Annotated in this window: 50 protein-coding genes (2 of these 50 running past the window's edge); 33 read left to right on the top strand and 17 right to left on the bottom strand. The window is 66.0% G+C overall.

Annotated elements, in window-relative coordinates:
* From LZ005_RS12530 to LZ005_RS12500, 7 genes are all read left to right on the top strand, one after another.
* A protein-coding gene (locus LZ005_RS12530) for an MFS transporter (RefSeq protein WP_237808409.1) crosses the window boundary here: on the top strand, positions 1-447 show its 3' end. 828 nt of this gene lie to the left of the window's left edge; 447 of the gene's 1,275 nt are visible here — the last part of the coding sequence; the start codon falls outside the window, past its left edge; its stop codon occupies positions 445-447.
* A gap of 1 nt (position 448) precedes the next feature.
* Positions 449-1,537 (top strand): heparan-alpha-glucosaminide N-acetyltransferase domain-containing protein, encoded by a 1,089-nt coding sequence (locus tag LZ005_RS12525; protein ID WP_237808408.1) that lies wholly within the window; start codon positions 449-451, stop codon positions 1,535-1,537.
* Between the two features lie 9 nt (positions 1,538-1,546).
* Complete coding sequence (locus tag LZ005_RS12520) at positions 1,547-3,109, top strand: glycoside hydrolase family 10 protein (protein ID WP_237808407.1); 1,563 nt, start codon at positions 1,547-1,549, stop codon at positions 3,107-3,109.
* 92 nt (positions 3,110-3,201) lie between these two features.
* Complete coding sequence (locus LZ005_RS12515; RefSeq protein ID WP_237808406.1) at positions 3,202-4,098, top strand: BadF/BadG/BcrA/BcrD ATPase family protein; 897 nt, start codon at positions 3,202-3,204, stop codon at positions 4,096-4,098.
* A gap of 9 nt (positions 4,099-4,107) precedes the next feature.
* Positions 4,108-4,899: an N-acetylmuramoyl-L-alanine amidase gene (locus tag LZ005_RS12510; RefSeq protein WP_237808405.1), complete on the top strand. Its 792-nt coding sequence runs from the start codon at positions 4,108-4,110 to the stop codon at positions 4,897-4,899.
* 31 nt (positions 4,900-4,930) lie between these two features.
* Positions 4,931-5,830 carry a LysR family transcriptional regulator gene (locus LZ005_RS12505; protein ID WP_237808404.1) on the top strand — a complete coding sequence of 300 codons (900 nt, stop codon included), beginning with the start codon at positions 4,931-4,933 and terminating at the stop codon, positions 5,828-5,830.
* Entirely contained in the window at positions 5,827-6,441 is a 615-nt protein-coding gene (locus LZ005_RS12500) for a M15 family metallopeptidase (RefSeq protein ID WP_237808403.1), read from the top strand. Before LZ005_RS12505 ends, LZ005_RS12500 begins: the two co-directional genes overlap by 4 nt.
* A gap of 148 nt (positions 6,442-6,589) precedes the next feature.
* On the opposite strand, the gene dacB is transcribed toward LZ005_RS12500, so the two are convergent.
* Positions 6,590-8,029: a D-alanyl-D-alanine carboxypeptidase/D-alanyl-D-alanine-endopeptidase gene (gene dacB, locus LZ005_RS12495; protein WP_237808402.1), complete on the bottom strand. Its 1,440-nt coding sequence runs from the start codon at positions 8,027-8,029 to the stop codon at positions 6,590-6,592.
* A gap of 8 nt (positions 8,030-8,037) precedes the next feature.
* Positions 8,038-9,276, bottom strand: a complete 1,239-nt coding sequence (locus tag LZ005_RS12490; RefSeq protein WP_237808401.1) for a nucleoside recognition domain-containing protein — start codon at positions 9,274-9,276, stop codon at positions 8,038-8,040.
* A 133-nt stretch (positions 9,277-9,409) separates the two neighbouring features.
* Between LZ005_RS12490 and LZ005_RS12485 the strand changes: the two genes are divergently transcribed.
* The 3 genes from LZ005_RS12485 (at position 9,410) to LZ005_RS12475 (ending at position 15,173) form a co-directional block, all read left to right on the top strand.
* Positions 9,410-11,167 (top strand): ABC transporter substrate-binding protein, encoded by a 1,758-nt coding sequence (locus LZ005_RS12485; RefSeq protein WP_237808400.1) that lies wholly within the window; start codon positions 9,410-9,412, stop codon positions 11,165-11,167.
* A gap of 134 nt (positions 11,168-11,301) precedes the next feature.
* Positions 11,302-14,133, top strand: coding sequence for a TonB-dependent receptor domain-containing protein (locus LZ005_RS12480; protein ID WP_237808399.1), 2,832 nt, complete (start codon positions 11,302-11,304; stop codon positions 14,131-14,133).
* Entirely contained in the window at positions 14,133-15,173 is a 1,041-nt protein-coding gene (locus LZ005_RS12475) for an LD-carboxypeptidase (protein WP_237808398.1), read from the top strand. The genes LZ005_RS12480 and LZ005_RS12475 overlap by 1 nt, the downstream gene beginning before the upstream one ends.
* A 3-nt stretch (positions 15,174-15,176) precedes the next feature.
* Here LZ005_RS12475 and LZ005_RS12470 read toward each other — a convergent pair whose 3' ends face one another.
* Complete coding sequence (locus LZ005_RS12470) at positions 15,177-15,824, bottom strand: DUF6445 family protein (protein WP_237808397.1); 648 nt, start codon at positions 15,822-15,824, stop codon at positions 15,177-15,179.
* A gap of 1 nt (position 15,825) precedes the next feature.
* A complete protein-coding gene (locus tag LZ005_RS12465; protein ID WP_237808396.1) occupies positions 15,826-16,488 on the bottom strand; it encodes a hypothetical protein in 663 nt (220 codons plus the stop codon).
* Between the two features lie 693 nt (positions 16,489-17,181).
* Here LZ005_RS12465 and LZ005_RS12460 point away from each other — a divergent pair.
* The 3 genes from LZ005_RS12460 to LZ005_RS12450 all read left to right on the top strand — a co-directional run bounded on the left by LZ005_RS12460 (position 17,182) and on the right by LZ005_RS12450 (position 21,461).
* Positions 17,182-19,704: a M4 family metallopeptidase gene (locus LZ005_RS12460; protein WP_237808395.1), complete on the top strand. Its 2,523-nt coding sequence runs from the start codon at positions 17,182-17,184 to the stop codon at positions 19,702-19,704.
* 213 nt (positions 19,705-19,917) lie between these two features.
* On the top strand, positions 19,918-20,409 hold the full coding sequence (purE, locus tag LZ005_RS12455; protein ID WP_237808394.1) for a 5-(carboxyamino)imidazole ribonucleotide mutase: 492 nt from the start codon (positions 19,918-19,920) through the stop codon (positions 20,407-20,409).
* Positions 20,406-21,461, top strand: coding sequence for an ATP-grasp domain-containing protein (locus LZ005_RS12450; protein ID WP_237808393.1), 1,056 nt, complete (start codon positions 20,406-20,408; stop codon positions 21,459-21,461). The genes purE and LZ005_RS12450 overlap by 4 nt, the downstream gene beginning before the upstream one ends.
* Before the next feature lies 1 nt (position 21,462).
* Here LZ005_RS12450 and LZ005_RS21800 read toward each other — a convergent pair whose 3' ends face one another.
* The 3 genes from LZ005_RS21800 to LZ005_RS21660 form a co-directional block, all read right to left on the bottom strand.
* Positions 21,463-23,040 (bottom strand): methyl-accepting chemotaxis protein, encoded by a 1,578-nt coding sequence (locus tag LZ005_RS21800; RefSeq protein WP_307727803.1) that lies wholly within the window; start codon positions 23,038-23,040, stop codon positions 21,463-21,465.
* Between the two features lie 113 nt (positions 23,041-23,153).
* The gene (locus LZ005_RS21795; RefSeq protein ID WP_307727802.1) at positions 23,154-24,731 is read right to left on the bottom strand and encodes a methyl-accepting chemotaxis protein; all 1,578 of its coding nucleotides are present in this window, start codon (positions 24,729-24,731) and stop codon (positions 23,154-23,156) included.
* 105 nt (positions 24,732-24,836) lie between these two features.
* Positions 24,837-26,435, bottom strand: coding sequence for a methyl-accepting chemotaxis protein (locus tag LZ005_RS21660; RefSeq protein WP_269106678.1), 1,599 nt, complete (start codon positions 26,433-26,435; stop codon positions 24,837-24,839).
* A gap of 138 nt (positions 26,436-26,573) precedes the next feature.
* Here LZ005_RS21660 and LZ005_RS12415 point away from each other — a divergent pair, with 138 nt between their 5' ends.
* Both LZ005_RS12415 and LZ005_RS12410 read left to right on the top strand, forming a co-directional pair.
* Complete coding sequence (locus LZ005_RS12415) at positions 26,574-27,002, top strand: nuclear transport factor 2 family protein (protein WP_237808392.1); 429 nt, start codon at positions 26,574-26,576, stop codon at positions 27,000-27,002.
* Positions 27,003-27,005: 3 nt separating this feature from the next.
* The gene (locus LZ005_RS12410) at positions 27,006-27,617 is read left to right on the top strand and encodes a glutathione S-transferase family protein (RefSeq protein WP_237808391.1); all 612 of its coding nucleotides are present in this window, start codon (positions 27,006-27,008) and stop codon (positions 27,615-27,617) included.
* A gap of 4 nt (positions 27,618-27,621) precedes the next feature.
* Here the strand turns inward: LZ005_RS12410 and LZ005_RS12405 are convergent, their stop codons facing one another.
* The 7 genes from LZ005_RS12405 to LZ005_RS12375 all read right to left on the bottom strand — a co-directional run bounded on the left by LZ005_RS12405 (position 27,622) and on the right by LZ005_RS12375 (position 34,694).
* Complete coding sequence (locus LZ005_RS12405) at positions 27,622-28,161, bottom strand: GNAT family N-acetyltransferase (RefSeq protein WP_237808390.1); 540 nt, start codon at positions 28,159-28,161, stop codon at positions 27,622-27,624.
* The gene (locus LZ005_RS12400) at positions 28,158-29,285 is read right to left on the bottom strand and encodes an acyl-CoA dehydrogenase family protein (RefSeq protein ID WP_237808389.1); all 1,128 of its coding nucleotides are present in this window, start codon (positions 29,283-29,285) and stop codon (positions 28,158-28,160) included. The genes LZ005_RS12405 and LZ005_RS12400 overlap by 4 nt, the downstream gene beginning before the upstream one ends.
* Before the next feature lie 7 nt (positions 29,286-29,292).
* Positions 29,293-29,961: an SDR family oxidoreductase gene (locus LZ005_RS12395; RefSeq protein WP_237808388.1), complete on the bottom strand. Its 669-nt coding sequence runs from the start codon at positions 29,959-29,961 to the stop codon at positions 29,293-29,295.
* A gap of 35 nt (positions 29,962-29,996) precedes the next feature.
* Entirely contained in the window at positions 29,997-31,193 is a 1,197-nt protein-coding gene (locus LZ005_RS12390; RefSeq protein ID WP_237808387.1) for an acetyl-CoA C-acyltransferase, read from the bottom strand.
* Positions 31,186-33,012, bottom strand: a complete 1,827-nt coding sequence (gene aceK, locus LZ005_RS12385) for a bifunctional isocitrate dehydrogenase kinase/phosphatase (RefSeq protein ID WP_237808386.1) — start codon at positions 33,010-33,012, stop codon at positions 31,186-31,188. Before aceK ends, LZ005_RS12390 begins: the two co-directional genes overlap by 8 nt.
* 17 nt (positions 33,013-33,029) lie before the next feature.
* On the bottom strand, positions 33,030-34,214 hold the full coding sequence (locus LZ005_RS12380) for an isovaleryl-CoA dehydrogenase (RefSeq protein WP_237808385.1): 1,185 nt from the start codon (positions 34,212-34,214) through the stop codon (positions 33,030-33,032).
* An 81-nt stretch (positions 34,215-34,295) separates the two neighbouring features.
* On the bottom strand, positions 34,296-34,694 hold the full coding sequence (locus tag LZ005_RS12375) for a MerR family DNA-binding transcriptional regulator (protein WP_237808384.1): 399 nt from the start codon (positions 34,692-34,694) through the stop codon (positions 34,296-34,298).
* 56 nt (positions 34,695-34,750) lie between these two features.
* Here LZ005_RS12375 and LZ005_RS12370 point away from each other — a divergent pair, with 56 nt between their 5' ends.
* The 4 genes from LZ005_RS12370 (at position 34,751) to LZ005_RS12355 (ending at position 37,333) form a co-directional block, all read left to right on the top strand.
* On the top strand, positions 34,751-35,791 hold the full coding sequence (locus LZ005_RS12370) for an MBL fold metallo-hydrolase (RefSeq protein WP_237808383.1): 1,041 nt from the start codon (positions 34,751-34,753) through the stop codon (positions 35,789-35,791).
* A 9-nt stretch (positions 35,792-35,800) separates the two neighbouring features.
* Positions 35,801-36,244: an SRPBCC family protein gene (locus tag LZ005_RS12365; protein ID WP_237808382.1), complete on the top strand. Its 444-nt coding sequence runs from the start codon at positions 35,801-35,803 to the stop codon at positions 36,242-36,244.
* 278 nt (positions 36,245-36,522) lie between these two features.
* Complete coding sequence (locus LZ005_RS12360; protein ID WP_237808381.1) at positions 36,523-36,933, top strand: hypothetical protein; 411 nt, start codon at positions 36,523-36,525, stop codon at positions 36,931-36,933.
* 217 nt (positions 36,934-37,150) lie between these two features.
* Positions 37,151-37,333 (top strand): hypothetical protein, encoded by a 183-nt coding sequence (locus LZ005_RS12355; RefSeq protein ID WP_237808546.1) that lies wholly within the window; start codon positions 37,151-37,153, stop codon positions 37,331-37,333.
* Positions 37,334-37,543: 210 nt separating this feature from the next.
* Here the strand turns inward: LZ005_RS12355 and LZ005_RS12350 are convergent, their stop codons facing one another.
* From LZ005_RS12350 to LZ005_RS12340, 3 genes are all read right to left on the bottom strand, one after another.
* The gene (locus LZ005_RS12350; RefSeq protein WP_237808380.1) at positions 37,544-38,119 is read right to left on the bottom strand and encodes a UbiX family flavin prenyltransferase; all 576 of its coding nucleotides are present in this window, start codon (positions 38,117-38,119) and stop codon (positions 37,544-37,546) included.
* Positions 38,112-38,426: a Grx4 family monothiol glutaredoxin gene (gene grxD, locus LZ005_RS12345; protein WP_237808379.1), complete on the bottom strand. Its 315-nt coding sequence runs from the start codon at positions 38,424-38,426 to the stop codon at positions 38,112-38,114. The genes LZ005_RS12350 and grxD overlap by 8 nt, the downstream gene beginning before the upstream one ends.
* 75 nt (positions 38,427-38,501) lie before the next feature.
* A complete protein-coding gene (locus LZ005_RS12340; protein WP_237808378.1) occupies positions 38,502-40,844 on the bottom strand; it encodes a Tex family protein in 2,343 nt (780 codons plus the stop codon).
* Between the two features lie 142 nt (positions 40,845-40,986).
* On the opposite strand from LZ005_RS12340, the gene LZ005_RS12335 reads away from it, so the two are divergent.
* From LZ005_RS12335 to LZ005_RS12270, 14 genes are all read left to right on the top strand, one after another.
* On the top strand, positions 40,987-44,100 hold the full coding sequence (locus LZ005_RS12335) for a DEAD/DEAH box helicase (RefSeq protein ID WP_237808377.1): 3,114 nt from the start codon (positions 40,987-40,989) through the stop codon (positions 44,098-44,100).
* A 3-nt stretch (positions 44,101-44,103) separates the two neighbouring features.
* Positions 44,104-45,117, top strand: coding sequence for a sensor histidine kinase KdpD (locus tag LZ005_RS12330; RefSeq protein WP_237808376.1), 1,014 nt, complete (start codon positions 44,104-44,106; stop codon positions 45,115-45,117).
* A 119-nt stretch (positions 45,118-45,236) separates the two neighbouring features.
* Positions 45,237-45,923, top strand: coding sequence for a response regulator transcription factor (locus tag LZ005_RS12325; protein WP_237808375.1), 687 nt, complete (start codon positions 45,237-45,239; stop codon positions 45,921-45,923).
* A gap of 86 nt (positions 45,924-46,009) precedes the next feature.
* Positions 46,010-46,708: a transposase gene (locus LZ005_RS12320; protein ID WP_237808374.1), complete on the top strand. Its 699-nt coding sequence runs from the start codon at positions 46,010-46,012 to the stop codon at positions 46,706-46,708.
* Between the two features lie 319 nt (positions 46,709-47,027).
* The gene (locus tag LZ005_RS12315; RefSeq protein WP_237808373.1) at positions 47,028-51,731 is read left to right on the top strand and encodes a glutamate synthase-related protein; all 4,704 of its coding nucleotides are present in this window, start codon (positions 47,028-47,030) and stop codon (positions 51,729-51,731) included.
* A 24-nt stretch (positions 51,732-51,755) separates the two neighbouring features.
* Positions 51,756-53,219 carry a glutamate synthase subunit beta gene (locus tag LZ005_RS12310; RefSeq protein ID WP_237808372.1) on the top strand — a complete coding sequence of 488 codons (1,464 nt, stop codon included), beginning with the start codon at positions 51,756-51,758 and terminating at the stop codon, positions 53,217-53,219.
* Between the two features lie 130 nt (positions 53,220-53,349).
* On the top strand, positions 53,350-53,532 hold the full coding sequence (locus tag LZ005_RS12305; protein WP_237808371.1) for a hypothetical protein: 183 nt from the start codon (positions 53,350-53,352) through the stop codon (positions 53,530-53,532).
* A 305-nt stretch (positions 53,533-53,837) separates the two neighbouring features.
* A complete protein-coding gene (locus LZ005_RS12300) occupies positions 53,838-54,641 on the top strand; it encodes an ABC transporter ATP-binding protein (protein ID WP_237808541.1) in 804 nt (267 codons plus the stop codon).
* On the top strand, positions 54,641-55,420 hold the full coding sequence (gene mlaE, locus LZ005_RS12295) for a lipid asymmetry maintenance ABC transporter permease subunit MlaE (protein ID WP_237808370.1): 780 nt from the start codon (positions 54,641-54,643) through the stop codon (positions 55,418-55,420). Before LZ005_RS12300 ends, mlaE begins: the two co-directional genes overlap by 1 nt.
* Positions 55,421-55,430: 10 nt before the next feature.
* A complete protein-coding gene (mlaD, locus tag LZ005_RS12290) occupies positions 55,431-55,904 on the top strand; it encodes an outer membrane lipid asymmetry maintenance protein MlaD (protein WP_237808369.1) in 474 nt (157 codons plus the stop codon).
* Positions 55,901-56,644 carry a VacJ family lipoprotein gene (locus LZ005_RS12285; protein WP_237808368.1) on the top strand — a complete coding sequence of 248 codons (744 nt, stop codon included), beginning with the start codon at positions 55,901-55,903 and terminating at the stop codon, positions 56,642-56,644. Before mlaD ends, LZ005_RS12285 begins: the two co-directional genes overlap by 4 nt.
* On the top strand, positions 56,644-57,282 hold the full coding sequence (locus LZ005_RS12280; RefSeq protein ID WP_237808540.1) for a phospholipid-binding protein MlaC: 639 nt from the start codon (positions 56,644-56,646) through the stop codon (positions 57,280-57,282). Before LZ005_RS12285 ends, LZ005_RS12280 begins: the two co-directional genes overlap by 1 nt.
* Complete coding sequence (locus LZ005_RS12275; RefSeq protein ID WP_237808367.1) at positions 57,282-57,536, top strand: lipid asymmetry maintenance protein MlaB; 255 nt, start codon at positions 57,282-57,284, stop codon at positions 57,534-57,536. Before LZ005_RS12280 ends, LZ005_RS12275 begins: the two co-directional genes overlap by 1 nt.
* A gap of 85 nt (positions 57,537-57,621) precedes the next feature.
* Positions 57,622-57,671 carry the 5' end (the start) of an ABC transporter ATP-binding protein gene (locus tag LZ005_RS12270; RefSeq protein WP_237808366.1) on the top strand. Its footprint extends 862 nt past the window's final position, so only the first 50 of its 912 coding nucleotides appear in the window; it begins with the start codon at positions 57,622-57,624; its stop codon lies beyond the right edge, outside the window.

Here is a 57,671-nt window from a genome sequence, read left to right as displayed (position 1 = left end):
GGCGTGCTGGCCCTGACGCTCGGCGGCCTGCTCGGCGGCTGGGTGATTTCGCGCCTCGGCCTCAAGCGCAGCCTGTGGCTGATGGTGTGCGCGATCCACCTGCCCGACCTGGTCTTCGTCTACCTCGCCTATGCCCAGCCGCAGTCCTTCGCCCTGGTCACGGCCGCGATCTCGCTCGAGCAGTTCGGCTATGGCTTCGGCTTCACCGCCTATATGCTGTACATGATCCTGGTGGCCGAGGGCGAGCACAAGACCGCCCACTTCGCCCTGTGCACCGGCTTCATGGCGATGGGCATGATGTTGCCCGGCATGGTCAGCGGCAAGATCCAGGAGTTCCTCGGCTACCAGCACTTCTTCGTCTGGGTCTGCCTGGCGACCCTGCCCTCCTTCGTGCTGGCGGCCCTGCTGCGCATCGATCCCGAATTCGGCAAGAAAAAGGAGGCCTGAGGTGGCACGCCTGACTTCGCTTGACGCCTTCCGCGGTTTCACGATCGCCGCCATGGTGCTGGTGAATAACCCGGGCGACTGGGGCAATCTGTACAGCCAGCTCGCCCATGCCGAGTGGAATGGCTGGACCTTCACCGACTGGATCTTCCCCTTCTTTCTGTTCATCGGCGGGGTCGCGATGGCGCTCTCGCTCGGGCGCCTGGCCGCGGCCGGGGCCGACAAACCGGCCCTGCTGCGCAAGCTCAGCCTGCGCGCGGCCCTGATTTTCGCGATCGGCTTTCTGCTGAACTTCTACCCGAACTTCGACCTCGCCCATGTGCGCATTCCCGGTGTGCTGCAGCGCATCGCCCTGTGCACGCTGCTGGCGGCGCCGGTCGTCGTGTATTGCAACTGGCGCCAGCAGCTTGGCGTCATCCTCGCCCTGTTCACGCTCTACAGTGTGCTGATGCTGGGCGTTGACGTGCCCGGTTCGGGGCGCGCCGTGCTGCTGCCGGGCCAGGACTTCGGCGCCTGGCTCGACCGCCAGCTGCTCGGCGGCCACCTGTGGGCCAAGGCCAAGACCTGGGACCCGGAAGGCCTGGTCTCGACCCTGCCGGCGGTCGGCTCCCAGCTGTTCGGCGTGCTGTGCGGGCAGTGGCTGCTGAGCCCGCGTCCGCGCGCCGAACACGCGGTCTGGATGCTGCTCGTCGGCCTGCTTGGCGTCTGGCTCGGGAATGTGCTCGACGTCGTGCTCATGCCGATCAATAAGAGCCTGTGGACGCCCTCGTATGCGGTGTTCACGGCCGGCTGGGCGGCGGTGCTGTTCGCCGCCTTCTACTGGCTGCTCGACGGCGTGCGCGATCCGATCGCTGTGCGCTGGTGCCAGCCCTTCGTCATCTATGGCATGAATGCGCTGTTCATCTTCGCCTTCTCCGGCTTCCTGGTGAAAACCCTGTCCAAGCTGGGGCTGACGAGTATGCTGTATGCTCCCATTCGCGCGTTGCCGATCGGGCCGGTCAATACCTCCCTGTTGTACGCGCTGTGTTTTAACGCGGTCATGTTCAGCATTGCCTGGATGATGTGGCGGCGTCAGTGGTTCATCAAAGTCTAGAGGTCCGTTTTGCAGGCAAATCAGAAACGCCGTGCGCTGGCGCTGGCTGGCGCGCTCGCCCTGGGCGGTCTGGTGGTCGGGTGCAGCACCAGCCCGACCGCCCCGTCCGGCGCGTCCCCGTCCGTGCCGCCCCAGGGCACGCCCGATACCCCGCCGCCGGTGCCGCGCGAGTTCCGCGCCGCCTGGGTCTCGACGGTCGCGAATATCGACTGGCCGAGCAAGCCGGGCCTGTCCAGCGCCCAGCAGCAGGCCGAAGCCCTGGCCATCCTCGACAAGGCCGTGGCCCTGAACCTGAACGCCATCGTGCTCCAGGTGCGCCCCAGCGCCGACGCCATCTACCCGTCGGCGCTCGAACCCTGGAGCGAATACCTGAGCGGGGCGCAGGGCCAGGCGCCCAAGCCGTTTTACGACCCGCTCGCCTTCTGGGTCAAGGAGGCGCATGAGCGCGGGCTCGAACTGCATGCCTGGTTCAATCCCTACCGCGCGCGCCACATGGGGGCCAAGTCGCCGGCCGCGCGCGAGCACATCTCGAACCGCCAGCCGGGCGCCGTCAAGGCCTATGGCAAATATCTGTGGATGGACCCGGGCGAGGAGGCGGCCAGCCGCCACACGCTCGAGGTCGTGCTCGACGTGGTGCGCCGCTACGATATCGACGGCGTCCATATCGACGACTATTTCTACCCGTATCCGGAAACCATCGGCGACGCTCCGACCACCGACCCGAAGAACGAGCTCGACTTCCCCGATGCGCCCGCGTATGCGCGCTACCGCGCCGCCGGCGGCAAGCTCGAGAAGGCCGACTGGCGCCGCCAAAACGTCAACCAGCTGATCGAAGCCCTGTACACGGGCGTGCACCGCGAAAAGCCCTGGGTCAAGTTCGGCATCAGCCCCTTCGGCATCGGCAAGCCCGAGCGGCGCCCGGCCGGCATCAGCGGCTTCTCCCAGTACGACAAGCTGTATGCCGACGTCGAACTCTGGCTCGAACAGGGCTGGCTCGACTACCTGGCCCCGCAGCTGTACTGGCCGATCGCCCAGAGCGCCCAGGCCTACGAGGTGCTGCTCGACTACTGGCTGGCCCAGAACCGCCAGGGCCGCCACGTCTGGCCCGGCCTGTTCACCAGCCGCATCGAGGCGCCGGCCAAGGCCTACACCAGCGAGGAGATTCTGGAACAGGTGCGCGTGACGCGCCTGCGCCCGGGCGCCCAGGGCCACCTGCATTTCAGCATGGCCGCCCTGATGCAGAACCGCGGCGGCGTCGCCGATCAGCTGCGCCAGAGCCGCTACCCGGTGCCGGCCCTGGTGCCGGCCACGCCCTGGCATGCGCGCAGCCTGCCGGCCGCGCCCGTGGTGAGCCTGAGTAACAAGAACGGCGCCGTGCGCCTGCAGGCCAGCCCGGCCGAGGGCGTGGCGCGCTATGCGGTCTGGGGCCGCTACGGCGACAGCTGGCGCTTCGCCGTGATGCCGGCCAATGGCAAGGTCTGGACCCTGCCCGGCCAGCCGAGTCTGGCGGTGGTGACGGCGATCGACCGCCACGGTCAGGCCAGTCCGAGCGTAAGCCTGCCGGTTCTATAACTTTTTTTCATATTTCCCCTGCAGACATTCATGCACGGTCGGCACGGGGGGCGGCTTACACTAGCTGGCTTGAATACTGCGAGCGGACCACGATGAGCGCTGCACTCGGCCTTGGCATCGATGCGGGCGGCACCCAGACGCGCTGGGCGCTGGCGGATGCGCACGGCCAGCTGCTGGCCGAGGGCGAGGTGGCCGGCCTGTCGGCCCTGCAGATGAGCAGCAGCGACGGCCGCGCCCAGGTCCAGGCCACGTTTGACGCGCTGGCCGCGGCCGTGCGCGCGCATGGCCAGCCGCAACGCATCGAAGCCGGGCTGACCGGCTTCGGCGGCGACGGCGGCCAGCTCAGCGCCTGGCTGGCGGCACGCTTTGGCCTCGATGGCGCGGCGGTCGGCCTGCGCAATGACATCGAATTCGCCTACCTCGACAATTTCCGCCCCGGCCAAGGCTATCTCGTGTATGCCGGCACCGGCTCGATTGCCGCCTATATCGACGGCGCCGGCCAGTTCCACCGCGCCGGCGGGCGCGGCGTGCTGCTCGACGATGGCGGCGGCGGCTTCTGGATCGCGCGCGAAGCGCTGCGCTGCATCTGGCGGCGCGAGGACGAAGACCCGGGCGCCTGGCGCACCTCGGCCCTGGCGCGCGCCGTGTTCGAGCAGCTCGGCGACAGCGACTGGGCGGCCTCGCGCCAGTTCATCTACGGTCAGGAGCGCGGCGCCATCGGCAAGCTGGCCCTGGTCGTGGCGGCCTGCGCCGACCGCGACCCGGACGCCGCCCGCATCCTGCACGAGGCCGGCCTCGAACTGGCCCGCCTCGGCCGCGCGCTGAGCCAGCGCTTCGGCCCACGTCCGCTGGTGGTGGCCGGCCGCGCCGCCAGTCTGCACCCATGCATTGTGGCGGCCATGCGGTCCGCCCTGCCCGGAACCGATCTGCGTCAAGTGATCGGCCACGCCCACCACGCCGCCGCCCGCCTGGCGGCGCGCATCGCCTGAGAGACCACCATGATCCGATTGCTTCTCACTTCCCTGCTGCTGGCCCTGCTGGCCGGCTGTGCCGGTCCGCGCATCGACAGCAGCAGCTACAGCGCCAAGAGCCAGAGCAGCCGCGTGAAGTTCATCATCATCCACTACACGGTCAGCGACCGCCCGCAGTCGATCAAGATCCTGACCGAGCAGGAAGTCAGTTCCCACTATCTGCTGACCGACGAGGCCGACCCCATCATCTACCGCCTGGTCGACGAGTCGCGCCAGGCCAACCATGCCGGGATCAGCTTCTGGAAGGACTACACGCGCCTGAACACCAGCTCGATCGGGATCGAGATCGTCAATCCCGGCTACAAGGACACGCCCGAGGGCCGCATCTACGCGTCCTTCCCCGAGAAGCAGATCGACACCCTGATCGGCCTGGTGAAAGACATCGCCCAGCGCCACAATGTGCCGCCTGAGAACGTGCTCGGCCACAGCGATATCGCGCCCCAGCGCAAGCAGGACCCGGGCCCGCAGTTTCCGTGGAAGCGCCTGGCCGATGCCGGCCTGGTGATCTGGCCCGAGCCGGCGCGCGTGGCCGCGGCCCTGCCCGGCTTCCAGGCCCAGCTGCCGGACGTCGCCTGGTTCCAGAAAAAGCTGGCCCAGCACGGCTACAGCGTGCCCCAGACCGGCACGCTCGACAAGCCGACCCAGACCGTGATCTCGGCCTTCCAGATGAAGTATCGGAACACGAATATCGACGGCAATCCGGACGCCGAAACGGCGGCCCTGCTCGAAGCGCTGACAGGCCAGCAGGCAAAGAAGTAAACTAGGCGTATCGAACCCACAGGAAATTGCCATGCGGCTGCGTCATATCGAAGTCTTCCACGCGATCATGCAAGTCGGCACCATCAGCGGTGCCGCCCAGGTGCTGCATATTTCGCAGCCGGCCGTGACCAAGGTGCTGCAGCACTGCGAGCTGCAGCTGGGCATGCCGCTGTTCGAGCGCGTGCGCGGCAAGCTGTATCCGAAGCCCGAGGCGCACCGCCTGTTCGCCGAGACCGAGAAGCTGAACCGCGACCTGCAGGGCATCCGCCGCCTGGCCGCCAATCTGAAGGGCAGCGCGGTCGAGACCGTGCGCGTGTGCGCGACCCCGACCCTGGCCATGTCGGTGCTGCCGGATGCGCTGCACAGCTGGCGCGCCGGCTTTCCCGAGACGCGCTGCGAGCTGTCGACCCAGCACACGAGCGAAATCGTGAATGCGCTGCGCCTGGCCGAGGCCGACATCGGCCTGTCGCTGCAGGACCCGCGCCATCCGGGCATCGTGGCCGAGGCCATAGCGCACGGGCAGATGACCGTGATCGCGCCGGCCGGCACCTGGAGCGCAGCCGAATGCAGCACGCCGCTGACGGCCGAGGGCCTCACGGGCGAGCTGATCGGCCTGGCCGACCAGGACCCGCTCGGCGAGATGGTCAATGCCGCCTGCGACGCCCAGGGCCAGCATCCGCTGTACCGGACTGTGGTGCAGACCTACCAGATTGCCCGCTCGCTGGTCGAGGCCGGCATGGGCATGGCCGTGGTCGATCCGTTCACGGCCGCCAGCGCCCATCCCGACAAAGTGCAAAAGCGCGTGTTCGCCCCGGCGATTGCGGTCCAGCTGTTCCTGCTGACGTCCAGCCATTCGCCGCTGTCGCATGGCGGGCGCGAGCTGGTCGATGCGATCAGCCGCGTCGCGCGCGCGCGCTTGGCCAGTGCATGAGTACGGCGACGATCCCCTGCGAAGCCATCCCCGGCAGTGCGCTGTTCCGCCATCTGAGCACGGTGGCCGGGATCGGCGTCGACCTGCGCTACGCGAGCGCCGACAATTTCGTCGGCCGCGATCTGTATAGCCCGCTCGACTGCGCCTGGCTGCACCGCGACGCCGCCGCCGCGCTCGAGCGCGCCGTCGCCTGGCTGAGCGCAGCCCGCCCCGATTACCGCCTGCTGGTGCTCGACGCCCTGCGCCCGCAGCGCGTGCAGGAGCAGCTATGGGCTTCGCTGCAGGGGACCGATCTGCTGATGTATCTGGCGCCGCCCGAGCGCGGCTCGATCCACAGCTTCGGCATGGCGCTCGACCTGACGATCACCGATGCGGCCGGGCGCGAGCTCGACATGGGCACTGGATTCGACGATCTGACGCTGCTGTCGCATCCGGCCAAGGAAGCCGAGCATCTGGCCAACGGCGCCTTGCGCGCCGAGCACGTGGCCAACCGCGACTTGCTGCGCGCCGCCATGCAAGCGGCCGGCTTCGTCGGCATCAGCACCGAGTGGTGGCACTACGACTGCGGCGACCGCGTGCAAGTGCGCGCCAGCTACCCGCGCGTCCTCTAAGATCCCAAACGGGGTCAGGTCCGGCAATCGGACATTTGAGAACCAAATGGCCTACTGATTGTCTCGCTGGGTGAGCGACCATTTGCGCTCCCCTTAGTTCTCCAATGTCCGATTGCCGGACCTGACCCCGTTTATTGGCGGACCCCGTTTATTGGCGGGCGGCCCAGTCGGCCAGGCTGTCGAGGATGGCGCGGCCGACGCCGTTGCCGACCTTGTCGTCGTTGACGATCATGACCACGATCTGCGGCTCGCCCTTGGTGTCCGGGACGTAACCGGCCAGGCCGACTGTGTTGCGCAAGGTGCCGGTCTTCATGCGCGCGCGCTGCGCCGCAGCACTCTCGCCCAGCCGGCGCTTGAGCGTGCCGTCAACGCCGGCAATCGGCAAACTGGTCAGGAACTCGGGCGCCCACAGCGAACGCTGGCCTTCCTGCAGGATCGCGGCCAGCTGCGCCACGCTCAGCCTCTCGTTGCGCGACAGGCCGGAACCGTTCTCCAGCACCATGCCGCTGTCGTCGATGCCGTGCGCCTGGAACCAGGCGCGGATCGCGCGCTCGGCCCGCTCGGGCGTACTCTGCTCGCTCGCCGGCAGGGGTTTGCTGCCGAGTACGGGGTCGGGCGCCAGGCTGCCCAGACTCAGATACAGCAGCCGCGCCAGCGCATTGTCGGAATCCTTGTTGGTGTCGCGCAGCAGCTCGGGCAGCACGCGCGAGCGGTGCGCGGCCAGCAGCTTGGCGTCCTCAGGGGTGCGGCCTTCGATGCTCTCGCCCTTGATGCTGCCGCCCAGGCGCCGCCACAGGCCGCGCACGGCATGATCGGCATAGGCCTGGTGATCGAGCACATTGATGCCGTAGCTGCGCGCGCAGTTCTTCGGGAAGCTGCCGTGCAGGGTGATCTTCTGCTTGCCGGTCCAGGCTTCCTTCACCGTCGGGATCTTCCAGCCGTTCTCCCACTTGGCGCAGTCGGCCGTGACCAGCTCCATGTCGTGTCCGATCGACACGCCTTCGAGCGCGGGCGCCAGCGCCAGATTCAGGCGGCTGGCCGTCGAGCGCATGTCGATCTCGAGCATGTTGTGGTTGACCAGCAGGGCGTCGGGGATCAGGTTGTAGTAGGCCTCGGGCGCTTCGTCGAAGGCGGGACCGAGGTCGTAGCGGGTCGGCTGCCACAGCTGGCGGTCGTACACGAGCTGGCCGTCGATGCGGCGGATGCCCTGGTTGCGCAGGCTCTGCAGCATGCTTTCGAGCGCGGCCAGATCGAGGTCCCAGTCGGCCCCGCCCTTGATGTAGAGGTCGCCCTTGAGCGTGCTGCCGACGATCTCCGCGTTGCTGCGCAACTCGGTGCGGAAGCGGAACACCGGCCCGAAGGTGTCGAGCGCGACCATCGTGGTCACCAGCTTCATGGTCGAGGCGGGCTGCAGCGGCTGGCGCGCATTGTGTTCGAGCACCACCTGCCCGCCCTTGAGCACGATGGCGCCGACGGCGCTGTCTGGAATCCCGGCGGCGGCGATGCGGGCCGCCACGCTCTCGGGCAGGGCGGCCTCGGCCAGCGGGGCGAGGGCGATCAGGGCGGCGGCGAGCAGGGTCGGGCGCATGCGTATCCTTAGTGGAAGAACAGGTAGGCCACCCCGATGGCGGCGATGATGCCGATCAGGTCGGCGGTCAGGCCGGCCGAGATCGCATAGCGGGTCTTCTTGATGCCGACCGAGCCGAAATACAGGGCCACGATGTAGAAGGTGGTGTCGGCCGAGCCCTGGAAGATGCAGGCCAGGCGCCCGACGAAGGAGTCGACGCCGTAGGTCTTCATGGCGTCGATCATCATTGCGCGCGAGCCGGAACCGGACAGGGGCTTCATCAGCGCGGTCGGCAGGGCGGCCGTGAAATCCGTGTTCATGCCGAGCTGGGCAAAGCACCAGCCCATGCCCTGGACGATGAAGCCGAGCACGCCGGAATTGCGGATCACGCTGATCGCCACCAGCATCCCGACCAGGTAGGGAATCACGGTCAGCGAGGTCTGGATGCCGCCCTTGGCCCCTTCGATGAAGGCGTCGTAGACATTCACGCGCTTGCGCAGGGCGCCGACGATGAAGGCCACGATGATGCTCAACAGGATCAGGTTGGAGAACAGCTTGGACGCCACTTCGACTTCGGTCTTGCTCATGAACTGGGTCATCGCGTAGACCAGGCCGACCAGCACCGCCGTGATCCCGCCCAGCCAGGCCAGCACCACGCCGTGCAGCAGGTTCAGGCGCTGGCGCACGGAGATCACCAGGATCCCGGCCAGGGTCGCGATATAGGTCGCGATCATGCACGGGATGAAGATGTCGGACGGGTCCTTGGCGCCGAGAATCGCGCGCTGCGCCATGATGGCCAGCGGAATCAGGGTCAGGCCCGAGGTGTGCATGACCAGGAAGGTGATCTGGGCGTCGCTGGCCTCGTCCTTGTTCGGGTTCAGGGTCTGCAGCGACTCCATCGCCTTCAGGCCGAAGGGGGTGGCGGCATTGTCGAGGCCGAGCAGATTGGCCGAGAAATTCATCACCATGTGGCCGGTGGCCGGGTGGTCTTTCGGCACGCTCGGGAACAGGCGCGAGAAGAAGGGCGCGATCAGGCGCGCCATCCAGGCCACGGCGCCGGCCTTTTCGCCCACATTCATCAGGCCCAGCCACAGGGTCATCACGCCGGCCAGCGGCAGGGCGATGTCCATCACGCCGATCTTGGCCGACTCGAAGGTGCCGTCGATGATCTTCTTGAAGATCTCGGTGTCGCCGAGGAAGATCCACTGGGCGAGCGCGGCCACGAAGCCAACGAGGAAGAATCCGGACCAGATGTAGTTCAGTGCCATGAGCTTGCCAAAAGAAAAATTCTTTGCATTGTGCAGCGAGAGTATAGGCCGGCAGTGATGAAAAAAGACAGAGCGGGTATGAGTCTGGCTTATGCTTGGGAATCGGCGGCGCGCGCCGTATCATACGGCCACCATGAAGCGCATCCTCCCCGTTCTGCTGGCCGCCGCCCTGGCCCTGCCGCTGCCGGCCCTGGCCGAGAAGACCCTGCACATGTTCATCACCAGCAGCGAGTCGGCCCTCGATCCGGCCGTGGCCTCGGACCTGGGCACGCTGTCGCTGGTGGAAAACCTGTTCGATCCCCTGCTGCGCTACGACTATCTGGCGCGCCCGGTCAAACTGGCGCCGAACACGGCCGCGGCCCTGCCCGAGGTCAGCCCCGATGGCCTCAGCTATACCTTCCGCCTGCGCCCCGGCATTCTGTTCACGCCCGACCCGGCCCTGGGCGGCAAGGCGCGCGAACTGACGGCGGCCGACTATGTCTACGCGCTCAAGCGCCTGTATGACCCGGCCCTGAAGTCGCCCTGGCTGTTCCTGTTCGACGGCAAGCTGGCCGGCGACGCCGCCCTCAAGCGCGACTTCCGCATCGATACCGCCATTCCCGGCCTGCAGGCCCTCGACCGCTACACCTTGCGCATCCGCCTGGCCGCGCCGGACAGCAATTTCCTGTTCTATCTGGCCACCCCGGCCGCCTCGGCCGTCGCGCGCGAGGTGGTCGAGGCCTATCCGGGCCAGGTCGGCAACCATCCGGTCGGCACCGGTCCGTTCATCCTCGGCGAATGGAAGCGCAGCAGCAAGATCGAGCTGCTGGCCAATCCCCTGTCGCGCCATGTGTTCCAGAGCACGGCGGCGCCGGCCACGCCCGAGGACGCGGCCCTGGCCAGCGCCCTGGCCGGCCAGCGTCTGCCGCGCGTGGACCGGGTCGAGGTCAAGGTGGCCGAGGAATTCCAGGGCCGCATGCTGGGCTTTCTCGGCGGCGAGTACGACTACCTCGAGCAGGTGCCCGAGTCGATGACCGACATGGTGCTGGCCGACGGCCGCCTGAAGCCGGAGCTGGCGCGGCGCGGCATCGTGCTGTCGCGCTTCCCGACGCTGCAGACCTACTACATGTGGATGAACATGGACGACCCCGTCATCGGGGGCATGGACCAGGCCCACGTGGCCCTGCGCCGCGCGATCGCCCTGTCCTACAACAGTGTCGAGGACATCGCCCTGCTGAAGAAGGGCCTGGCCCTGCCGGCCCAGTCGCCGCTGCCGCCCGGCATGCTCGGCTACGACGCCGCCTACCGCAGCCCGATCGCGTATGACCCGGCGCTGGCGCGCGCCCTGCTCGAGCGCTTCGGCTACCGCCGGGGGCCGGACGGTTTCCGCACCGACCCGGCCGGACGCCCGCTGACCCTGGTCATGCACAGCGAAGCCTCGGTGGTCGGCCGCCTGCGCGACGAGATGTGGCGCAAGAGCCTGAACGCGGTCGGCCTGCGCGTGGTGTTCAAGAGCGACAAGAAGGGCGAGATCATCAAGGCTTCGCGCCTGGGCAAGGTGATGATGTTCGAGACCAACTGGCTGGCCGACTTCCCCGACGGCGACAACTTCTACCAGCTGCTGTACGGGCCGAACGCGGGACGCGCCAACTATGCGCGCTTCAACCAGCCCGACTACAACCGCCTGTACGAGCAGGCGCGCGCGCTGCAGGATTCGCCGGCGCGTCAGCAGCTCTACCAGGGCATGAATAATCTGATCCACGCCTACAACCCCTGGGTGCTGCTGACCCACCCGATTTCGGCCGACCTGCGCCAGCCGTGGTTAAAAAACTACAAGCGCCATCCGGTCGAATTCACGGCCTGGCGCTACCTGGACCTCGATGTCCCTGCACGGGACAAGGCTTTTCGCTAAAAAATTTCTGGTTTATGAGCAAAAGTTATAGGCTTAACTGGTATTTTCATTGGTCTGGTTAACACCACTTGCGTACCCTCGATTCATAGAGCTGTAGTAACGATTACAAAAATTTATCTGGAAGGAGAGACCCCGTGAAGCTTAAGAAACTTGCGCACCTGATTGCCCTGATCGGCGTGGCCGGCCCGGCCCTGGCCCAGGAGGCCCCGCCCGAGAAGGTCCAGCGCGTGGAAATCACGGGCTCCAGCATCAAACGTATCGCCAAGGAAGGCGCGCTGCCGGTCGAAGTGATTTCGGCCAAGCAGATCGAAGCCCAGGGCATCGTGACGGCCGAACAGCTGATCGCCACCCTGAACATCAACGGCAACGGCTCGGACAATCTGGCCTCGAACTCGGACGTGACTTCGGGCGCCCAGCGCGGCAATAACGGCGCGTCTTCGGCCAACCTGCGCGGCCAGGGCGCCGACTCGACCCTGGTGCTGCTCAACGGCCGGCGCGTCGCCACCCACGGCATGAAGGGCCAGGCGGTCGACCTGAACTCGATCCCGATGGCCGCCATCGAACGCGTCGAAGTGCTGAAAGACGGCGCCTCGGCCATCTACGGTACCGACGCCATCGGCGGCGTGATCAACTTCATCCTGAAGACCAATTACGAGGGCGCCCAGATTTCGGGCTTCCACGACAAGACCCAGATGGGCGGCGGCGACATCGACCGCGTCACCTTCCTGGCCGGTAAGGGCGACCTCGACAAGGATGGCTACAACATCCTGCTGTCCCTGGCCCAGAGCGACAACAAGGCCCTGCGCGGCGACCAGCGCTCCTTCGTCAACACCTTCCAGCCGAACCGCGGCCTGTCGGTCGACACGCGCGGCACCCCGTTCGCCACCGTGTTCGCGACCTCGCTCGGCAACACGATCCTGTCGAAGTCCTCGAACACCGGCCCGACCCTGCCGGGCGGCACCCAGACCTATACCGGCATCAACGTGCTCGACCTGCCGGGCCAGCCGGGCTGTAACACGATCGACGGCATGGCCGCCTACGACGAAGTGCTGTGGGATACGCCCTCGGCCAAGTATGGCTGCGCCTGGGATACGGGCCGCGCCGCCGTGCTGCAGCAGCCGGTGACCAACTCCAACTATGTGCTGCGCGGTACCTTCAACCTGCCGAACGGCCACCGTCTGTCGGCCGAGGCCGTGGGTTCCGTGGTCGAAGTGGCCAAGAGCTTCTCGCCGAACCAGATCTCGCCGGGCTCGACCACGTTCAACGCCAGCTCCTTCTACCCGAGCACGGGTTCGGCCTATAACTACGTGTTCAATGCCATCGCCGCCGTGTTCCCCAGCATCCAGGGCAACTACGGTCTGCCGATCGCCTACCGCTGGCGCTGCATGGAGTGCGGCAACCGTCAGATCAAGACGCGCACCAATGCCAACCGCCTGCAGATCGGCCTGGACGGCCAGATCGGCAGCTGGGACTACCGCACCGGCATTTCGAAGGCCGAGTCCTCGTCGACCTCGCGCCTGGGCACCGGCTATGTCTACACGGCCAAGCTGGCCGCCGCGCTCGGCACCGGCATCATCAATCCCTTCCTGAAGCCGGGTGAAACCCAGTCCCAGGCCGCGCTCGACCTGATCAAGGGCGCCTCGGCCGAGGGCGTCGTCCTGTACGGCGGCAAGACCGTGCTGACCCAGTTCGACTTCGCCGTGTCGGGCGAGCTGTACAAGATGCCGGCCGGCGCCCTGATGGCCGCCTTCGGTACCGACCTGCGCAAAGAGGAATACCGCTTCAACGGCGACGTGCGTGAAGCCGCCAGCCGTCCGGCCATCCTGAACGCGCCGTTCGACGATGCCAACGCCCTCAACACGGTGAGCCGCAACATCAAGGCCGTGTACTTCGAATTCCTGATTCCGGTGCTGAAGAGCCTGGAAGTCAACGTGGCTGGCCGACGCGACCAGTACGACGGCTTCGGCAGCACCTTCAATCCGAAAGTCTCGCTGCGCTGGCAGCCGGCCAACAGCTTCATGGTGCGCAGCTCCTACAACACCGGCTTCCGCGCCCCGGCCTTCAACCAGCTGTTCAACGGCGTGACCGATTCGACCTACGCCGGCAAGGATCTGGCCGATCCGGGCAGCTGCCCGACCGGCAAGGTCGACACCACCAAGCCGGGTTGCGGCTCGATCACCCCGATCATCCGTACCGGCGGCAAGAACAACCTGGGTCCGGAAACGGCCAAGCAGGGCAGCCTGGGCTTCGTGTTTGAGCCGGGCAGCTTCTCCTTCAATATGGACTGGTGGATGGTCAAGAAGGAAGACGTGATCAAGTCGCTCGACCTGGCCACGATGATCGCCAACTACAACCTGTTCAAGGACTCCTTCATCCGCGACGCCGCGGGCAACCTGACCATGATCGACCAGCGCTGGCTGAACGCCGGTTCGCAGATCACGCGCGGCGTGGAAGTCGGCGCCCGCACCAATGGCCGGATCGGTAGCGCCCGCTGGACGGTCGGCATCGACGGCACCCGCCTGCTCGAGAAGAAGAGCAAGCCGCTGGCCTCGGCCAACTGGGGCCCGAGCGAAGTCGGCCTGTTCACTTTCACCGGCGACCTCGGCCTGAAGTGGAAGCACACCGCCTTCGTCACCTATGCCGACGGTCCGTGGTCCTTCCTGTTCCAGAACATCTACCGCGATGGCTATAAAGACCAGGTGCTGCCGGGTGTGGCCAACGGCAAGGTGTCTCCGCCGGAATGGAATGCTAAGGTCAAGTCCTACAGCATCTTCAACACCAGCGTCAGCTACACCGGCATCAAGGGTCTGACCCTGACCGGCGGCGTGAAGAACATCTTCAACACCGACCCGCCGTTCGCCGTCACCTATGACAGCAACACCGGCGCCGGTTCCTCGTGGGAGCCGCGTGTGGCCGACCCGCGTGGCCGTTCCTTCACCCTCCAGGGCACCTGGAAGTTCCTCTGATGGGGGTCAGCCGCCGCGCCTTCGCTTCACTGGCCGCGGCGGCCGCCTTCTCGCCTGCCTTGCCGGCCCAGGCGCGCAGCACGATGAAACTGATCAAGCCGCCGCGTCTGGCGCCGGGCGACACCGTCGCCATCCTTGCCCCCAGCGGCCGCACCAACGAAGCGGCCGTCGAACGCTGCGTGCGGAATCTCGAGACCCTCGGGTTCCGCGCGCGCGTGGGCGCCAATATCCTCGCCCAGCATGGCAATTACGCCGGCTCTGTCGCCGAGCGTGTGGCCGACCTGCATGCGGCCCTGCTCGACCCCGCGATCAAGGCGATCTGGGCGGTGCGCGGCGGTTCGGGCGGCATCTCGGCCCTGCCCTACATCGATTACAAGCTGGTGCGCGCCCATCCGAAGGCGCTGATCGGCTATTCCGACATCACCACCTACCACTATGCGTTTCTGCGCCAGGCCGGGGTGGTGTCCTTCCACGGTCCGGTGCTCGGCAGCAGCCATCCGTCCGAGTTCAGCATGGCCCAGCTGATGGCCCTGCTGTGCGATCCGCAGCCGAGCATGACCCTGCCGCTGGCGCCCGAGAACATCGAGCGCGCGCGCGACAATCCCCTGTACGCGGCGCGCACCATCCACAGCGGCGTGGCCACCGGCCCGCTGCTGGGCGGGAATCTGTCGCTGGTGGCGGCCCTGGCCGGCACGCCGTATGGGATCGACTTCAAGGACCACCTGCTGTTCCTCGAAGACGTCAACGAGCCGCCCTACAAGATCGACCGCATGATGACCCAGCTCGATCTGGCCTATGGCTTTGACCGGGCGCGCGCGCTGATCGTCGGCGTGTGCGAGGAGTGCGGCCCGAAAGACGCCGACCCGGCCCTGTCGTTCGAACAGACGATGGACCTGCATCTGCAGCCGCGCAAGATTCCGACCGTGATCGGCTATTCCTTCGGCCACATCCGCGACCAGATCACCCTGCCGATGGGCATCCAGGCACGCCTCGACACCGAGGCCCAGACCCTGACCCTGCTCGAACCGGCCGTCGCTTAAGGCTCAGGCCATCCAGAAGAATACGGCCGTCATGCGCCGTTCGTGCTGGGCGAAGCCGAAGTAATTGGTGGCCGAGTGCACCAGGTTGGCCTTGTACAGCAGGATGCGGTTGAAGCGGTTGGCGATCCGCACTTCCTCGTGCCAGGCCTCCAACGGCAGGCCCTTCACCTTCAGCGCCTCGCGCAGATTGGCATGCGGTGGCAGCACGATATTGCCGCCCAGCCGCCCGTCCGGATAGCGCAGCCGGTAGAACGAGGTGCCGGTGTCGGGGTCGGGATCGGGCGACAGATACAGCACAGCCGCATACTTGCACAGCTTGAGGGAATCGGTGTGCGGGCGCGGGCCCGACTCGGCCATGCCGACCAGCTGCACATGGTTGTGGTTGAGCGCGCGGCCGTCGGGCGGCTGCACCTGCCATAGCCGGCGCGCCCCGGTCTGGCGCCGCACCCAGGCTTCCACATGCTCGAGCTCGGCGGGCGTGAGCGCCTGCGGCGCGCGCATGCCGGGCCAGGGCAGATCGCTGTGCGGAAAGCCGTATTCCCATTCGCTGCGCGCATAGCAGCGCGCCGACACGGCCTGCGCGTCCGGCAGGAAATCGTCCTGCACCCAGTAGTCGCGCCCCGGCTGGGGCTTGCGGTAGCTGAGCTGCACCTCAGTGCGTGACCATCTGCGACAGCACCGAGAAGGCCGGCGCCGTCTGGCTCTGTTCGAGCAGCAGGGTCAGCTCGGTATAGGTGCACTGCATATTGACCACGCTGATCTTCTCCCAGGCCAGCTTTTTCAGCACGGCGTGGTAGACGCCCGGCGTGTGGTGGGTGTCGGCGTGCAGGCGCAAGGTCAGGCCGGTCAGGTTCTCGACGCGCGCCAGCAGGCGCTCGCCGTAGAACGCGTCCTCGACCACATGGGTCAGGGGCCGGCTGCACACGACCAGCACCTCGTGCACGCCGCGCGTGACCGAGACGAACATGCTCGGATGGCGTTCCTCGGCCAGGGCCAGCAGAGTCTTCTGGCACTCGTTGCTGCGCTCGCCGAGGCGGTAGGTAAAGATGGTCAGGTCGGTGCGCGTGGTGATTTCGCCCATGCGCGGGGCCAGCACCGGGCGGATCGGCTGGGTCTTGGCTGGCAGCCGCTCCGAGAAACGGCGCAGGGCCATGACAACGGCGGCCTGGCCGACCGGCTTCCACAGGTCGGACTCGAGCTGCGGGCGCAGCTGGCGCGCCAGTTCGGACAGATTGATCAGGCCGAGCTGCATTCCCTCCATCAGGAATGGCGACTCACTGACGATCTGCTCCACTTTGTTTGCGATAGATAGCATATTCCCCCCTCCACCTGCGGCGTGTGGGCAGGTGTCCTTGTTGTGATGGTTGTCTCCGGGTGCCGGCGCGGGGCCGGCTGCTGTCGCGGGCGCGGCGGATCAGCCAGGTCGGGGGGCGGGGCGCGGAAAGGCGGTACGGTCAGGCATGGGTTGGCGTGGCGTCATGATTTTTCCCGTGTACAAGTCGCGCGCCTTAGGGCACGTCTTTTGTTGGTCTCTCCGATCTTTTGTCTTGTCGGATGTATATCGAAAATCTAGTGTAGTCCGGCTTTCGCGGAAAATGCAATCGCTGTGGCAGGCAGATTCTCACAAAAAACCACCGATTGTTTCGTTTTTGCCGCATTTAGAGTCTGTCATCTAGTGCAGACCCACGCTCTGTAGCATTTCAGACACTATTCCTTCAAGGTTCAAGCTTTTCGCCCGTCCATTTTGATATGCACCAACAGAAGATTGTTTAGACAAGTGCTGCTTTGACAGCGTTGTTGTTTGGATGGAATGTTATTTCCTGAACATCCGGGCCTTTCCTGTCTCATTTGCCAAGTTTTTTGACATCGCGCTTTCGACAGGACTAAGTTCTGCTCCCTCGACGACGCCGAGCGGTTTTTTTCCCCAGTTGCGCCTTCGGGTGGCCATGCGTAGGGCGGCCAGCAGCACACAAAAAAACCTCAACGAAGAACATCTTGGAGAAAAAAAGTGAATTTACGGAAAACCCTCATCGCAGCCTCGATCGCCGCACTCCCGCTCTGCCTGGCCGCCACTGCCGAGGCCGGCAACCCGCTGTTCTCGGCCCCGGTGGTCGCCACCCCGGCCGCCGCCAACGCCATCCTCGCCAGACTGCAGGCCCAGCGCGCCGACGAGGGCCTCGATGGCGACCATGACTACAAGGTCTTTGCCCAGCACCCGGGCACCGACAATACCCAGATTCTGCGCGCCGACCACACCTACAAGGGCGTGCGCGTGTTCGGTTCGAACTCGGTGATCGTCACCAACCGCAATGGCGACATCCTCAGCCAGTCGCACTCGGACCGCCGCGCCGGCCTCGGCAGCGGCGCCGCCAACAAGACCCTGCGCGGCGCCACGGCCGGCTTCAGCGTGACCCCGGCCATCAGCGCCCAGGCCGCCATCGACAGCGTCAACAAGCAGACCCTGCTGGCGAGCGCCACCCAGGTCGAGCCGCCCAGCGCCGAGCTGATCGTCTATCCGATCGTCGAGACCGTGCGCAAGGACTACGCCCTCAACAAGCCGGAAGCGGCGCTGAACGCGGTCGACGTCGAAGACAAGGTCACCGGCTATGAGCTGGCCTACCTGGTCAAGACGCGCACGGCCAGCGGCAACAAGCTGGTCTACCGCGACACCATCGTCAGCGCCAATGACGGCCGCCAGCTGGCCCAGTGGAATGCCCTGCAGACCGTGGTCGGCACCGGCTACAGCCAGTACAACGGCACCGTGCCGATCCAGACCACGCTGTCGGGCAGCACCTACAAGATGCTCGACGCCACGCGCGGCACCGGCGGCACCTTCGGCGGCATGGCCATCACCAATGCCAACCACAGCTCGGCCAACAGCCCGAGCGCCGGATCGATCTACACCAACAGCACCAACACCTGGGGCGACGGCCAGCAGTACATTGCGGGCGGCTCGACCACCAATGCCAACGGCCAGACCGCTGCCGTGAATGCGCTGTGGGGCCTGATGAACACCTACGACGCGATGAACAATGCGCTGGGCTGGAAGTCGCTCGACGGTAACAACACGGCCACGTATATCGCCGTTCACGTCGACAACAACTACGACAATGCCTTCTACACCGACACCTGCAAGTGCATGTATGTGGGCGACGGCTCTTCGTTCTACTCGCTCGGTTCGATCGACGTGATCGGCCACGAAATGGGCCACGGCGTGACGGCCGCCACCTCCAATCTCACCTACTCGGGCGAGTCGGGCGGCCTGAATGAATCGTCCTCGGACATCAATGGCGAGATGGTCGAAGCCTATGCGCGCAATGGCGGCACCGGCAGCGTGATCCCGGCCGGTAACGACTGGATGATGGGCAAGGAAATCTCGAAGTCGGGCACCCCGCTGCGCTGGATGTGGAAGCCGTCCAAGGATGGCTCCTCGCCGGACGCCTGGAGCTCGACCATCAAGAATCTCGACGTCCACTATTCGAGCGGCCCGAACAACCGCATGTTCTACTTCCTGTCGCAAGGCTCGAATTCGAGCAGCAGCAGCGAAATGTACTCGTCCTACCTGGTCAAGAGCCCCAAGGCCATGACCGGCATCGGCAACGACAAGGCCTACCGCATCTGGTTCAAGGCCAATACCACCAAGTTCACGTCCTCGACCAACTACGCCGACGCGCGCCTGAAGATGATCGCCGCCGCCCAGGAGCTGTACGGGGTCGGCTCGAAGGAAGACATCGCCGTGCAGCGCGCCTATGCCGCCATCAATGTCGGGGCCGACGTCGATGAACCGGGCTCGGCCGTGCTGGCCATCAGCTCGCAGCCGGCCAGCCTGACCGTGGCCCCGGGCGCCAGCGCCAGCTTCGCCGTGACGGCCACCGGCGGCAGCGCGCCCTACAGCTACCAGTGGCTGCGCAATGGCACGGCGATCAGCGGCGCCACCAGCGCCAGCTACAGCTTCACGGCCCAGAGCAGCGACAACGGCGCCAGCTTCAGCGTGCAGATCAAGGACGCCACGAATGCCATGGTGACCTCGAACAGCGCCACCCTGACGGTGGCCACCAGCAGCGCCACCGAGCGCGTCACCAATGGCAGCTTCGAATCGGGCGCGACCGGCTGGAGCGGCACGACCGGCGTGATCGGCACCTGGAGCGGCCAGCCGGCCTATGACGGCAGCAAGAACGCCTGGCTCGGCGGCAATGGCAGCACCGCCACCGAGACCCTGACCCAGGCCGTCACCATTCCGTCGACCGCCACCAGCGCCACGCTGAGCTTCGCCCTGCACATCGACACGGCTGAGACCACCACCAGCAGCGCCTATGACAAGCTGGTCGTCAGCGTGAAGAACAGCGCCGGCAGCACGCTCGGCACCCTGGCCACCTACAGCAATCTGAACAAGGCGAGCGGCTACCAGACCCGCAGTTTCAGCCTGCTGCCCTACAAAGGCCAGAGCGTGACCCTGTCCTTCGTGATGACCGAAGACTCCTCGCTGCAGACCTCGTTTGTGGTCGACAAAGTCAGCGTGATCACGCAGTAAGGGCGCGACCCACAGGAAGGGGCCGCGGCCCCTTCTTCTTGCCCCAAAAACAAATCGGGGTCAGACCCCATTTTTCCGTCCGGATAAATGGGGTCTGACCCCGATTTGTTTGTAAGGCAAGCCTGTGCTGGCGGGCTGGGCGCGGCGCGGCATTTATTTTCGGCCGCCCTTGGCAGGGTATAATCGGGGGCTTCGCAGACTGAAAGGACGGACATGAGCACCCCCGTAGCCATCATCATGGGCTCGCGCAGCGACTGGGAAACCATGCAGGTCGCCGCTGACATGCTGACCCAGCTGGGCGTCAGCTGGAAGGCCGAAGTCGTTTCGGCCCACCGCACTCCGCAGCGTCTGGTGGCCTTCGCCGAGGGTGCGAAGGCGGCCGGCTATCAGGTGATCATCGCCGGCGCCGGGGGCGCCGCCCACCTGCCCGGCATGGTGGCCTCGATGACGCCGCTGCCGGTGCTCGGCGTGCCGGTCCAGAGCAAGGCCCTGTCCGGCCTCGATTCCCTGCTGTCGATCGTGCAGATGCCGAAAGGGATCGCGGTCGGCACCCTGGCCATCGGCGCTGCCGGGGCCGGTAATGCCGGCCTGCTGGCGGCCCAGATTCTGGCCCTGCATGACCCGGCCCTGGCGGCCCGCCTGGATGCCTTCCGCGCGCGCCAGACCCAGGATGTGCTTGATCAGGCTGAGCTGGGGGGCGCATGAGCATGCAGGTCGCCGTCCTCGGCAATGGTCAGCTGGGTGCGATGCTGCAGGCCGCCGGCCGCCGCATCGGCATTGAGGTCACGCCGATGGACATCGAGCACGGCAGCATGCCGGCGCCGCAGGCCATCGTCACCACCGAACGCGAACACTGGCCCGTCAATCCCTTCACCAGCGCGCTGCAGCAGCATCCGCACTGGCTCAATGCACGCGCCTACGCGGCCCTGGTCGACCGCCGCCATCAGAAGCAGATGCTGGACCTGATTGGCGTGCCGACCTCGCCCTGGCTGGCGCCGCAGCCGCACACGAGCCAGGCCGACATCCATGCGGCGCTCGGTCCGGATGTCTTCCTCAAGCGCGCCTCGGGAGGCTACGACGGCCGTGGCCAGCAGCGCCTGCGCCATGAAGTCGCGGTCGCGCTCGAAGACTGGGCGCATATGGCCATCGCCGAACGCGCCGTGCGCTTCGAGGCCGAAGTCTCGCTGGTGGCGGCGCGCAACCGCGCCGGCGAGATCGTCTGCTACCGTCTGGTCGAAAACCACCACCATCAGGGCATCCTGCTGGCGACGCTGAGCCTGGAAGGGCACTATGCGCAGCTGCAGGCCGAGGCCGAGGCGCATATGCGCAAGGTGATGGAGCACCTCGATTACGTGGGCGTGATGGCGATCGAATTCTTCGTCGAGGACGGGCGTCTGCTGGTCAATGAGATCGCCCCGCGCGTGCACAATTCGGGTCACTGGACCCAGGCCGGCGCCGCCATCAGTCAGTTCGAGCTGCACCTGCGCGCCGTCTGCGATCTGCCGCTGCCTCAGCCCGAGCAGTACGGCAATACCCTGATGCTGAACCTGATCGGTCTGCCCTACGACGTACGCTGGCTGGCCCAGGGGTCGAGCCAGCTGCACTGGTATGGCAAGACCTGTTTCGACGGCCGCAAGATGGGCCACCTGAACTTCTTCTCGCAGCAGCGCGCCACGCTGGCGCACAGCCTCAGCCAGGTCGAGCTGCCAGCACGCTACCAGTCGGCGCGCGACTGGGTCGCCGCCCGCCTGGCCTGACTCAGGCGCGCACGGCCAGGGCGCCGGCGCGCGCCTCGCTGCCCGTGCGGAACACGCTGACGGCCTGCACCATCGCCTGGGCCTGGTCCTGCAGGGCGGTGGCGGCGGCCGCCATTTCCTCGACCAGGGCCGCATTCTGCTGGGTGGTCTCGTCCATCTGGGTGACGGCCTCGCTGACCTGGTGCACGCCGGCGCTCTGCTCTTTGCTGGCCTCGGCAATCTCGGCCATGATGTCGGTCACGCGCTGGATGCTGCTGACCACGTCGCCCATCGTGTGGCCGGCGCGGTCCACCAGCGCCGTGCCCGCTTCGACGCGCTGCACACTGTCCGTGATCAGTTCCTTGATCTGCTTGGCCGCTTCGGCCGAACGGCTGGCCAGGCTGCGCACCTCGCTCGCCACCACCGCGAAGCCGCGCCCCTGCTCGCCGGCGCGCGCCGCTTCGACGGCCGCATTGAGGGCCAGGATATTGGTCTGGAAGGCGATGCCATCGATCACATTGATGATGTCGGCGATCTTCTTCGAGCTGTCGCTGATGCCGCGCATGGTGTCGACCACCTGGCCGACGATCTGGCCGCCATCGACGGCCACCGTGCTGGCCGACTGGGCCAGCTGATTCGCCTGGCGCGCATTGTCGGCATTCTGATTGACGGTCGAGGACAGTTCCTCCATCGAGGCCGCGGTTTCCTCCAGTGCGCTGGCCTGGCTTTCGGTGCGGCCTGACAGGTCCATATTGCCGCGCGCGATTTCGCCGGTGGTGGCGGCCACCTGCTCGGCATTGCGGCGCACCCCGCCGACCAGCTCGCGCAGGGCCTGCTGCATGCGCGCCAGCGCCTCGAGCACCTGGCCGAGTTCATTCTGGCCGACTGGCACGATCTGCTGGCTCAGGTCGCCGCTGGCGACGGCTTCGGACACGGCCACGGCCTGCTGGAGCGCGCTGGTGATGCCGCGGATCAGGATGCTGCCGAATACCAGCGCGAAGCCGAGCCCGAGCACCATGGCGCCGATCGCCAGCACGCGGATCGTGGCAAAGCGCGCCTGCGCCTCCTTGCCGCCTTTTTCGGCCTCGCTCTCCTGCAGTTTGACCAGCCGCGTCAGCACCTCGAGGGTGGCGGCCGACATCGGACTGACCTTGGTTTCATAGAGCCTGCGCGCGCCCTCGGGGTCGCCGCTCTTGAGGGCGGCGATGGTCGGCAGCAGCGATTCGCTGATGTAGGCGCTGCGTTTCTCGCTCAATTCCTTGGCTAGACGCGCTTCTTCCTCGGTCAGCGTGGTGGCCATGAACGCCTTCCACAGGCTGTCCAGACGGCTGCGGTTGGCCTGGAACTCGGTCTCGCGTTTGCGCCAGTTGGCCGGATCGGCGTTGATCATCATGTCCATCACCAGGATGCGGTTGCGCTGCAGCAGGCGCGAGGCTTCTTCGAGCTGGACCAGGGGGACGACGCGGTCTTCGTTGACCGATTCCAGGGTCTGGTTGGTGGCGTTCAGGCCGTACAGGCCGATCAGTCCGACCACGACCAGCAGCATGGTCAGGACGGCGTTTTGCAGCATCAGGCGGGTCGCTATTCTTATGTTTTCCATGATGAAGACTTTTAATTAAGAGTTACCCAGTCTAGCATCATGGTTTTACATAAGAGCAATATCCTTATCCTGAAGTCAATGTAAATACGTGAAAACGCAACAGGCGCGCGGGCTCAGCGAAGCCGCATGGCGGCGCGGCCCGGCGCGCTGGCGTCGGTGCGGAAAACGCTGACGGCCTGGACCAGCGCACTGGCCTGCTCGCGCAGGCTGCCGGCGCCGGCGGCCATCTGTTCGACCAGGGCCGCATTCTGCTGGGTGTGCTCATCCATCTGGACGATGGCTTTGCCGACCTCGTGCACGCCGGTGCTCTGTTCCTGGCTGGCCGCCGCGATCTCGTTCATGATGGCGCTGACGCGCTGGATGCTGTCCACCACGGCGCCCATGGTCTGGCCGGCGCGCATGGCCAGCTGATTCCCTGCCTGCACGCGCTGGACGCTGTCCTGAATCAGGGTCTTGATCTCGCGGGCCGCCTCGGCCGAGCGGCTGGCCAGGCTGCGCACTTCGCTGGCGACGACGGCGAAACCGCGCCCCTGCTCGCCGGCGCGGGCTGCCTCGACGGCGGCATTGAGGGCCAGGAGATTGGTCTGGAAGGCGATGCCGTCGATCACATTGATGATGTCGGCGATCTTGCGTGAACTGGCGTCGATGCCCTGCATGGTATCGACCACCGCGCCGACGACCTGGCCACCCTCGGCCGCCACGGTGCTGGCCTGGCTGGCCAGCTGGCGCGCCTGCTGGGCGTGGTCGGCATTCCGGCCGACGGTCGAGGACAATTCCTCCATGGCGGCCGCCGTCTGCTCCAGCGCGCTGGCCTGGCTCTCGGTGCGGCCCGACAGGTCCAGATTGCCGCGCGCGATTTCATCGGTCGTGCCGGCCAGCTGCTCGGCCTGTCCGCGTACGCCCGCGACCAGCGTGCGCAGGCTGTCCTGCATGCGCGCCAGGGCCTGGAGCACCTGGCCCAGTTCGTCATGCAGGCTCAGCTGGGAGGTCCGGCTCAGGTCGCCTGCAGCCACGGCCGTCGAGACAGCGATGGCCTCATGCAGGCCGCGCCGGATACCGCGGATCAGCAGCACGCTCATCGCGCCGGCACAGGCCAGGCCCAGCACCATGGTCGCCAGCATCAGCAGCCGCTGGCGCGCCAGGGCCGCGTTCGACGCTGCGTAGCTGCGCGCCGTTTCCTGCGCCTGCATGCTGACCAGTTGGTTCTGCAGATCGAGGGCGGTGCGCCCGAGCGCCTGCATGCGCTCCTGGTACAGGCGCAGGGCGGCGCCCGGATCGCCACGCTTGACCGTGTCGAGCACGGCCAGCAGGCCGTCGCGCACATACAGGGCGCGCTGCTCGCTGAAGGCGCGCGCCAGGGCGGCCTCGTCGGCCGTCAGCCCGGTCGCGATGAAGGCCTTCCAGACCTCGTCGAGGCGTGCGCGGTTGGTGTGCAGCTCCTGCTCGCGGCGCGCCAGATTGTCCGGCGCCGGATTGAGCAGCACATCCATGACGAGGATGCGGTTGCGCTGCATGATGCGCGACACCTCCTCCAGCTGGACCAGCGGCACGACCCGGTCCGCATGCACGTGCTGCAGTGTCGCATTGGCCTGCTGCAGGCCGAACAGACCGATCAGGCCGAGCAGCACCAGCAGGCCGGCCAGCAGACCGTTCTGCAGATACAGGCGGGTGGCGATGCGTAACGTGTTCATTGAGCAATCGTTCGCGAGACGATTGCAGTGTAGTCGCTATCGCCAACCCGTGTTGTTTCCTACGGGAATCGTGCGCGCCGTGGCCGGTGCGCGCCCGTGTCCGGATCAGGCCGCCAGGCGCGGGCGCGCCGGCGTCCGCAGCGCGGCCCGCTGGGCCTGCTGGGCCTGCTGACCGAGGTTGAACACGCTGACCGCCTGGACCAGGGCCTGGGCCTGGTCCTGGAGGCTGGCGGCGGCGGCCGCCATTTCCTCGACCAGGGCGGCGTTCTGCTGGGTGGTCTCGTCCATCTGGCTGACCGCGGTGCCGACCTGGTGCACGCCGGCGCTCTGCTCTTTGCTGGCGGCCGCGATCTCGCTCATGATGTCGGTCACGCGCTGGATGCTGCTGACCACGCCCTGCATGGTATGGCCGGCGCGGTCGACCAGGCCGGTGCCATGGTCGACCCGCGCCACGCTGTCGGTGATCAGGTCCTTGATCTGCTTGGCCGCCTCGGCCGAGCGGCTGGCCAGGCTGCGCACCTCGCCGGCGACGACGGCGAAGCCGCGCCCCTGCTCGCCGGCGCGGGCCGCTTCGACGGCGGCATTGAGGGCCAGGATATTCGTCTGGAAGGCGATGCCGTCGATCACATTGATGATGTCGGCGATCTTCTTCGAGCTGTCGCTGATGCCGCGCATGGTCTCGACTACCTCGCCCACGATCTGGCCGCCCTGCTGCGCCACCTCGCTGGCATTGCGCGCCAGCTGGTTGGCCTGCAGCGCGTTGTCGGCGTTCTGGTTGACGGTCGAGGACAATTCCTCCATCGAGGCGGCGGTCTGCTGCAGGGCGCTGGCCTGGCTTTCGGTGCGGCCCGACAGGTCCAGATTGCCGCGCGCGATTTCCTCGGTGTTCACGGCCACCCGCTCGGCGTTTTCGCGCACGCCGCTGACGACGCGCCGCAGCGCGTCCTGCATGCGCGCCAGGGCCGCCATCAGGTGGCTGACTTCATCATTGCCGTGCACCGGCACATGGCGCGTCAGGTCGCCGGCGGCCACGGCCTCGGACACCTCGACCGCTTCGTTCAGCGCCGTGCCGATGCCGCGCGCCAGGGTGGCGCCGAACAGCACCGCGAAACCGAGCCCGCCGATGATGGCGCCGATGCTGATCATGCGGATGCGCGCATAGGCGGCGCTGGCGTCCTCGAATTCGGCCTTGGCGGCGCGCACCTGGAAGCCCATCACCTTGTCGAGCGCCTCCTGGGCCTTGAAGCCGAACAGGCTGACCTTGTTCGAATATAGGTCCTTGGCCTGCTCGAGATTGCCGCCCTGCACGGCCGCGCGCGTCGGCGTCAGCGCATCGCGCAGATACACGCTGTGGCTGGCCTCGAAGGCCTTGGCCAGCTCCTGTTCCTCGGGCAGCAGCTTGGTGCCGAGGAAGGCCTGCCAGTTCTTGTCGAGCTTGGCGAGGTTGTCGTCGACTTCCTTGGTGCGCTTGGCGAAGTTCTCGGGGTAGATGATGATGTCCATCATCAGGATGCGGTTGCGCTGGACGATCCGCGCCACCTCGGCCAGCTGGGTCATGGCCACCGTGCGGTCCTGGTAGACCGTTTGCAGCGAGGCATTGTTCTTGTGCATGCCGAACAGGCCGAGCAGGCCGATGACAATCAAGAGCACGCACAGGGTCCCGGTCAGGATCAGCATGCGGGTGGCGATTTTCAGCTGGTTCATGGATTCGCAGGCGAAAAGAAAGAGGGGCAGTCTAGCAAGTCTTTACGGCGCGTGCCAGCCATTCCGGGGCTGTGACAATTTGGTGCAGTTGCACATGCACGGCCCGTGTAGACTGCCTTCTTTTGTCCGGAGTTCCTCATGCGTATCCTGTTTGCCGCCGGCCTGCTGCTGCCCTTGCTGGCCAACGCCGCCGAGACCCTGCCGGCCGGCCTGGCCGAGGCCGACGCCGCCTGGAACCGCCTGCGCGAACGCGCCGAAGCGGCCGCGCTGGCGCCGCTGATCGATCCCGATTTCGTGCTCGTCCACTCCGATGGGCGGGTGCAGCATAAGGCCGATTATCTGGCCGATCTGAGCAGCAAAAGCCGGGTCAACAATGCCATCCTCAACCAGGACGTGCGCACCCGCGTGTACGGCGACACGGCCATCGTCAATGGCGTCAGCGTGCAGTCCGGCACCAGCCAGGGCCAGCCCTGGAGCGGGCGCTTCGTGTTCACCCGCGTCTGGCAGCTGCGCGGCGGCCAGTGGCTGCTGCTGTCCTCCCACTCTTCGCGCGTCAGCGCCCCCTGAAGCATGCTCAAACTCTACGGCAAGCCGACCTCGATCAATGTGCGCAAGGTGCTCTGGACCTGCGCCGAGCTGGGCCTGACAATCGCGCATGAGCCGGCGCCCGACCTGGCCAGCGCGGCCTTCCGCGCCCTCAATCCGAATGCGCTGGCGCCCGTCCTCGACGATGATGGCTTCGTGCTGTGGGAATCGAACAGTATCGTGCGCTATCTGGCCAACCGCGCCGGCAATGGCGCCCTGCTGCCGCTGGCGCCGGCCGCGCGCGCGCGTGTCGAGCAGTGGATGGACTGGCAGGCGACCGAGCTGAACAACAGCTGGCGCTATGCCTTCATGGGCCTGGTGCGCCACAGCCCGGCCCATCAGGACCGGCTGGCGATCGAGGCCGGCGTGGCGGCCTGGAACCGCCATATGCGCATGCTCGATGCCGCCCTGGCCGACGGCCGCCCCTATGTCTGCGGCGCCGAGTTCACTTTGGCCGACATCGTGCTTGGCCTGTCCACCAACCGCTGGCTGGAGACCCCGCTTGCGCACCCGCCGCTGGCCGCCGTCGAGGCCTGGTTCGCGCGCCTGGCCACGCGCCCGGCCTGCCAGGCCCATTGCGCCAACGGCATTCCCTGAGCGCTCAGCGCCCGCGCAGGTCGAGGCTCATGGCCACGTAGTCGTGGCTTTCGCCGTCGATGCGGAACATGTCCATCGTCCAGCCGGTCTGGACGAAACCGAAGCCCTGGTAGAGCCGCCGCGCCGGCGTGTTACAGGCCAGCACCTCCAGATCGAGCCAGTCCTTGCCCTGGCTGCGCGCCCAGGCGGCCGCGTGGCCGAGCAGGGCGCGGCCGAGCCCCTGGCGGCGCGCCGTCTGCGCCACCCCCATGCCGAGCAGCACCCGGTGCGTCATGCCTTCCGGGCGCGCGCGCAGGTCGACGTGGCCGCAGATTTCATCGGCCCCGTCGAGGGCCAGCCACAGGCGGCGCCAGCCGGGTTCGCTCAGTTCCTGGGCCAGCGCCTGGCGGAAGGCCTGCTGGCGCTCGGGGCCGAACACCGAGGCCGCGCGCGCCAGCGGCTGAAACAGGGGGCTGGCGCCGGCGCCGTTCTCGCGCAGCTGGGCATTGAGGTAGGCGAAGAAGGGCACCAGGCTGTCGGCGCCGGCCGCGACGATGCGGCTCACAGGGCGCGCGCGATCAGCAGCTTCTGGATGTCGCTGGTGCCTTCGTAGATCTGGCACACGCGCACGTCGCGGTAGATGCGCTCGACCGGGAAGTCGCTCACATAGCCGTAGCCGCCATGCACCTGGATCGCATCCGAGCACACGCGCTCCGCCATTTCGGAGGCGAACAGCTTGGCCATGGCCGCCTCTTTCAGGCAGGGCTGGCCGGCGTCCTTCAGGCTGGCCGCGTGGTGGATCAGCTGGCGCGCCGCTTCGATCTGGGTGGCCATCTCGGCCAGTTTGAACTGCACCGACTGGTGCTGGATGATCGGCTGGCCGAAGCTTTCGCGTTGGCGCGCATAGCTGAGCGCGGCTTCATAGGCGGCGCGCGCCATGCCGACCGCCTGCGAGGCGATGCCGATGCGCCCGCCTTCAAGGCCGGACAGGGCGATCTTGTAGCCCATGCCTTCCGCCCCGATCAGGTTGGCGGCCGGAATGCGGCAGTTGTCGAACACGATCTGGGCCGTGTCGGACGAGTGCTGGCCCATTTTCTGTTCGAGGCCGGCGACGATGTAGCCGGGCGTCGTGGTCGGCACGAAGAAGGCGCTGATGCCCTTCTTGCCGGCCGCCTTGTCGGTCACGGCCATGACGATGGCCACGTCCGCGTACTTGCCGCTGGTGATGAATTGCTTGCTGCCGTTGAGCACATAGAAGTCGCCGTCGCGCGTGGCCGTGGTGCGCAGCGCGGCCGCGTCCGAACCCGTGTGCGGCTCGGTCAGGGCGAAGGCGCCCAGCATCGTGCCCTGGGCCAGCGGGCGCAGCCATTGCTCCTGCTGGGCCGGATTGGCGTACATCATGCAGATCGAGCAGACCGGGCAGTTGTTCACCGAGATGATGGTCGAGGTGCCGCCGTCGCCGGCCGCGATCTCCTCCAGCACCAGGGCCAGGGACACGTAGTCGAGACCGGCGCCGCCCTGGGCTTCCGGCACGGCCACGCCGAACGCGCCGAGCGCGGCCAGCTCCTTCAGTTCGGCCTGGGGGAAATAGTGTTCCTTGTCCCAGCGCGCGGCCTGGGGGGCGAGCTTGTCCTGGGCATAGGCGCGCAGGGCGTCGCGGATCATCTGGTGTTCTTCAGTCAGGATCATGCTTGGCTTACCAGCTCAGCGGCTGGCCATCGTGGTTAAAGAAACCGCCGTTGTCGGCGGGGCTGAGGCGGGCCAGCGTGGCGCGCAGATCGCGCGCGCTGTCCTCCACCTCCAGCTCGGCGGAGGCGCCCCCCATATCGGTGCGCACCCAGCCCGGATGCAGGGCGACGCAGGTGGCGCCCTGGCTGGCGAACTGCAGGCTGATATCGACCAGCACCGAGTTCAGGGCGGCCTTGCTGGCCCGGTACAGGCTGGCATTGCCGCTGGTACGCAGGGCCAGCGAGCCCATGCGCGAGGACATGACGGCCAGGCGCCCGTTGGCTGCGCCCACCAGCGGCGCCAGCAGCGGCAGCAGGCGCATCGCGGCCAGCACATTGGTGTGCATGACCTGGTCAAAATCCTGTTGCGTCGGAAAGCCGTCGGCGCGCGGGCCGAACACGCCGGCATTGAGCACGGCCACGTCCAGTTTTTCGCCGTCGAGTTTCCAGCCGAAGCCGGCGATGGCCTCGACATTGGTGACGTCGAGGCGGTGCGCCTCGGCGCCCAGACGGGCCAGCGCGGCCACGTCGGCGGGCTGGCGCGCGCTGGCGATCACGCGCCAGCCCGCGTCCAGGTATTGGCGCGCCAGCGCGCGGCCGATGCCACGCGAGGCGCCGATGATCAGTGCGGTCGACATAGACGAGGGGCGGCGCGCGGCCGCCCCGCCGGCGCTCACAGCATCTCGATGGCGACGGCCGTGCCTTCACCGCCGCCGATGCACAGCGAGGCGACGCCGCGCTTGCCGCCGGTGCGCTTGAGGGCGCCCAGCAGGGTGACGATGATGCGCGCGCCCGAGGCGCCGATCGGGTGGCCGAGCGCGCAGGCGCCGCCGTGGATATTGACCTTGCTGTGCGGGATGTCGAGTTCGGCCATGGCGGCCATCGGCACCGCGGCGAAGGCTTCGTTAATCTCGAACAGGTCGACATCGGCCACGCTCCAGCCGGTCTTCTTGAACAGCTTCTGCATGGCGCCGACCGGGGCCGTCGTGAACCAGTTCGGTTCCTGGGCGTGGGTGGCGTGCGCCAGGATCTTGGCGATCGGGCTCAGGCCCAGGGCCTTGGCCTTGGATTCGCGCATCATCACCAGGGCGGCGGCGCCGTCATTGATCGAGGACGAGGAGGCGGCCGTGATGGTGCCGTCCTTCTTGAAGGCCGGCTTCAGGGACGGGATCTTGTCGACCTTGGCCTTGAGCGGGCCTTCGTCCTTGTCGATCAGCACGTCGCCGGCGCGCGCGGACACCGTCACCGGCGCGATTTCCCACTTGAAGTAGCCTTCCTGCGTGGCGGTCTGGGCGCGCGTGACCGAGTCGATGGCGAACTGGTCCTGGGCCTGGCGCGTGAACTGGTATTTGGCCGAGCATTCTTCGGCAAACGTGCCCATCGAGCGGCCGCCGCCATTCGGTTCGCGCGTGTAGGCGTCTTCCAGGCCGTCGTACATCATGTGGTCGAACATCATGCCGTGGCCGATGCGGTAGCCGCCGCGCGCCTTCGGAATCAGGTAGGGGGCGTTGGTCATCGACTCCATGCCGCCGGCGACGATGATCTCGGCCGAGCCGGCCGCCAGCGCGTCCCAGGCGTAGATCGCGGCCTGCATGGCCGAACCGCACATCTTGGACAGGGTGACGGCGCCGGTCGAGATCGGCAGACCGGCTTTCAGCAGGGCCTGGCGGGCCGGGGCCTGGCCCTGGCCGGCCATCAGGCAGTTGCCGAAGTAGACGTGTTCGACGCTGCTCGGGTCGACCCCGGCGCGCTGCACGGCGGCGGCGATGGCGACGGCGCCCAGGTCGTGCGCGGCCTTGGACGAGAAGTCGCCCTGGAAGGCCCCCATCGGGGTACGGGCGGCGCCAACGATAACGATCGGATCATTCATGGTAACAGTTCTCCAGGTGAGAGGGCGACGGGGTCGCCGGGGTGGTCGTAGAGGCCTTGCCGAACCGGACTGCGGCTGGGTAGGGGAAGATGTCGTGCAAGTCCCCGGCCAGAATGCGCTGCTGCTGTTGGTACCAGTAGTCGCGCGTCAGCAGGTCGGCGTGGTGTTTCAAAAAATAGTGACGGATGGTCGGGTTGCCGAGCAGGAAGCTGCCGAACTGCTCGGGGAAGACGTCATTGCGCGCCACCGGATACCAGGGTTCGCTGGCCAGCTCGTCTTCCTCGGTGCGCGCGGCCGGGATCGTGCGGAAATGGCAGTCGCTCAGGTATTCGATTTCATCGTAATCATAGAACACCACGCGCCCCTGGCGGGTGACGCCGAAATTTTTGTAGAGCATATCGCCGGGGAAAATATTCGCGGCGATCAGGTCCTTGATCGCATGGCCGTATTCGATGATGCCATGTTCGAGCCAGTCCATGCGCCCCGCTTGTTCCGCCTGACTCAGCCAGAGATTCAGGGGCACCATACGGCGCTCGATGTACAGGTGGCGCACGATGATGCGCTCGTCCTCGAGCTCGACCACGGAGGGCGCTTCGCGCAGCAGTTCGGCCAGCAGGTCCTCGCTGAAGCGCGCGCGCGGAAAGGCCACGTTCGAGTATTCGAGCGTGTCGGCCATGCGCCCGACGCGGTCGTGGTGTTTGACCAGCAGGTATTTCTCCTGGATCTGGGCGCGCGTCGTTTCCTTCGGCGCCGGGAACACATCCTTGATCACCTTGAACACATACGGAAACGAGGGCAGGGTGAACACCAGCATCACCATGCCGCGGATGCCGGGTGCGAACGCGAACTGGTCCGAGCTGTGCCGCAGATGCTGGAGAAAATCGCGGTAGAACAGGGTCTTGCCCTGCTTTTGCAGGCCGAGCATCGTGTAGATCTCGCTGCGCGGCGTGCGCGGCAGCAGGCTGCGCAGGAACTGCACATAGGCCGAGGGCACTTCCATGTCGACCAGGAAGTAGGCGCGCGTGAACGAGAACAGCACGCCGATGTGGGCCGGATCGAGCAGCACGGTGTCGAGGAACAGGCGGCCGCGGCGGCGGTGCAGCAGCGGCACCACGAAGGGCAGTTCGCGCTCGCCATTGATGGCCTTGCCGACGATATAGGCGCCCTTGTTGCGGAAGAACAGGCTCGACAGCACCTGGATCTGGTGGTTCGGCTCGAGCTCGGCCTGGCCGAACGCGGCCAGCAGGCGCGCCTCGACCAGGGCGACGTCGCGCTCGAGATCCTCGAAGGCCACGTCGAGCTGGAAATTGGTGACGATGCGCTTGAGCGTGAAGCGCAGGCCGTCGGCCGCCGGGTAGTACACGCGGTAGGTCGGGCGCGGCTCGCTGGTCTCGATGTAGTCGGTCGAGACGGCCGGGCGCACGAAGATGAAATCGTTATGGTAGTAGGTGCGGTGCAGGATCGAGCAGCACACCGAATTGAAGAAGGTCTCGGCCAGTTCGGGCTGCTTGTGGTCGGTCAGCAGGCCGATGTAGTGCAGCTTGCACTCGCGCCAGACATCGTCAGTCAGTTCGGCCGGCTCGTACTCGTCTTCGAGCAGCTGCACGCATTCCTGCACGCGGCGGTCGTAGAAGTCGATGCGTTCGCGCGCGGCCTGCTGGCCGGCGGCCCAGGCGCCGCGCTCGAACAGGGTCTGGGCCTGCTGGCTGGTGGCGCGGAACAGGCGGTAGTGCTTGTCGAAACCGTCGAGGATGGTGCGCGCGATGTCAAACGCAATCTGCGACGACAGCAGCTTGGGGAAAGCGGCTGGCTGGCTCATGCGCGCACCATCGGCATTTACTTGGTCTCGGCGAACAGTTCGCGGCCGATCAGCATGCGGCGGATTTCGCTGGTGCCGGCCCCGATTTCGTAGAGCTTGGCGTCGCGCCAGAGTCGGCCGCACGGATACTCGTTGATATAGCCATTCCCGCCCAGGGTCTGGATCGCCTCGCCGGCCATCCAGGTCGCCTTTTCGGCCGAGTACAGGATGGCGCCGGCCGCGTCCTTGCGCAGGGCCCGCACCTGCTCGGCCGTGGTGGCGCGGTCGCAGGCCTGGCCGACCGCATACACATAGGCCTTGCAGGCCATCATGGTCGCATACATGTCGGCGATCTTGCCCTGCATGAGCTGGAATTCGCCGATCGGCTGGCCGAACTGCTTGCGGTCGTGGATGTAGGGCACCACCACGTCCATGCAGGCGCTCATGATGCCGAGCGGGCCGCCGGACAGCACGGTGCGTTCGAAGTCCAGGCCCGACATCAGCACATTCACGCCCTTGCCTTCGCCGCCGAGCACGTTCTCGACCGGCACTTCGCAGTTTTCAAACACCAGTTCGCCCGTGTGCGAGCCGCGCATGCCGAGCTTGTCGAGCTTCTGGGCGATCGAGAAGCCCTTGAAGCCCTTCTCGATCAGGAAGGCGGTCATGCCGCGCGGGCCGGCCTCGAGGTCGGTCTTGGCGTAGACCACCAGGGTGTCGGCGTCGGGACCATTGGTGATCCACATCTTGGTGCCGTTGAGCAGGTAATGGTCGCCCTTGAAGTCGGCGCGCAGCTTCATGCTGACCACGTCCGAGCCGGCGTTCGGCTCCGACATCGCGAGCGCGCCCACGTGCTCGCCCGAGATCAGCTTGGGCAGGTATTTTTGTTTCTGCGCTTCGTTGCCGTTGCGCTTGATCTGGTTCACGCACAAGTTCGAGTGGGCGCCATACGACAGGCCGACCGAGGCCGAGGCGCGCGAAATCTCTTCCATCGCGATGATGTGGGCCAGATAGCCCATGTTGGCGCCGCCATACTCCTCGCCGACCGTGATGCCGAGCAGGCCCAGCTCGCCCATCTTGCGCCACAGGTCCATCGGGAACTGGTCGGTGCGGTCGATCTCGGCCGCGCGCGGCGCGATTTCGGCGGCGGCGAAGGCCTGCACCGCTTCGCGCAGGGCAGCGATGTCGTCGCCGTGGTCAAACGTCAGGCCAGGAAGGTGCAGCATGGTGTCTCCTCAGGGGTAGTAGGCGGTAAGGCGCTCATGATACGCCGGCTTGACGTTAACGTAAACGTCAAGCCGGGTGCCTCAGGCCGGCGTCTGGGCCGCGTATTCGGCCAGCAGCCGCTTGCACTCGTCTTCGTGGGTGCTGATGTCGGCCAGCGACATTTCGATGTCCTCGCGCTGCTGTTCGAGCGTCTCGCGCTGGTGCGCCAGGGCTTCGAGGAAACGGTTGATCTGGGCCACCGTGTCCTTGGGCGACTCGTACATGTCGATGATGCTCTTGATCTCCGACAGGGTCAGGCCGAGGCGCTTGCCGCGCAAGGTCAGCTTCAGGCGCGTGCGGTCGCGCGGCGTGTAAACACGGTTGCGGCCGCCGACCCCCTCGCGGCTCGGGCTCAGCAGGCCCTGATCTTCATAGAAACGGATGGCGCGCGCCGTGATGTCGAATTCGCGCGCCAGTTCGGTGATGGTATAGGTCGGCATGGTTTGGCTTAGAATGGGCTACATCTTCCGTAAACGTCAATCATTGTAGCGCGTATATGAACCGGCTTGAATCCCAACTTGACTACCCGTTTGGCGAGGCCCTGCCCGCCGCTGGCGCGCTGCTGCCGATCGGCCCCGGCCTGCGCTGGCTGCGCATGCCGCTGCCGTTTGCCCTTGACCACATCAACCTCTGGCTGCTCGATGAGGACGACGGCTTCAGCGTGGTCGACACCGGCGTGGCCCTGGAGCCGACGCGCACGGCGTGGGAGCAAGTACTCACTTCGGTGGGCGGTGCGGGGCGTCTGCGGCGGGTGTTCGTCACCCACTGCCACCCCGACCATGTCGGCAATGCCGACTGGCTGTGCCAGCAGTCGGGCGCCAGCCTGTGGATGACGACCGGCGAATACGCGTTCGCGCGCATGATGGCGGCGGCCCTGCCCGGAGTCGACGGCCCGGCCGCCGTCCCCCACTTCGAGCGCCATGGCCTGCGCGACCCGGCCATGCTCGCCCAGCTGCGCGCGCGCAAGTCTTACTACCCTTCGCTGGTGCCGGCCGTGCCGCACGCCTACCGCCGCCTGCAGCACGGCCAGGCGCTGCAGATCGGCGGGCGGCGCTGGGAGGTGATCGCCGGCTTCGGCCATTCGCCCGAGCACGCGGCCCTGTATTGCGCCGAGGCCGGCTGGCTGCTGTCGGGCGACATGGTGTTGCCGCGCATCTCGACGAATGTCTCGGTGTTCGCCGTCGAGCCCGAAGCCAATCCGCTCGCCCAGTACCTCGATTCGCTGCGCGCCTATGCCGACCTGCCCGATGACACCTTGGTGCTGCCGGCGCACGGGCGCCCGTTCCGCGGCCTGCACACGCGCATCGCCCAGCTGCGCGCCCACCATGCGGAACGCCTGGCCGAAGTCATCCAGGCCTGCGCCACGCCGCAGACGGCGGCCAGCATCGTGCCACTGATGTTCAAACGCCCGCTCGACGCCCATCAGCTGAGCTTCGCGCTGGGCGAGGCCCTGGCCCACTTGCACAAACTCTGGCACGAAGGCATGCTGCGGCGCGCAGCGGATGCCGACGGCGTCCTGCATTTCAGCCTCAATTAAGGAGTCAGCGTGGAGTACCGCACCGAGATCATGATCGCCGCCGCGCCCGCGCGCGTGTGGCAGGTGATGAGCGAGCTGGAGCAGTGGCCGGCCTGGACCCCGAGCTTCACCAGCGTCAAGCTGCTGAGCCCGGGCGCGCCCGGCGTCGGCAGCCGCGTCCATACCAAGCAGCCGCGCCTGGCCGCCGCCACCCTGGTGATCAGCGCCTGGACGCCGGGCCAGGGTTTCACCTGGGGCGCGCGCCAGCCGGGCCTGAGCGTGGTGGCCGAACACGCGCTGGCCGCGGCCGGTGACGGCTGCCGCGTGCGCCTGGCGATCCGCTTTTCCGGATTTCTTTCCGGCATTGTCTCTATCATTTATGGCAAAATGATCCGACAGTATGTGGAGCAGGAGGCCATGGGCCTCAAAACGGCCTGCGAAGCCGGATCCGATCGCAGCCCCGTCAAGAAATAAGCGTGATCCGTTTCATTTTTGCGTAAGACAATCTCTTACGTAACGTGCGCCGCCTGCGTGGCGGACGGCGTACACTGGCACCGCGTTTTTTCTTCCTGTTTGATGCACATTAACTGTGAATTAACAAGAGAAGCCGTCTTTTTTCAAAAACGCGTTTGCACTGCAATGATCGTTGGTCCACGACAATATGAATGTAAATTTTTTCCATTCAGCTTGTCATATCTGGTTCACAGATTTCATAGACTGACTTTCATAGCGGAGCGTGAAATAGTGCCAGAATGAATTCTTCGAACGAACGTGAATCTTTTAGCGAGCGCCTCCAGCTAGCGCTGAAGAACGCTCATTATTCTCCTGATAGCCCGACCCGCCTGGCGCGCGAATTCAATATTCGCTTCGAGGGTCGGCCGATTACTGTCCACGCGGCCCGTAAATGGCTGGTGGGCGAGGCCATTCCCACCCAGGAGAAGCTGCGCATGATCGCCCAGTGGCTGGGCGTCCCGGCCGACTGGCTGCGCTTTGGCGGCAGCCAGGAGGGCCTGCCCCAGGGCGCGGCGAGCAGCGAACCGCTGTCGCGCTTCGAATCGGCCGATGTCAAACTGATTGCAGATTTGCAGCGTCTGGACGATCACCATCGTCAAATTGCACGCGAATTCATCCGCATGTTGGTGCGAATCAATAACCAAAAGTAACAAACTGATTCACAATCCACGTGCATGCACACAGGCTGACCGGACGGTGTCGGCCTTTTTTGTTTATGGAATGTCATTGTTCCAATCTCTGTCCGTGGCCTGACCGATAAATCTTTACGATATGTCATACCGCTGCCAGATTTTTGATGCACAATAGCCCGATTCCCGAGGTCGGGAATGGTTGTACCCTTGTTTGCTTGTATCAAGGAGAGCAGGTTTGAGCCGTCTTTTGAAAAGCAACTACAGCAATGCCGCACAATTGAAAGAACTGATGACCGCGCCGCCGATGACGGCCGCCAAGCACGCGGAAGTGATGCGCAAACGCATCGAACACCGCCGCATGGTCGAAGACGCGCGGGAATGGAAACAGGCTTCGGCCTGGTACAACGATAAGCGCTAACGGGCCCTGAGCGCGTTCCACAGCCGGGCGCCAGCGCTCCCGATTCTGGAACTCCATCACGGTCCCCCGCGTCCAACCGCTAGCCGGTGTCGCGCGGGCAGGCTTATCCATCGTTCTGTGCAACAGGCGCCCGCCGGGCGTCCGGCTGCGCGCATGCCAAAAAAAGGCCGCCATGCACCCATGGCGGCCCGGGGCGCGGCTGCGCCGGCTTTACATGCCTTGCCAGATCGGGGCGTGAGCCTGTGGCGCGCCCATCAGCTCGAGCACGCGCGCGACGCTGTGGTCGATCAGCTCGTCCACGGTCTTGGGTTGGTGGTAGAAGGCCGGCAGCGGCGGGAAGATGATGCCGCCCATTTCCGTCACGGCCGTCATATTGCGCAGATGGGCCAGGTTGAACGGGGTTTCGCGCACCAGCAGCAGCAGGCGGCGCCGTTCCTTGAGCGTGACGTCGGCCGCGCGCGCGATCAGATTATCGGCCAGGCCGTGGGCCACGGCGGCCAGGGTTTTCATCGAGCACGGCGCGATCACCATGCCATCGACCGGAAACGAGCCGCTGGCGATGCTGGCGCCGACCGCGCGCGGACTGTGCACGACATCGGCCAGGGCCTCGACCTCGCGCCGCTGCAGCCCGGTTTCCTGGTGCAGGGTCAGGTTGGCCGCTTCGGAAATGACCACATGGGTCTCGACGCCGGCCTGCTGGCGCAGGGCCTGCAGCAGCCGCACGCCATACACGGCGCCGGTGGCGCCGGTGATGGCGACGACCAGCCGGCGCGGACGTTCAGACATCGGCCAGCAGCTTCTGCAGCTCGCCCGACTCGTACATCTCGGTCATGATGTCGGAACCGCCGATGAACTCGCCCTTCACATACAGCTGGGGAATGGTCGGCCAGTTCGAGTAGTCCTTGATGCCCTGACGCACTTCGGCGTCATCGAGCACATTGACGGTGGCGATGTTGTCGACGCCGCAGGCCTTCAGGATCTGGATCGCACGGCCGGAAAAACCGCACTGGGGGAACTGGGCCGTACCCTTCATGAACAGCACCACCGGGGTATTGGTCACGGTTTCACGAATCCAGGTTTGCACGTCGCTCATAACAACCTCTAAGGAAAATCAAAAGATGCCGCCATTTTATAAGAAATCGGCGGCATCGGCTTTGCGCGGCCCGGCCTAGCCGCGCAGCTTGGCGAAGGCGGCCGCCATCGAACCCTGGGCCGCGGCCGGCTGCTGGCGCTGGTGCTGTTGCAGGCGCTGGCGGTCGTTGCGGTCGCCGCGCTGCTCGGGCCGGGTGCCGGGCGCCGGCGCGCTGTCGTTCAGGCGCATCGTCAGGGCGATGCGCTTGCGCTTGACGTCGACCTCGAGCACCTTGACCTTGACCACCTGGCCGGCCTTGACCATGGCATGCGGATCCTTCACGAACTGGTGCGACAGGGCCGAGATGTGGACCAGCCCGTCCTGGTGCACGCCGATGTCGACGAAGGCGCCGAAGGCCGCCACATTCGTCACCACGCCTTCCAGGATCATGTCGGGGCGCAGGTCGCTGATCTCCTCGACCCCGTCCTTGAAGGTGGCCGTGGTGAAGGCCGGACGCGGATCGCGCCCCGGCTTTTCCAGTTCCTTGAGGATGTCGCTGACGGTCGGCAGGCCGAAGCGCTCGTCGGCATAGCGGGCCGGCTGCAGGCGCTTGAGGGTGGCGCTGTCACCGATCAGCTCGCCGATGCCCTTCTTGATGTCGGCCAGGATCTTTTCGACCACCGGATAGGACTCGGGGTGGACCGCCGAAGCATCCAGCGGGTTCTCGCCCTGCATCACGCGCAGGAAGCCGGCGGCCTGCTCGAAAGTCTTCTCGCCCAGGCGCGGCACCGCCTTCAAGGCCTGGCGCGAGGCAAACGCGCCGTGGCTGTCGCGGTAGGCCACGATCGACTGGGCGACAGCGGCCGACAGGCCCGACACGCGCGTCAGCAGCGGGGCCGAGGCCGTATTCACATCGACCCCGACCGCATTCACGCAGTCCTCGACGACAGCGTCGAGGGTGCGTGCCAGCTGGGTCTGACTGACATCGTGCTGGTACTGGCCGACGCCGATCGATTTCGGGTCGATCTTGACCAGCTCGGCCAGCGGGTCCTGCAGGCGGCGCGCGATCGACACCGCCCCGCGCAGCGAGACGTCGAGCGCGGGCAGTTCGCGCGACGCGTATTCCGAGGCCGAATACACCGAGGCCCCGGCTTCCGAGACGACGATCTTGGTCAGCTTCAGCTCGGGGCGCTGTTTGATCAGGTCCTGGGCCAGCTTGTCGGTCTCGCGCGAGGCCGTGCCATTGCCGATCGAAATCAGGCTGACCTGGTGCTTCTCGGCCAGCTGGGCCAGGGTGTGCAGGGCGCCATGCCAGTCATTGCGCGGCTGGTGCGGGTAGACGGTGGCGGTGTCGACCACCTTGCCGGTGGCGTCGACCACGGCCACCTTGACGCCGGTGCGCAGGCCCGGGTCCAGGCCCATGGTGGCGCGCGGGCCGGCCGGGGCGGCCAGCAGCAGGTCCTTCAGATTGCGCGCGAACACCTGGATCGCCTCGGTCTCGGCGCGCTCGCGCAGCGCGCCCATCAGTTCGCTTTCGAGGTGCATGAAGGATTTCACGCGCCAGGTCCAGCGCACCGTGTCGAGCAGCCATTTGTCGGCCGCCCGCCCCTGGGCGCTGATGCCGAACTGCTTGGCGATGCGTGCCTCGCACGGGTTGTGGGGCGCGTCCCACTTCGGCTTTTCCTCTTCAGTGTCGAGCCGCAGGGCGACCTCGAGCACGCCTTCGCGGCGTCCGCGCAGCAGGGCCAGGGCGCGGTGCGAGGGCACGCTGGCGAGCGCCTCGCTGTAGTCGAAGTAGTCGGCGAATTTCTCGCCCTCGTCTTCCTTGCCGGCGATGACTTTGGACGTCACGACCCCATGTTCGTTGACATAGTCGCGTAATTGCTGCAACAGGCTGGCGTCCTCAGCGAACCGTTCCATCAGGATCTGGCGCGCGCCGTCGAGCGCGGCCTTGGTGTCCGGCACGCCCGGATTATTCCCGTCCTCGCTGCTGAAAGCCTCCTTCAGATAGGCCTGGGCTTCGTGTTCGGGATCGCGCGTCGGATCGGCCAGCAGGGCTTCGGCCAGCGGGGCCAGGCCGGCCTCGATGGCGATCTGGGCCTTGGTGCGCCGTTTCGGCTTGTAGGGCAGGTACAGGTCCTCGAGCCGGGTCTTATCCTCGGCTTGATGCACCGCAGCCAGCAGGGCCGGGGTCATCTTGCCTTGCTCGCTGATCGAGGCGATGATAGTTGCCCGCCGCTCCTCGAGCTCACGCAGGTAGCGCAGGCGCTCCTCGAGGGTGCGCAGCTGGACGTCGTCGAGCCCGCCCGTGGCTTCCTTGCGGTAGCGGGCGATGAAGGGGACGGTGGCGCCTTCATCGAGCAGGGCGATGGCGGCGGCGACCTGGGCCGGTTTGGCCGACAGTTCGGTGGCGAGGCGATGTTCAATCGGGGGCAGCATACGGTGGTCCATGTGAATCGAGCCCGCCATGATACGCAATCGGCGGCGCGCGTCAAAATGGCGGCCGATGGTGTGGGCAAGCCTTCCCGGATGGGTCATAATATCCGGTGTTGTTGAAACAGATACAAGAAAGCAAAGGTTCATGCGCACGATGGATTTCGATCCGCACGAGAGCACCCCGGCGCCCACGCCCGCCCCCCTGACCGCCAATGGCCTGCCGGCGCCGGTCGCGTCCTGGCTCGCCCGCGTCGAGGCGGCGGCCCATCCGCAGCCGCGCCTGACGGCCGAGCTCAAGGATCCGAAAGCGGCGCAATTCAAGTTCGTGTACGTGCTGGCGCCGACCAGCGGCGGGCGCCATGTGGCCCTGTGCCTGTGCAAGGCGCGCCTGCGCCCGAACGGCGACGTGGCCGCGGCCAGCCCGGTCAATGAAATCTTCTCCCTGCTGTCGGCCCCGCCCGCCTATCTGGAAGGGCCGGACGAGGACCTGGTGCGCTTCTTCATCGCCATGCGCTCGGGCAGCGGCACGGCGGCCGGTCCCGCCACCGAGCCCAAGGGCAAGGTCGGCGCCATCCTGCTGCAGATGCTGCTCGAGCAGGAAAAGCTGCTGTGGGCCAACTCCTGGCAGGACATGGCGAATGGCCTGCTGTACCCGCTCCAGGCCGGCCCCGAACGCCAGGCCAATCTGGTCTGGCGCGAGGAAGGGCGCGCGTCCAAGCTCGGCTGGCATGTCGAGCCGGCCCCCGGCGCCCGTCACATCGGCGCCGACCAGATCGACTACATGCTGCCGACCGATCCGCCCTGGTATATCGACAACCTGTCCTGCGGCGCCCTGCATCTGAACCGCGGCGGCGTCGACATCTCGCTGGCCGATCTGCAGGCCCTGGTGGCCCAGGCCCCGGTGCTGAGCGGCACTGAAAAGCGGCGCGTCTCCCAGCTGTTGCTGGCGCACGGCCTGTCGAACCTGATGCCGCTGCCGCAGCCGCTGCAGCAGCGCCTGCGCGAGGACGTGCAGCCCAGGCCGGTGCTGCTGCTGGACGCCGTGGCCCTGCCGGAAGGCCTGTCGCAGCGCTGGCACGACTATGCGGTGCTGTCCTTCGACTATGACGGCGAGAAAATCGCCTTCGACCCCAGCCTGCGCGTGGTGCGCCAGCTGGGCGACACCACCGAAATCATCGTCCGCAACACCGAGCAGGAAGCGGCCGCCCTGGCCCGCCTGAGCGCGCTGGGCTTTCGCAAGCCGGCCTCGACGCCGCTGTCGGGCCTGTCCGGCGCGCTCCAGCTCGAATCGCAGGCGCACTGGATCCGCTTTGCCGGCACCGACCTGGCCGCGCTGACGGCCGCCGGCTGGCAGGTGCAGAAGGCGAATAAATACCGCTACGAGCTCGAGCCCGTGGGCGACTGGTATGCCGATATTTTCGAGCCCGAGGAAGCCGGCCACGCCTGGTTCGAACTCGAGCTCGGCATCCACGTGCACGACAAGCGCGTGCCGCTGCTGCCGGTGCTGGTCCAGATGATCCGCCTGGCGCCTGCGGACTTCGACCCCGACGTGCTGGCCGCCCATGGCGAACACGACCAGATGCTGGCCACCCTGCCCGACGGCAAGCGCGTGGCCCTGCCCTGGAGCCGCGTGCGCCCGATCCTGGCCACGCTCGGCGAGCTGTATTTCAGCGAGAAGATCAAGCCGCGCCTGAAGCTGTCGACGCTCGACGCGGCCCGGCTCGAAGACCTGGCGCGCGGCGGCCCCTTCCAGTGGAGCGGCGGCGAGCGCCTGCGCGAAACGGGGCGCAAGCTGGCCCAGTTCGGCTCGATCCAGAAGGCGACGGCCCCGGCCGGCCTGCAGGCCACCTTGCGCGACTACCAGCTCGACGGCCTGTCCTGGATGCAGTTCCTGCGCGAATACGATCTGGCCGGCATCCTGGCCGACGACATGGGTCTGGGCAAAACCGTGCAGACCCTGGCCCACATCCTGACCGAAAAGGAAGCCGGCCGTCTCGACGCGCCGGCCCTGGTGATCGCGCCGACCAGCCTGATGACCAACTGGGTCGAGGAAGCGCGCCGCTTCGCGCCCAGCCTGCGCGTGCTGCTGCTGCAGGGCAAAGAGCGGGTCGGCCAGTTCGACCAGATTCCCACGGCCGACCTGGTGCTGACCACCTATGCGCTGCTGCCGCGCGACGAGGAAAAGCTGCGCGAGCACAGCTACCATCTGGTGATTCTCGACGAATCCCACTACATCAAGAACAACCGCTCGAAGGCGGCCCAGAGCGCCGGCCTGCTGCCGGCCCGCCACCGCCTGTGTCTGACCGGCACGCCGCTCGAAAACCACCTGGGCGAGCTGTGGTCGCAGTTCCACTTCCTGCTGCCCGGCCTGCTGGGCGACGAGAAGGGCTTCAATGCCCAGTTCCGCCACCCGATCGAGCGCCAGGACGATCCGCTGCGGCGCGCGCTGCTGAACCGCCGCATCAAGCCCTTCCTGCTGCGCCGGACCAAGGACCATGTGGCCAAGGAATTGCCGGCCAAGACAGAGATGGTGCGCATGGTCGAGATCAGCGGCCCCCAGCGCGACCTGTACGAAACGGTGCGCCTGGCCATGGACCGCAAGGTGCGCGAGGAAATCGACAAGAAGGGCGTGGCGCGCAGCCAGATCGTGATTCTCGAAGCTCTGCTCAAGCTGCGCCAAGTCTGCTGCGATCCGCGTCTGGTCAAAGCCCTGCCGGCGCGCAAGAGCGGCCCGGCCTCGGCCAAGCTGGCCGACCTGATGCAGATGGTCGACGATCTGCTCGAAGAAGGCCGCAAGATTCTGGTGTTCTCGCAGTTCACCTCGATGCTCGAACTGATCGAGGAAGAGCTCGACGCGCGCCGCATTCCGTATGCGCTGCTGACCGGCGAAACCAAGGACCGTGCGGCCCAGGTTGCCGCCTTCCAGCAGGGCGCCGTGCCGATCTTCCTGATCTCGCTCAAAGCCGGCGGCGTTGGGCTGAACCTGACCGCGGCCGACACGGTCATTCACTATGACCCGTGGTGGAATCCGGCCGCCGAGCAGCAGGCCACCGACCGCGCCTGGCGTATCGGCCAGGACAAGCCGGTGTTCGTCTACAAACTGATCGCCAAGGGCACGCTCGAGGAGAAAATCCAGCAGCTGCAGCAGAAAAAATCCGAGCTGGCGCAATCGGTGCTGGCCGAGGGCGAGGCGAACAACAAGCTGGTGCTCACGCAGGAAGACCTGCAGGCCATCTTCGCCCCGCTCGAGGAAGACTGAGCGATGGCGGACGCCGCGCTGTTCCGCCGCTTGGCCGAACTCGACGGCAGTGTCGCCTTCGTGCTCGGCTGGCCCGAGGCCGACTGGCGCTATCTGTCGCCGCACGCGGCCAGCCTGCTCGGCAGCACCGAGGCGGGCGCGCTCGCGCCCCTGCTCGCGGGCCTGGCCGAGCGCGTGCGCCGCTACGAGGCCGGCGACGCCAGCCGTCTGCAGCTGGAACGCACGCTCGACTGGGCGCGGCCCGATGGCAGCAGCCAGCCGCTGCGCATTCTGTCGGCGCTCGAACTGGACGCGGGGCGCGTTGTCGCCGTCATCGGCCTGATCCGCGACAACAGCGCCGAGCGCGAGCGCCTGCAGGCGCAGAAGCGTTTCGCCAGCATGCTCAACCACGAATTTCGCACACCGCTGGCCACCATCGATGGCGCCATCCAGCGCCTCGAGGCCACTGGCCAGCAGCAGGATGCGCCGACGCGCGAGCGCTACCGCCGAATCGCGCAGGCCGTCGATCGCCTGCTCGCCATGCTCGAGGACTATCTGTCGCCCGACCGCCTGGCCGAAACCGGCCACAAGGCGCGCACGCGTCCGCTCGGAGCGGCCGTGCTGCTGGAAGAAGCGGCCAGCCGGGCGCGCCAGGCCGGGCGCCAGGTCGACCTCTTGATCGGCAGCTTGCCGGCCCAGTTGCGCGGCGATCCGGCGGCCCTGCGCCTCGCGTTGAAAGTGCTGATCGACAACGCCTTGCTGTACGCGCCGGCACCCGCGCGCCTGAGCCTGTCTGGCGATGCCGGACCCGCTGGTTTGGAATTGTTGGTAGCAGACAACGGGCCGGGCCTGCCGGCCGCCGAAGTGTCCGACATCTTTCAGAAGGGTTTTCGCGGCAGCAATGCGGCTGGCCATCCTGGTCATGGTCTGGGCCTGTATCTGGCCCGCTCGGTGATCGAAGCGCAGGGCGGACGTCTTGACGCGCGCGCCGGTAAAGACGGCGGTTTGGCCTTCCGGATTTGCTTGCCGCTGCCCTGAAATGCTTGCGTCGCTGGAAGACAGCGTTGATAATTCGCAAGATCATTTGAGATCGGGTAGGCGCCACGCCCGGCGAAGGGCGAAGCAAGACCAAGACCACGAGGAAAACAGCCCCACCCATGACGCAGATTCTGATTGTTGAGGACAATGGTGAGTACGCCAGCGACATGGCGGAGTTTCTCACCGAGTTGAAACACGAAGTCACGATCGCCACCTCGGCGACCGAGATGTGGGCCGCCCTGACCAAAAATCCGGCCGCCGTGGTCGTGCTCGACCTTGGCCTGCCCGATGAGGACGGCTTCAATGTGATACCGCGCCTGCGCCAGTTGTACCCGGGCATCGGCCTGCTGGTACTGACCGGCCGCGTGGCCTTTGACAACCGCATCATGGGCCTGCGCCTGGGCGCCGACCATTATCTGACCAAGCCGATCAAATTCCCCGAACTGGCCGCCCACATCGAGGCGCTCGACCGGCGCGTGCGTCCCCAGCACCACGAGCCGAGCGCGGCCGAATCGAAGTGGACGCTGCGCCTGGCCCAGCGCCAGCTCGAACTGTCGGGCGCCGTGATCGACCTGACGGAAAAGGAATGCAATTTCCTGCACCTGCTGACCATCAACACCCGGCCGGTGCCGCGCCAAATGATCGTGGCCGGCATGGGCGGCGATGATCCGGAGGCCAGCCGCCGCGTCGACATGCTGGTCTACCGCCTGCGCAAGAAGGCCCGCACCGGCCTCGGCCAGGACCTGCCGCTGCGTTCGGCCTATGGCGAGGGCTATAGCCTGTCGGCCGGTTTCAACCTCGGCTGAATAAATCGGGACAGAGTCAATGTAAGATCCGCGTTTTGCGGATTTAAATAGGGACAGATTAAACGGATTGCTGCTAGAATAGGCGCATGTCCCGTCAATCCCGTCTCATCGTTCCCGGTCTGCCGCACCACATCATCCAGCGCGGCCTCAATCGCCAAGCGGTATTCGAGGCCGACGAGGACTGTGCGGCCTATCTCGACTGGCTGCGCGAGGCGGCCAAGGCCACCCGCGTCCAGGTCCATGCCTATGTGCTGATGCCCAACCATGTGCACATCCTCGCCACGCCGCAGGACGAGACCGGCCTGGCGCGGATGATGCAGCGCGTCGGCCGCTTCTACGTGCCATTTTTCAACCGCCGCCATGAGCGCAGCGGTACCCTGTGGGAAGGGCGGTTTCGCACCTCGGTCGTCGATGCCGACCACTATCTGCTGGCCTGCATGCGCTACATCGAGCTCAATCCCGTGCGCGCCGGACTGGTCAGTGCGCAGGCCGAGTATGTGTGGTCCAGCTATGCCCACCATGCCGGCATGCGGGCCGACCCCCTGATCACCGACCACCCGCTCTACTGGGCGCTCGGCAACACCCCCTTCCAGCGCGAAGCCGCCTACCAGGCCCTGTTCGAGGACGCGGTGGCGCCCGAGCAGACCCGCCAGATCACGGACAGCGCGATCAAAGGTCTGCCTCTGGGCAGCGCCCCCTTCCTCCAGCAGCTGGCCCAGAAGACCAAGCGCGCCGTGCTGCCGGGCCGGCGCGGCCGCCCGTTCAAGACCGCCGCGCCCGCCTGAAACAACGCCCCCCGACACCCTTGCTCCCCAGATAAATCGGGGTCAGACCCCATTTATCCGAGGAGCAAGCAATCAAGCCGTGTGCGCCATGGCACCCTCCGGATATCGCTGCACGCAGCCTTGCTCGATGGATAAATGGGGTCTGACCCCGATTTTTCTATCTGACAAGTTTTGGCGCTTTTTGATCTGTCCCTATTTAAATGTGAAATCCAAAAACGCGAATTTAATTTGACTCCGACCCTCTTTATTTTGCTTGCGCGTTTTGCTGCGTTGCACTACTCTGGTTTTTCGCATCCCTATTTCGAGCTGGAGAACGCTGATGAACGCCCAAGGTTTGTACGATCCGTCCAACGAACATGACGCCTGTGGCGTCGGCTTTGTTGCCCATATCAAGGGGCAGAAAAGCCATTCGATCATCGAACAGGGCCTGCTGATTCTGAAAAACCTCGACCACCGTGGCGCGGTCGGGGCGGATGCCCTCATGGGCGACGGCGCCGGCATCCTGATCCAGATTCCCGACCAGTTCTACCGCGACGAAATGGCCAAACAGGGCGTCGAACTGCCGCCCCCGGGCGAATATGGCGTCGGCATGGTCTTCTTGCCCAAGGAGAATGCCTCGCGCATCGCCTGTGAACAGGAAATCGAACGCGCCGTGCGCATCGAAGGCCAGGTCGTGCTCGGCTGGCGCAATGTGCCGGTCGACGTCGAGATGCCGATGTCGCCCACCGTGCGCGCCAAGGAGCCGGTGATCCGCCAGATCTTCATCGGCCGCGGCCCGGACATCATGGTCACCGACGCCCTCGAACGCAAACTGTATGTGATCCGCAAATCCTCGGGCCACGCGATCCAGGCTCTGAAGCTGATCCACGGTAAGGAATTCTTCGTCGCCTCGATGTCGGCGCGCACCATCGTCTACAAGGGCCTGCTGCTGGCCGACCAGGTCGGCGTCTACTACCAGGACCTGCAGGACCCGCGCTGCATCTCGGCCCTGGCCCTGGTGCACCAGCGCTTCTCGACCAATACCTTCCCCGAATGGCCGCTGGCCCACCCCTATCGTCTGATCGCCCACAATGGCGAGATCAATACCGTCAAGGGCAACTTCAACTGGATGCGCGCGCGCGAAGGCGTGATGAAGTCGGCCGTGCTGGGCGAGGACCTGCAGAAGCTGTTCCCCCTGATTTATGAAGGCCAGTCGGACACGGCCTGCTTCGACAACGCGCTCGAACTGCTGGTGATGTCGGGCTACCCGATCGCCCAGGCGATGATGATGATGGTGCCCGAAGCCTGGGAAAACCACACGCTGATGGACGACAACCGCCGCGCCTTCTATGAATACCACGCGGCCATGATGGAACCCTGGGACGGCCCGGCCGCCCTGGCCTTCACCGACGGCCGCCAGATCGGCGGCACCCTCGACCGCAACGGCCTGCGCCCGGCGCGCTACATCGTCACCGATGACGACCTGGTCGTGATGGCCTCGGAATCGGGCGTGCTGCCCATCCCCGAAAGCAAGATCATCAAGAAATGGCGTCTGCAGCCGGGCAAGATGTTCCTCATCGACCTCGAAGCCGGCCGCATCGTCGACGACCAGGAGCTGAAGAACACCTATGCCAATTCCAAGCCCTACAAAGCCTGGATCAACTCGGTGCGCATCAAGCTCAATGAACTGAAGCTGGCCGAATCGCAGCTGGCCCAGCACCGCGCCAAGGACGCCCAGGGCGAGAAGGCCCCGGCCGCCCTGCTCGACCGCCAGCAGGTGTTCGGCTACACCCAGGAAGACCTGAAGTTCCTGCTGACGCCGATGGCCGTCAGCGGCGAGGAGGCGATCGGCTCGATGGGCAATGACTCGCCGCTGGCCGTCATGTCGAACAAGCTCAAGCCGCTGTACAACTACTTCAAGCAGCTGTTCGCCCAGGTGACCAACCCGCCGATCGACCCGATCCGCGAAGCCATGGTGATGTCGCTCGTGTCCTTCATCGGTCCCAAGCCGAACCTGCTCGACACCAATAACGTCAACCCGCCCATGCGTCTCGAAGTGGCCCAGCCGGTGCTCGGCTTCGACGACATGGCGCGCCTGCGTTCGATCTCGCAGCACACGGGCGGCAAGTTCAAGTCCTATGAACTGAACATCTGCTATCCGGTCGCCTGGGGCAAGGAGGGCATCGAAGCCCAGTTGGCCTCGCTGTGCGCCGAAGCCGTGGACGCCGTCAAGTCGGGCCACAATATCCTGATCGTGTCGGACCGTAATGTCTCGGCCGCCCAGGTCGCGATCCCGGCCCTGCTGGCCACCTCGACCATCCACCTGCACCTGGTGGCGCGCGGCCTGCGTGCCTCCACCGGCCTGGTGGTGGAAACCGGCTCGGCGCGCGAAGTCCACCACTTCGCCCTGCTGGCCGGCTATGGCGCCGAGGCCGTCCACCCCTACCTGGCGCTGGAAACCCTGGCCGATATGGCGCCCGCCCTGGCCGCCGATCTGACGCCGGAAAAAGCCATCTACAACTACACCAAGGCGGTCGGCAAGGGCCTGATGAAGGTGATGTCGAAGATGGGCATCTCGACCTATATGTCCTACTGCGGCGCGCAGATTTTCGAAGCCGTCGGCCTGAACAAGGAACTGGTCGACAAATACTTCAAGGGCACGGCCACGCGCGTGGAAGGCATCGGCCTGTTCGAAGTGGCCGAGGAGGCCCTGCGCCTGCACATGCTGGCCTTCGGCAAGGACCCGGTGCTGGCCGCGGCCCTCGACGCCGGCGGCGAATATGCGTTCCGCGTGCGCGGCGAAGACCACCTGTGGACGCCCGATGCGATCGCGAAGCTCCAGCATTCGACCAAGGCCAACAACTTCAACACCTACAAGGAATACGCCCAGATCATCAATGACCAGAGCAAGCGCCACCTGACCCTGCGCGGCCTGTTCGAATTCAAGATCGATCCGAGCAAGGCGATTCCGCTCGAGGAAGTCGAGCCGGCCAAGGAGATCGTCAAGCGCTTCGCCACCGGCGCCATGTCGCTCGGCTCGATCTCGACCGAAGCGCACGCGACCCTGGCCGTGGCCATGAACCGCATCGGCGGCAAGTCCAACACGGGCGAGGGCGGCGAGGATCCGGCCCGCTATCTGCCTGAGTTCAAGGGCATCAAGATCAAGAAGGGCGAGACCATGGCGACCGTGCTCGGCGCCAAACGCATCGTCACCGACATCGCCCTCGAAGACGGCGACTCGATGCGCTCGAAGATCAAGCAGGTGGCCTCGGGCCGCTTCGGCGTCACGGCTGAATACCTGAACTCGGCCGACCAGATTCAGATCAAGATGGCCCAGGGCGCCAAGCCCGGCGAAGGCGGCCAGCTGCCCGGCCACAAGGTGTCCGAATACATCGCCTCGCTGCGCTTCTCGGTGCCGGGCGTCGGCCTGATTTCGCCGCCGCCGCACCACGACATCTACTCGATCGAAGACCTGGCCCAGCTGATCCACGATCTGAAGAACGTGAACCCGCGCGCCTCGATCTCGGTCAAACTGGTGTCGGAAGTCGGCGTCGGCACCGTGGCCGCGGGCGTGACCAAGGCCAAGGCCGACCACGTCGTGATCGCCGGCCATGATGGCGGCACCGGCGCCTCGCCGCTGTCCTCGATCAAGCACGCCGGTACCCCGTGGGAACTGGGCCTGGCTGAAACCCAGCAGACCCTGGTGCTCAATGGCCTGCGCTCGCGCATCCGCGTCCAGGCCGACGGCCAGATGCGCACCGGCCGCGACGTCGTCATCGCCGCCATGCTGGGCGCCGATGAAGTCGGCTTCGCCACCGCCCCGCTGGTGGTCGAGGGCTGCATCATGATGCGCAAATGCCATCTGAACACCTGCCCGGTCGGCGTCGCCACCCAGGACCCGGTGCTGCGCGCCAAGTTCCAGGGCAAGCCCGAATACGTGGTCAACTACTTCTTCTTCGTGGCCGAGGAAGCGCGCCAGATCATGGCCCAGCTCGGCATCCGCACGTTTGACGAACTGATCGGCCGCGCCGACCTGCTCGACAAGTCGAAGGCCGTCTCGCACTGGAAGGCCAAGGGGCTGGATTTCTCGGCCGTGTTCTATCAGGCCCCGGCCAAGTCGGGCGCGGCGATCTTCCACACGGAAGAGCAGGACCACGGCCTCGACAAGGCGCTCGACCACAAGCTGATCGCCCAGGCCAAGCCGGCCCTGGAGCGCGGCGAGCGCGTGTCCTTCATTTCGCCGGTGCGCAACGTCAACCGCACGGTCGGCACCATGCTGTCGGGCGAAGTGGCCAAGCGCTACGGCCACGCCGGTCTGCCGGACGACACCATCCACATCCAGCTGCAGGGCACGGCCGGGCAGTCGGCCGCGGCCTTCCTGGCCGGCGGCATCACGCTCGACCTGGTGGGCGAGGGCAATGACTACGTCGGCAAGGGCCTGTCGGGCGGCCGCGTGATCGTGCGCCCGAACACCGAGTTCCGCGGCTGGGCCGTGGACAACATCATCGTCGGCAACACCGTGCTGTACGGCGCGATCTCGGGCGAGGCCTTCATCAATGGGGTGGCCGGCGAACGCTTCGCCGTGCGCAACTCGGGCGCCACGGCCGTGGTCGAAGGCGTGGGCGACCATGGCTGCGAATACATGACTGGCGGCACCGTCGTGGTGCTCGGCGCTACCGGCCGCAACTTCGCGGCCGGCATGTCGGGCGGTCTGGCCTTTGTCTACGACCCGGACGGCGAGTTCGAAAAGAAATGCAATATGGCCATGGTGGCCCTCGAGCGGGTGCTGCCGGCGGCCGAACAGACCGACGTTACCACCATGCACAGCGTGACGCGCAATGGCGAGCGCGAGGCCGATGAGACCATCCTCAAGCGCCTGATCGAACGCCACTTCAAGCACACGGGCAGCACGCGCGCCCGCAACCTGCTGGACGACTGGGCCAATGGCCGCAGCAAATTCGTGAAGGTCTTCCCGACCGACTACAAGCGCGCGCTGAAGGAAATGTACACCGCGGCGCAAGTCGAGGAAAAGATCGCGGCCTAATCCGGAATAGAAAGAGGAATCATCGTGGGAAAAATCACCGGCTTCATGGAATTCCAGCGTCAGGAAGAGGCGTATCTGGCGCCCGCCGAACGTCTGAAGAACTACAAGGAATTCGTCATCCACCTGAGCGACGAGCAGGCCAAGCTGCAGGGCGCGCGCTGCATGGACTGCGGCATCCCCTTCTGCAATAACGGCTGCCCCGTCAATAACATCATTCCGGACTGGAACGACCTGGTCTTCAAGGGCAATTATCGCGAGGCCATCGACGTTCTGCACTCGACCAATAACTTCCCCGAGTTCACCGGCCGCATCTGCCCGGCCCCGTGCGAGGCCGCCTGTACGCTCGGCATCCACGAGGACCCGGTCGGCATCAAGTCGATCGAGCACAAGATCATCGACGTGGCCTGGGAAAAGGGCTGGGTGCAGCCGCAGCCGGCCGAGATCAAGACCGGCAAGCGCGTGGCCATCGTCGGGTCCGGCCCGGCCGGCCTGGCCGCGGCCCAGCAGCTGGCGCGCGCCGGCCACAGCGTGACCGTGTTTGAAAAGGCCGACCGCATCGGCGGTCTGCTGCGTTACGGCATCCCCGACTTCAAGATGGAGAAGTCGCATATCGACCGCCGCATCGCCCAGATGGAAGCCGAAGGCGTGGAATTCCGCACCTCTGTCCTGATCGGCAAAGACTTCCCGGCCAGTATCCACAACCAGGCCAAGGACACCATCTTCCCCGAGGACCTGGCCAAGGACTTCGACGCCATCGTGCTGGCCGGCGGCGCCGAGATGCCGCGCGATCTGCCGGTGCCGGGGCGTGAGCTCAAGGGCGTGCACTTCGCCATGGAATTCCTGCCGCAGCAGAACAAGGTCAATGCCGGCGACAAGCTCAAGGACCAGATCAAGGCCACCGGCAAGCATGTGATCGTGATCGGCGGCGGCGATACCGGCTCCGACTGCGTGGGCACCTCGAACCGCCATGGCGCGGCCTCGGTCACCCAGTTCGAACTGCTGCCGCGTCCGCCGGAACAGGAAGACAAGCCGATGGTCTGGCCCTACTGGCCGATCAAGCTGCGCACCTCGTCCTCGCACGAGGAAGGCTGCGAGCGCGACTGGGCGGTGGCGACCAAGCGCCTGGAAGGCAAGAATGGCAAGGTCGAGAAGCTGATCGCCTGCCGCGTCGAATGGAAAGACGGCAAGATGAGCGAAGTGCCGGGCTCGGAATTCGAACTCAAGGCTGACCTGGTGCTGCTGGCCATGGGCTTCGTCTCGCCGGTCCAGACCGTGCTCGATGCCTTCGGCGTGGCCAAGGATGCGCGCGGCAATGCCAAGGCCGCCACCGAGGGCGAGAAGTCGTATGCGACCTCGGTGCCGAAAGTGTTCGCGGCCGGCGACATGCGCCGTGGCCAGTCGCTGGTGGTCTGGGCCATCCGCGAAGGGCGCCAGTGCGCGCGCGCGGTCGATGCCTTCCTGATGGGCGAATCGGTGCTGCCGCGCTAAGAGCTGCAGGGGAGGAGGAGACAGAGCCGCTCAGCGGCCAGACTGCTGCAGTGAGGGGATCGGGGCCGCGCGCCCCGATTTTCTTTGCTGCGCGGCGCCGCGCAGGGTCGCGCGGCCGTAGAATACGCCAATGCGCGCCCCTCATTTTCCCGACGAGCAGGACTTCGTCTTCGGCCCCACCAATGCCGAGGAGGAAGCGCTCTACACCCTGCTGCTCGAAGGATTGCACAGTGGGTCTGGCGAACTGATCGAAGACCTTGAAGGCTTCTTCGATCGCCTCGACGCGGAAGTACAGACGCCCGCCACAGAATGATGCCGATAGCGCCCGACAGAAATTGCGGTGCTGCGCATTCTGCATGAGCGCCGCCTGCTGACACGGACCATGTTCCGCAATTAAGCCCCAATGGGAAACACTTTCCCATTGAAAGTTATCGTTTACACAATTGCTGCATATGCATAAACGTGTAAAAACAAATACTTACATTTGTAAAAATTGATGACTTGGCGTTCAGTAATCGGGTAAAATCCCCGTCCCGGCTCCCCAGAAACAGGGCCGGTCCCTGCAGGACTTGCTGTTCCTGCACTACAATACGGGATTCCCCATTCATGAGTACCGCTGTGTCCAACCTCGTCGAAATCCGCGATCTGCATTTCGCTTATGGCGAACGGCCGATCCTGTCCAACCTGAACATGGACTTCCCGCGCGGGAAGGTCGTGGCGGTCATGGGCGGCTCGGGCTGCGGCAAGACGACCGTGCTGCGCCTGATCGGCGGCCAGATCCGTCCGCAACGCGGCAGCGTGCGCGTCGATGGCGATGTCGTGCATGAGCTCGACACGGAAGGCCTGTACCGCCTGCGCCGCAAGATGGGCATGCTGTTCCAGTTCGGCGCCCTGTTCACCGACCTGACGGTGTTCGAGAACGTCGCCTTCCCCCTGCGCGAACACACGGACCTGCCGGAAGACATCATCCGCGACCTCGTGCTGATGAAGCTGAACGCCGTCGGTCTGCGCAATGCCGCCAAGCTCAAGCCGGCCGACCTGTCGGGCGGCATGGCGCGCCGCGTGGCCGTGGCGCGCTCCATTGCGCTCGATCCGCCGCTGATTATGTACGATGAGCCTTTCGCCGGCCTCGATCCGATCTCGATGGGTGTCACCGCCAATCTGATCCGTAACCTCAATGACGCGCTCGGGTCGACCAGCGTGCTGGTCTCGCACGACGTGCACGAGTGCTTCGAGATCGCCGATTACGTGTATTTCATGTCCGGCGGCAAAATCGTCGCCCACGGCACGCCCGACGATATGCGCCAGTCGACCGATCCTTACGTGGCCCAGTTCGTCAACGCCATGCCGGACGGTCCCGTGCCCTTCCACTACCCGGGCCGCGCGCTCGCCGACGACCTCGGCCTGGGAGGACAAGCCTGATGCAGAAATTCCTCACCGCCATTGGCAGCCCGGTGCGCCGCACCTTCGAAGACCTCGGCTATGCCGCGCGGGGCTTCGTCGCCATCCTGTCCAAGACCCCGGGCGCGCTGCGCCGGCCAGCCCTGATTTCGGAGCAGATCCACTTCATCGGCAATTATTCGCTGGTCATCATCGCCCTGTCCGGCCTGTTCGTCGGCATGGTGCTGGGCCTGCAGGGCTATTACACGCTGGCGCCCTACGGCTCCGAGCAAAAGCTCGGCGAAGTGGTGGCCAAGTCGCTGGTGCGCGAACTGGGGCCGGTCGTCACTGCCCTGCTGTTCGCGGGCCGCGCCGGCACCTCGCTCACGGCTGAAATCGGCCTGATGAAGGCGGGCGAGCAGCTGACCGCCATGGAAATGATGGCCGTCAACCCGATCCAGCGCGTGCTGGCGCCGCGCTTCCTGGCCGGCCTGATCTCGATGCCGGTGCTGGCCACCATTTTCAGCGCGGTCGGCGTGATCGGCGGCTACCTGGTCGGCGTCGAGCTGATCGGCGTGGACAATGGCGCCTTCTGGTCGCAGATGCAGGCCAATGTCAGCGTGCGCGCCGACATCCTCAATGGCGTGCTCAAGAGTTTTGTGTTCGGCGTGGCCGTCACCTTCGTCGCCCTGTTCCAGGGCTATGAGGCGCGGCCGACGCCAGAAGATGTGGCGGGCGCGACGACGCGCACCGTGGTCTATGCGTCCCTGCTCGTGTGGGGGCTGGACTTCGTGCTGACCGCCATGATGTTTAATAAGTAAGGAATCAAGCATGCATCGCAAATCGATAGACGTCTGGGTAGGCCTGTTCGTGGTCCTGGGGGCGCTGGCCCTGCTGTTCCTGGCCCTGAAGGCCGGCAATATGAGCGCCGTCTCCTTCAACAAGACCTATCCGGTGGTCGGCAAATTCGACAATATCGGCGGCCTCAAGCCGCAGGCCCCGGTCAAGGCCGCCGGCGTGGTGATCGGCCGCGTGGGCGACATCAAGTTCGACGACAAGACCTATCAGGCCCTCGTCACCCTGGACCTCGACGTCAGCTACAAATTCCCGAAAGACAGCTCGGCCAAGATTCTCACGGCCGGCCTGCTGGGCGAGCAGTACATCGGGATCGAAGCCGGCGGCGATGCGCAAAACCTGGCCGCTGGCGACCGCATCGCCCGCACCCAGTCGGCCGCCGTGCTGGAAGACCTGATCAATCAGTTCATCTACAGCAAGGCCGCGGACGGTAAGGACGCTGCAAAATGAGAAAAACCCTGGCGCTGACGGCCCTGGCCCTGCCCCTGCTGACGGGCTGCGCCACGACCGAAGCCACCAATCCGAAAGACCCGTTTGAGAAATTCAACCGGGCCATGTTCGACTTTAACGACAAGGTCGACCAGGTCGCGCTCAAGCCGGCCGCCACCGCCTACAAAACGGTGACGCCGGGCTTCGTACAGACCGGGGTCAACAACTTCTTCGGCAACCTGGCCGATGTCTGGACCGCCGTCAACCAGTTCCTGCAAGGGAAACCGGCCGAGGGCTTTTCCGACGTCACCCGGGTCGCCCTGAACTCGACCTTCGGCCTGCTCGGCGTGCTCGACATCGCCTCCGAAGCCGGCATTCCCAAGCACAACGAGGACTTCGGCCAGACCCTGGGCCGCTGGGGCGTGCCGTCCGGTCCGTATCTGATGCTGCCCTTCCTCGGGGCCAGCACGGTGCGCGACGCGGCCGGCATTCCGCTCGACCGCCAGGCCGACCCCTGGAAATACAAAGACCCTGTGTATGTCCGCAATATCGGCACCGGCCTGCGCCTGGTCGATCTGCGCGCGACCTACCTGGATGCCACCAACCTGATGGAAGAAGCGGCGCTGGATCGCTACGAGTTCGTGCGCGACAGCTTCCTGCAGCGGCGCGAAAGCCGCATCAACGACGGCAATGACGGTCGTAGCAAGGACGACAAGGAAGACGAGGTCCCGCCGCCAGCCGCAGAAAGGAAAGAACCATGATGAAACAACTGAAACTCTGGATCGCCGCCGCCGCCCTGGCCCTTGGCAGCAACGCCTTCGCCCAGACCGAAGCGGCCGACGCCTTCGTCAAGCGCATCAGCAATGAGGTGATGAGCGCCGCCAAGGCCGACAAGGACATCCAGGCCGGCAACCAGAAGAAGGTGAACGAGCTGGTCGAAGCCAAGGTCCTGCCCTTCGTCGACTTCCAGCGCATGACCTCGCTGGCCGCCGGGCGCAACTGGAAGGACGCCAGCCCCGAGCAGCAGAAGGCCCTGACCAATGAGTTCCGCACCCTGCTGGTGCGCACCTACTCGGGCGCGATCAGCCAGATCAAGGACCAGACGGTCGAGTTCAAGCCCCTGCGCGCCGATCCGGCCGACAGCGAAGTCGAAGTGCGCTCCCAGGTGGTGGTGCCGCGCGGCGAGCCGATTCAGCTCAACTACCGCGTGGCCAAGACGGCCGGCGCATGGAAGATCTACGACATCAACGTGCTCGGCGCCTGGCTGGTGGAAGCCTACAAGGGCACCTTCCAGAGCGAGATCACGAAGGGCGGCTTCGACGGCCTGATCAAGGCCCTGGCCGAGAAGAACAAGCAGGCTGCCGCCAAGGCCGCCGCTGGCGGCAAGGCTTCCAAGTAATGGCCTTCGCCCCCGTCAGCATCACGGTCGAGACGGCGCGCCGCGTCCAGGCCGAGGGGCTGGCCGCGATCCGCGCCGGCCAGACCGATATCGACCTGGCCGGCCTGACGGCCGTCGATTCCGCCGCCGTCTCGGTGCTGCTGTCCTGGCTGCGCGCCGCGCGCGCGGCCGGCAGCGCGCTGCGCTTTGCCCACATCCCGCAACCGGTCCATACGCTCGCCACCCTGTACGGGGTGGACGAATTCCTCGCCTAGTCCGCTCTGCGCGCGCGGGCCGGACTCCCACCCGGCCTGCCGAATTCCCCTATAATGACCAGTTCCCTTGGTCCATTTCCCTGCCATGGCAGCCATCCAGATCACCAATGTCGAAAAGCGCTACAAGGCCCTGCA

The organism is Massilia sp. TS11, assembly GCF_022012445.1.
Taxonomy (GTDB): Bacteria; Pseudomonadota; Gammaproteobacteria; order Burkholderiales; family Burkholderiaceae_D; genus Telluria.
The sequence above is the reverse complement of the archived record's forward strand: the minus strand, read 5'-3'. Positions and strand labels throughout refer to the sequence as shown.

Excerpts from the sequence above, each read along its gene's own strand:
- LZ005_RS12515 (WP_237808406.1), top strand. The coding sequence starts at position 3,202 with ATGAGCGCTGCACTCGGCCTTGGCATCGATGCGGGCGGCACCCAGACG.
- LZ005_RS12510 (WP_237808405.1), top strand. The coding sequence starts at position 4,108 with ATGATCCGATTGCTTCTCACTTCCCTGCTGCTGGCCCTGCTGGCCGGC.
- LZ005_RS12505 (WP_237808404.1), top strand. The coding sequence starts at position 4,931 with ATGCGGCTGCGTCATATCGAAGTCTTCCACGCGATCATGCAAGTCGGC.
- LZ005_RS12500 (WP_237808403.1), top strand. The coding sequence starts at position 5,827 with ATGAGTACGGCGACGATCCCCTGCGAAGCCATCCCCGGCAGTGCGCTG.
- dacB (WP_237808402.1), bottom strand. The coding sequence starts at position 8,029 with ATGCGCCCGACCCTGCTCGCCGCCGCCCTGATCGCCCTCGCCCCGCTG.
- LZ005_RS12490 (WP_237808401.1), bottom strand. The coding sequence starts at position 9,276 with ATGGCACTGAACTACATCTGGTCCGGATTCTTCCTCGTTGGCTTCGTG.
- LZ005_RS12485 (WP_237808400.1), top strand. The coding sequence starts at position 9,410 with ATGAAGCGCATCCTCCCCGTTCTGCTGGCCGCCGCCCTGGCCCTGCCG.
- LZ005_RS12475 (WP_237808398.1), top strand. The coding sequence starts at position 14,133 with ATGGGGGTCAGCCGCCGCGCCTTCGCTTCACTGGCCGCGGCGGCCGCC.
- LZ005_RS12465 (WP_237808396.1), bottom strand. The coding sequence starts at position 16,488 with ATGCTATCTATCGCAAACAAAGTGGAGCAGATCGTCAGTGAGTCGCCA.
- purE (WP_237808394.1), top strand. The coding sequence starts at position 19,918 with ATGAGCACCCCCGTAGCCATCATCATGGGCTCGCGCAGCGACTGGGAA.
- LZ005_RS12450 (WP_237808393.1), top strand. The coding sequence starts at position 20,406 with ATGAGCATGCAGGTCGCCGTCCTCGGCAATGGTCAGCTGGGTGCGATG.
- LZ005_RS21800 (WP_307727803.1), bottom strand. The coding sequence starts at position 23,040 with ATGGAAAACATAAGAATAGCGACCCGCCTGATGCTGCAAAACGCCGTC.
- LZ005_RS21795 (WP_307727802.1), bottom strand. The coding sequence starts at position 24,731 with ATGAACACGTTACGCATCGCCACCCGCCTGTATCTGCAGAACGGTCTG.
- LZ005_RS21660 (WP_269106678.1), bottom strand. The coding sequence starts at position 26,435 with ATGAACCAGCTGAAAATCGCCACCCGCATGCTGATCCTGACCGGGACC.
- LZ005_RS12415 (WP_237808392.1), top strand. The coding sequence starts at position 26,574 with ATGCGTATCCTGTTTGCCGCCGGCCTGCTGCTGCCCTTGCTGGCCAAC.
- LZ005_RS12410 (WP_237808391.1), top strand. The coding sequence starts at position 27,006 with ATGCTCAAACTCTACGGCAAGCCGACCTCGATCAATGTGCGCAAGGTG.
- LZ005_RS12400 (WP_237808389.1), bottom strand. The coding sequence starts at position 29,285 with ATGATCCTGACTGAAGAACACCAGATGATCCGCGACGCCCTGCGCGCC.
- LZ005_RS12395 (WP_237808388.1), bottom strand. The coding sequence starts at position 29,961 with ATGTCGACCGCACTGATCATCGGCGCCTCGCGTGGCATCGGCCGCGCG.
- LZ005_RS12390 (WP_237808387.1), bottom strand. The coding sequence starts at position 31,193 with ATGAATGATCCGATCGTTATCGTTGGCGCCGCCCGTACCCCGATGGGG.
- aceK (WP_237808386.1), bottom strand. The coding sequence starts at position 33,012 with ATGAGCCAGCCAGCCGCTTTCCCCAAGCTGCTGTCGTCGCAGATTGCG.
- LZ005_RS12380 (WP_237808385.1), bottom strand. The coding sequence starts at position 34,214 with ATGCTGCACCTTCCTGGCCTGACGTTTGACCACGGCGACGACATCGCT.
- LZ005_RS12375 (WP_237808384.1), bottom strand. The coding sequence starts at position 34,694 with ATGCCGACCTATACCATCACCGAACTGGCGCGCGAATTCGACATCACG.
- LZ005_RS12370 (WP_237808383.1), top strand. The coding sequence starts at position 34,751 with ATGAACCGGCTTGAATCCCAACTTGACTACCCGTTTGGCGAGGCCCTG.
- LZ005_RS12360 (WP_237808381.1), top strand. The coding sequence starts at position 36,523 with ATGAATTCTTCGAACGAACGTGAATCTTTTAGCGAGCGCCTCCAGCTA.
- LZ005_RS12350 (WP_237808380.1), bottom strand. The coding sequence starts at position 38,119 with ATGTCTGAACGTCCGCGCCGGCTGGTCGTCGCCATCACCGGCGCCACC.
- grxD (WP_237808379.1), bottom strand. The coding sequence starts at position 38,426 with ATGAGCGACGTGCAAACCTGGATTCGTGAAACCGTGACCAATACCCCG.
- LZ005_RS12340 (WP_237808378.1), bottom strand. The coding sequence starts at position 40,844 with ATGCTGCCCCCGATTGAACATCGCCTCGCCACCGAACTGTCGGCCAAA.
- LZ005_RS12335 (WP_237808377.1), top strand. The coding sequence starts at position 40,987 with ATGCGCACGATGGATTTCGATCCGCACGAGAGCACCCCGGCGCCCACG.
- LZ005_RS12330 (WP_237808376.1), top strand. The coding sequence starts at position 44,104 with ATGGCGGACGCCGCGCTGTTCCGCCGCTTGGCCGAACTCGACGGCAGT.
- LZ005_RS12325 (WP_237808375.1), top strand. The coding sequence starts at position 45,237 with ATGACGCAGATTCTGATTGTTGAGGACAATGGTGAGTACGCCAGCGAC.
- LZ005_RS12320 (WP_237808374.1), top strand. The coding sequence starts at position 46,010 with ATGTCCCGTCAATCCCGTCTCATCGTTCCCGGTCTGCCGCACCACATC.
- LZ005_RS12315 (WP_237808373.1), top strand. The coding sequence starts at position 47,028 with ATGAACGCCCAAGGTTTGTACGATCCGTCCAACGAACATGACGCCTGT.
- LZ005_RS12305 (WP_237808371.1), top strand. The coding sequence starts at position 53,350 with ATGCGCGCCCCTCATTTTCCCGACGAGCAGGACTTCGTCTTCGGCCCC.
- mlaE (WP_237808370.1), top strand. The coding sequence starts at position 54,641 with ATGCAGAAATTCCTCACCGCCATTGGCAGCCCGGTGCGCCGCACCTTC.
- mlaD (WP_237808369.1), top strand. The coding sequence starts at position 55,431 with ATGCATCGCAAATCGATAGACGTCTGGGTAGGCCTGTTCGTGGTCCTG.
- LZ005_RS12285 (WP_237808368.1), top strand. The coding sequence starts at position 55,901 with ATGAGAAAAACCCTGGCGCTGACGGCCCTGGCCCTGCCCCTGCTGACG.
- LZ005_RS12280 (WP_237808540.1), top strand. The coding sequence starts at position 56,644 with ATGAAACAACTGAAACTCTGGATCGCCGCCGCCGCCCTGGCCCTTGGC.
- LZ005_RS12275 (WP_237808367.1), top strand. The coding sequence starts at position 57,282 with ATGGCCTTCGCCCCCGTCAGCATCACGGTCGAGACGGCGCGCCGCGTC.